At 44.1% G+C, this 57,671-nt stretch carries 51 protein-coding genes and 1 pseudogene (1 of these 52 running past the window's edge); 18 read left to right on the top strand and 34 right to left on the bottom strand.

Translation table 11 applies throughout. From position 1 onward, the window contains the following. Both ACED28_RS01480 and lrp read right to left on the bottom strand, forming a co-directional pair. Positions 1-2,774, bottom strand: the 5' portion of a protein-coding gene (locus ACED28_RS01480) for a DNA translocase FtsK (RefSeq protein ID WP_012604391.1). It extends 364 nt beyond the left edge of the window; 2,774 of the gene's 3,138 nt are visible here — the first part of the coding sequence; the start codon lies at positions 2,772-2,774; its stop codon lies beyond the left edge, outside the window. Positions 2,775-2,937: 163 nt separating this feature from the next. Then, positions 2,938-3,432: a leucine-responsive transcriptional regulator Lrp gene (gene lrp, locus ACED28_RS01475; RefSeq protein WP_004734558.1), complete on the bottom strand. Its 495-nt coding sequence runs from the start codon at positions 3,430-3,432 to the stop codon at positions 2,938-2,940. A 156-nt stretch (positions 3,433-3,588) separates the two neighbouring features. On the opposite strand from lrp, the gene ald reads away from it, so the two are divergent. Next, positions 3,589-4,713, top strand: a complete 1,125-nt coding sequence (gene ald / locus ACED28_RS01470) for an alanine dehydrogenase (RefSeq protein ID WP_012604392.1) — start codon at positions 3,589-3,591, stop codon at positions 4,711-4,713. Positions 4,714-4,904: 191 nt separating this feature from the next. Here ald and ACED28_RS01465 read toward each other — a convergent pair whose 3' ends face one another. Further along, the gene (locus ACED28_RS01465) at positions 4,905-6,107 is read right to left on the bottom strand and encodes a methyltransferase (protein WP_371709125.1); all 1,203 of its coding nucleotides are present in this window, start codon (positions 6,105-6,107) and stop codon (positions 4,905-4,907) included. 169 nt (positions 6,108-6,276) lie between these two features. Continuing rightward, positions 6,277-7,251: an HTH-type transcriptional regulator CysB gene (gene cysB / locus ACED28_RS01460; protein ID WP_009848858.1), complete on the bottom strand. Its 975-nt coding sequence runs from the start codon at positions 7,249-7,251 to the stop codon at positions 6,277-6,279. A 322-nt stretch (positions 7,252-7,573) separates the two neighbouring features. On the opposite strand from cysB, the gene ACED28_RS01455 reads away from it, so the two are divergent. Both ACED28_RS01455 and ACED28_RS01450 read left to right on the top strand, forming a co-directional pair. Further along, positions 7,574-8,338: a hypothetical protein gene (locus tag ACED28_RS01455; protein ID WP_009848859.1), complete on the top strand. Its 765-nt coding sequence runs from the start codon at positions 7,574-7,576 to the stop codon at positions 8,336-8,338. 98 nt (positions 8,339-8,436) lie between these two features. After that, positions 8,437-9,231 (top strand): tRNA-(ms[2]io[6]A)-hydroxylase, encoded by a 795-nt coding sequence (locus ACED28_RS01450; RefSeq protein ID WP_012604394.1) that lies wholly within the window; start codon positions 8,437-8,439, stop codon positions 9,229-9,231. 107 nt (positions 9,232-9,338) lie between these two features. Here the strand turns inward: ACED28_RS01450 and pyrF are convergent, their stop codons facing one another. The 11 genes from pyrF to ACED28_RS01395 all read right to left on the bottom strand — a co-directional run bounded on the left by pyrF (position 9,339) and on the right by ACED28_RS01395 (position 20,729). Next, positions 9,339-10,034: an orotidine-5'-phosphate decarboxylase gene (gene pyrF, locus ACED28_RS01445; RefSeq protein ID WP_009848861.1), complete on the bottom strand. Its 696-nt coding sequence runs from the start codon at positions 10,032-10,034 to the stop codon at positions 9,339-9,341. 122 nt (positions 10,035-10,156) lie between these two features. Continuing rightward, entirely contained in the window at positions 10,157-11,332 is a 1,176-nt protein-coding gene (gene lapB / locus ACED28_RS01440) for a lipopolysaccharide assembly protein LapB (RefSeq protein ID WP_122046370.1), read from the bottom strand. 12 nt (positions 11,333-11,344) lie between these two features. After that, entirely contained in the window at positions 11,345-11,617 is a 273-nt protein-coding gene (locus tag ACED28_RS01435) for a LapA family protein (protein WP_012604397.1), read from the bottom strand. A 129-nt stretch (positions 11,618-11,746) separates the two neighbouring features. After that, a complete protein-coding gene (gene ihfB / locus ACED28_RS01430) occupies positions 11,747-12,031 on the bottom strand; it encodes an integration host factor subunit beta (protein WP_010439923.1) in 285 nt (94 codons plus the stop codon). A gap of 121 nt (positions 12,032-12,152) precedes the next feature. After that, on the bottom strand, positions 12,153-13,823 hold the full coding sequence (gene rpsA, locus ACED28_RS01425) for a 30S ribosomal protein S1 (protein WP_012604398.1): 1,671 nt from the start codon (positions 13,821-13,823) through the stop codon (positions 12,153-12,155). A 106-nt stretch (positions 13,824-13,929) separates the two neighbouring features. Then, entirely contained in the window at positions 13,930-14,610 is a 681-nt protein-coding gene (gene cmk, locus ACED28_RS01420; protein WP_009847140.1) for a (d)CMP kinase, read from the bottom strand. Between the two features lie 278 nt (positions 14,611-14,888). After that, positions 14,889-15,635, bottom strand: a complete 747-nt coding sequence (kdsB, locus tag ACED28_RS01415) for a 3-deoxy-manno-octulosonate cytidylyltransferase (protein WP_009847141.1) — start codon at positions 15,633-15,635, stop codon at positions 14,889-14,891. Continuing rightward, the gene (locus ACED28_RS01410) at positions 15,635-15,814 is read right to left on the bottom strand and encodes a Trm112 family protein (protein WP_004736429.1); all 180 of its coding nucleotides are present in this window, start codon (positions 15,812-15,814) and stop codon (positions 15,635-15,637) included. Before ACED28_RS01410 ends, kdsB begins: the two co-directional genes overlap by 1 nt. Continuing rightward, a complete protein-coding gene (lpxK, locus tag ACED28_RS01405) occupies positions 15,795-16,802 on the bottom strand; it encodes a tetraacyldisaccharide 4'-kinase (RefSeq protein WP_017101615.1) in 1,008 nt (335 codons plus the stop codon). Before lpxK ends, ACED28_RS01410 begins: the two co-directional genes overlap by 20 nt. A 14-nt stretch (positions 16,803-16,816) precedes the next feature. After that, positions 16,817-18,565, bottom strand: a complete 1,749-nt coding sequence (gene msbA / locus ACED28_RS01400) for a lipid A ABC transporter ATP-binding protein/permease MsbA (RefSeq protein WP_009847143.1) — start codon at positions 18,563-18,565, stop codon at positions 16,817-16,819. Positions 18,566-18,596: 31 nt separating this feature from the next. Continuing rightward, entirely contained in the window at positions 18,597-20,729 is a 2,133-nt protein-coding gene (locus ACED28_RS01395; protein ID WP_371709187.1) for a DNA internalization-related competence protein ComEC/Rec2, read from the bottom strand. 215 nt (positions 20,730-20,944) lie between these two features. On the opposite strand from ACED28_RS01395, the gene ACED28_RS01390 reads away from it, so the two are divergent. Beyond that, positions 20,945-21,457 (top strand): DUF2062 domain-containing protein, encoded by a 513-nt coding sequence (locus ACED28_RS01390; RefSeq protein ID WP_009847146.1) that lies wholly within the window; start codon positions 20,945-20,947, stop codon positions 21,455-21,457. A 212-nt stretch (positions 21,458-21,669) separates the two neighbouring features. Here the strand turns inward: ACED28_RS01390 and lolE are convergent, their stop codons facing one another. Genes lolE through lolC form a run of 3 tightly spaced genes read right to left on the bottom strand, consistent with a single transcriptional unit; the run spans position 21,670 to position 24,808 of the window. Further along, positions 21,670-22,914, bottom strand: a complete 1,245-nt coding sequence (lolE, locus tag ACED28_RS01385) for a lipoprotein-releasing ABC transporter permease subunit LolE (RefSeq protein WP_065679610.1) — start codon at positions 22,912-22,914, stop codon at positions 21,670-21,672. Further along, a complete protein-coding gene (lolD, locus tag ACED28_RS01380) occupies positions 22,915-23,607 on the bottom strand; it encodes a lipoprotein-releasing ABC transporter ATP-binding protein LolD (RefSeq protein WP_009847148.1) in 693 nt (230 codons plus the stop codon). Further along, a complete protein-coding gene (gene lolC / locus ACED28_RS01375; protein ID WP_009847149.1) occupies positions 23,600-24,808 on the bottom strand; it encodes a lipoprotein-releasing ABC transporter permease subunit LolC in 1,209 nt (402 codons plus the stop codon). The genes lolD and lolC overlap by 8 nt, the downstream gene beginning before the upstream one ends. Positions 24,809-25,035: 227 nt before the next feature. On the opposite strand from lolC, the gene ACED28_RS01370 reads away from it, so the two are divergent. From ACED28_RS01370 to ACED28_RS01355, 4 genes are all read left to right on the top strand, one after another. Next, positions 25,036-25,605, top strand: coding sequence for a PilZ domain-containing protein (locus ACED28_RS01370; RefSeq protein ID WP_371709124.1), 570 nt, complete (start codon positions 25,036-25,038; stop codon positions 25,603-25,605). A 6-nt stretch (positions 25,606-25,611) separates the two neighbouring features. Next, positions 25,612-29,073 carry a transcription-repair coupling factor gene (gene mfd / locus ACED28_RS01365; protein WP_371709123.1) on the top strand — a complete coding sequence of 1,154 codons (3,462 nt, stop codon included), beginning with the start codon at positions 25,612-25,614 and terminating at the stop codon, positions 29,071-29,073. A 63-nt stretch (positions 29,074-29,136) separates the two neighbouring features. Next, the gene (locus ACED28_RS01360; RefSeq protein WP_371709122.1) at positions 29,137-29,904 is read left to right on the top strand and encodes a peptidoglycan binding protein CsiV; all 768 of its coding nucleotides are present in this window, start codon (positions 29,137-29,139) and stop codon (positions 29,902-29,904) included. Between the two features lie 136 nt (positions 29,905-30,040). Next, complete coding sequence (locus ACED28_RS01355) at positions 30,041-30,586, top strand: GNAT family N-acetyltransferase (protein WP_012604406.1); 546 nt, start codon at positions 30,041-30,043, stop codon at positions 30,584-30,586. Positions 30,587-30,696: 110 nt separating this feature from the next. Here ACED28_RS01355 and ACED28_RS01350 read toward each other — a convergent pair whose 3' ends face one another. The 7 genes from ACED28_RS01350 to hinT form a co-directional block, all read right to left on the bottom strand. Further along, positions 30,697-31,986, bottom strand: coding sequence for an NAD(P)/FAD-dependent oxidoreductase (locus tag ACED28_RS01350; protein ID WP_017096883.1), 1,290 nt, complete (start codon positions 31,984-31,986; stop codon positions 30,697-30,699). Positions 31,987-32,613: 627 nt separating this feature from the next. Beyond that, positions 32,614-33,153 (bottom strand): alpha/beta hydrolase YcfP, encoded by a 540-nt coding sequence (gene ycfP, locus ACED28_RS01345; protein ID WP_012604408.1) that lies wholly within the window; start codon positions 33,151-33,153, stop codon positions 32,614-32,616. 96 nt (positions 33,154-33,249) lie between these two features. Next, positions 33,250-34,116 carry a phosphotransferase gene (locus ACED28_RS01340; protein WP_017096884.1) on the bottom strand — a complete coding sequence of 289 codons (867 nt, stop codon included), beginning with the start codon at positions 34,114-34,116 and terminating at the stop codon, positions 33,250-33,252. A 226-nt stretch (positions 34,117-34,342) separates the two neighbouring features. Then, positions 34,343-34,933, bottom strand: coding sequence for a penicillin-binding protein activator LpoB (lpoB, locus tag ACED28_RS01335; RefSeq protein ID WP_009847157.1), 591 nt, complete (start codon positions 34,931-34,933; stop codon positions 34,343-34,345). A 139-nt stretch (positions 34,934-35,072) separates the two neighbouring features. Next, the gene (locus ACED28_RS01330) at positions 35,073-35,456 is read right to left on the bottom strand and encodes a YcfL family protein (protein ID WP_009847158.1); all 384 of its coding nucleotides are present in this window, start codon (positions 35,454-35,456) and stop codon (positions 35,073-35,075) included. Further along, on the bottom strand, positions 35,456-36,847 hold the full coding sequence (locus ACED28_RS01325; RefSeq protein ID WP_371709121.1) for a COG3014 family protein: 1,392 nt from the start codon (positions 36,845-36,847) through the stop codon (positions 35,456-35,458). The genes ACED28_RS01330 and ACED28_RS01325 overlap by 1 nt, the downstream gene beginning before the upstream one ends. 259 nt (positions 36,848-37,106) lie before the next feature. Beyond that, positions 37,107-37,457 carry a purine nucleoside phosphoramidase gene (gene hinT, locus ACED28_RS01320; RefSeq protein WP_012604413.1) on the bottom strand — a complete coding sequence of 117 codons (351 nt, stop codon included), beginning with the start codon at positions 37,455-37,457 and terminating at the stop codon, positions 37,107-37,109. A 270-nt stretch (positions 37,458-37,727) separates the two neighbouring features. Between hinT and ACED28_RS01315 the strand changes: the two genes are divergently transcribed. Then, on the top strand, positions 37,728-39,719 hold the full coding sequence (locus tag ACED28_RS01315; protein ID WP_017096887.1) for a methyl-accepting chemotaxis protein: 1,992 nt from the start codon (positions 37,728-37,730) through the stop codon (positions 39,717-39,719). 196 nt (positions 39,720-39,915) lie between these two features. Continuing rightward, positions 39,916-41,082, top strand: coding sequence for a DUF1887 family protein (locus ACED28_RS01310; protein WP_009847162.1), 1,167 nt, complete (start codon positions 39,916-39,918; stop codon positions 41,080-41,082). Positions 41,083-41,428: 346 nt separating this feature from the next. On the opposite strand, the gene udp is transcribed toward ACED28_RS01310, so the two are convergent. The 4 genes from udp to ACED28_RS01290 all read right to left on the bottom strand — a co-directional run bounded on the left by udp (position 41,429) and on the right by ACED28_RS01290 (position 47,099). Further along, positions 41,429-42,187: a uridine phosphorylase gene (gene udp / locus ACED28_RS01305; protein ID WP_009847163.1), complete on the bottom strand. Its 759-nt coding sequence runs from the start codon at positions 42,185-42,187 to the stop codon at positions 41,429-41,431. 313 nt (positions 42,188-42,500) lie between these two features. Next, entirely contained in the window at positions 42,501-44,858 is a 2,358-nt protein-coding gene (locus tag ACED28_RS01300; RefSeq protein ID WP_371709120.1) for a zinc/cadmium/mercury/lead-transporting ATPase, read from the bottom strand. Between the two features lie 171 nt (positions 44,859-45,029). Continuing rightward, positions 45,030-46,493, bottom strand: coding sequence for an MATE family efflux transporter (locus ACED28_RS01295; RefSeq protein ID WP_009847165.1), 1,464 nt, complete (start codon positions 46,491-46,493; stop codon positions 45,030-45,032). Between the two features lie 189 nt (positions 46,494-46,682). Then, positions 46,683-47,099, bottom strand: a complete 417-nt coding sequence (locus ACED28_RS01290) for a CBS domain-containing protein (RefSeq protein ID WP_009847166.1) — start codon at positions 47,097-47,099, stop codon at positions 46,683-46,685. A 286-nt stretch (positions 47,100-47,385) separates the two neighbouring features. Between ACED28_RS01290 and ACED28_RS01285 the strand changes: the two genes are divergently transcribed. Next, a complete protein-coding gene (locus ACED28_RS01285; protein ID WP_012604416.1) occupies positions 47,386-47,619 on the top strand; it encodes a hypothetical protein in 234 nt (77 codons plus the stop codon). Between the two features lie 238 nt (positions 47,620-47,857). On the opposite strand, the gene ACED28_RS01280 is transcribed toward ACED28_RS01285, so the two are convergent. After that, positions 47,858-48,844 carry a glycosyl transferase family protein gene (locus tag ACED28_RS01280; RefSeq protein ID WP_371709119.1) on the bottom strand — a complete coding sequence of 329 codons (987 nt, stop codon included), beginning with the start codon at positions 48,842-48,844 and terminating at the stop codon, positions 47,858-47,860. A 167-nt stretch (positions 48,845-49,011) separates the two neighbouring features. Between ACED28_RS01280 and ACED28_RS01275 the strand changes: the two genes are divergently transcribed. The 6 genes and pseudogenes from ACED28_RS01275 to ACED28_RS01250 all read left to right on the top strand — a co-directional run bounded on the left by ACED28_RS01275 (position 49,012) and on the right by ACED28_RS01250 (position 52,103). Further along, complete coding sequence (locus ACED28_RS01275; RefSeq protein ID WP_371709118.1) at positions 49,012-49,620, top strand: TetR/AcrR family transcriptional regulator; 609 nt, start codon at positions 49,012-49,014, stop codon at positions 49,618-49,620. A 149-nt stretch (positions 49,621-49,769) separates the two neighbouring features. Then, entirely contained in the window at positions 49,770-50,129 is a 360-nt protein-coding gene (locus ACED28_RS01270; protein WP_371709117.1) for a hypothetical protein, read from the top strand. Between the two features lie 91 nt (positions 50,130-50,220). Then, positions 50,221-50,820 (top strand): thiol:disulfide interchange protein DsbA/DsbL, encoded by a 600-nt coding sequence (locus ACED28_RS01265; RefSeq protein WP_371709116.1) that lies wholly within the window; start codon positions 50,221-50,223, stop codon positions 50,818-50,820. A 237-nt stretch (positions 50,821-51,057) separates the two neighbouring features. After that, the gene (locus ACED28_RS01260; protein WP_017101604.1) at positions 51,058-51,552 is read left to right on the top strand and encodes a peptidylprolyl isomerase; all 495 of its coding nucleotides are present in this window, start codon (positions 51,058-51,060) and stop codon (positions 51,550-51,552) included. Beyond that, positions 51,553-51,657: pseudogene (locus tag ACED28_RS01255) on the top strand (hydrogenase); the annotation flags it as partial. A gap of 17 nt (positions 51,658-51,674) precedes the next feature. Further along, positions 51,675-52,103 carry a MarR family winged helix-turn-helix transcriptional regulator gene (locus ACED28_RS01250; protein WP_017101603.1) on the top strand — a complete coding sequence of 143 codons (429 nt, stop codon included), beginning with the start codon at positions 51,675-51,677 and terminating at the stop codon, positions 52,101-52,103. A gap of 94 nt (positions 52,104-52,197) precedes the next feature. Here the strand turns inward: ACED28_RS01250 and ACED28_RS01245 are convergent, their stop codons facing one another. From ACED28_RS01245 to ACED28_RS01230, 4 genes are all read right to left on the bottom strand, one after another. Next, positions 52,198-53,058 carry a DMT family transporter gene (locus ACED28_RS01245; protein ID WP_371709115.1) on the bottom strand — a complete coding sequence of 287 codons (861 nt, stop codon included), beginning with the start codon at positions 53,056-53,058 and terminating at the stop codon, positions 52,198-52,200. A 110-nt stretch (positions 53,059-53,168) separates the two neighbouring features. After that, complete coding sequence (locus ACED28_RS01240) at positions 53,169-54,266, bottom strand: alkene reductase (protein ID WP_371709114.1); 1,098 nt, start codon at positions 54,264-54,266, stop codon at positions 53,169-53,171. Positions 54,267-54,280: 14 nt separating this feature from the next. Continuing rightward, positions 54,281-54,658 carry a lactoylglutathione lyase gene (gene gloA, locus ACED28_RS01235; protein WP_371709113.1) on the bottom strand — a complete coding sequence of 126 codons (378 nt, stop codon included), beginning with the start codon at positions 54,656-54,658 and terminating at the stop codon, positions 54,281-54,283. A 217-nt stretch (positions 54,659-54,875) separates the two neighbouring features. Next, entirely contained in the window at positions 54,876-55,811 is a 936-nt protein-coding gene (locus tag ACED28_RS01230) for a LysR family transcriptional regulator (protein WP_371709112.1), read from the bottom strand. Positions 55,812-56,141: 330 nt separating this feature from the next. Here ACED28_RS01230 and ACED28_RS01225 point away from each other — a divergent pair, with 330 nt between their 5' ends. Beyond that, complete coding sequence (locus ACED28_RS01225) at positions 56,142-57,071, top strand: hypothetical protein (protein ID WP_371709111.1); 930 nt, start codon at positions 56,142-56,144, stop codon at positions 57,069-57,071. Positions 57,072-57,671: the final 600 nt, after the last annotated feature.

The following is a 57,671-nucleotide window of genomic DNA, read 5'->3' as shown; positions in this document are numbered from 1 at the left end:
TGGCTTGAACCCGGTGGCAAGTACAACATATCACCCATACCAAGTAGTGACTCAGCACCACCTTGGTCAAGAATGGTTCGAGAGTCTGTTTTGGTTGATACGGTAAAGGCTACACGTGTCGGGATATTGGCTTTAATAAGACCCGTAATAACATCCACTGACGGGCGTTGAGTTGCTAAGATCAAGTGAACCCCCGCCGCACGCGCTTTTTGTGCCAAACGAGCAATCAATTCTTCAACTTTCTTACCAACTACCATGATTAAATCGGCGAATTCATCAACGACAACTACGATGTAAGGCAGTTTTTCCAATAATGGTGCTTCAGGGTCCATGCTGTCGCCCGGTTTCCACAGAGGATCATGAATTGGGTGACCCGCTTCCGCAGCCATCTTCAATTTGTCGTTGTAGCCTTTAATGTTACGAACACCAAGTGCCGACATCAGTTTATAACGACGTTCCATTTCGCCAACACACCAACGAAGGGCGTTAGACGCATCTTTCATGTCGGTAACGACTTCAGACAATAGATGTGGAATACCTTCATAGATAGACAATTCCAACATTTTCGGGTCAATCATGATGAAACGAACGTCTTCAGGCGATGCCTTGTAAAGCATACTCAAGATCATCACGTTCACACCCACCGATTTACCAGAGCCGGTGGTACCTGCAACCAGTACGTGTGGCATCTTCGATAAATCAGCAATAACCGCTTCACCTGCAATATCTTGTCCTAGAACAACGGTCGTTGGTGACGTCGCTTCTTGGAACTGAGGGCTACCTACCACATCGGAGAAGAATACGGTTTGACGGCTCATATTCGGCAATTCCAAACCAACATAAGGTTTACCCGGTATTACCTCTACGACACGTACTGCCAATGCAGAAAGTGAACGCGCTAAGTCCATAGAAAGGCCAGAAATACGGCTTACTTTGACGCCAGGAGCCAGATCGAGTTCGAATCGAGTGATGACAGGACCTGGGAAAATATCAACCACATCTGCCTTTATCTTGTAGTCCGCTAGCTTCGATTCTACAAGACGAGCAATCGCCTCTAGTGCATCGCGGTCAATAAAGGTTTCACGCTTTTCAGGGTGGAACAACAGCTCAAGTGTTGGCAATGGCTCGGCAGGTTTGGGCAAATTCACATCTTGCTGTACCAAGAACGGGTTTTGTGTCGCCGCCATATTCGCTTGCGCTTCAGATACCAGATTTTGGAATGCTGCTACATCTTGGTCTTGGTGCGCAGACTCATCTTCCGAGACCTCCTCCCATGGAAGATCAACAGCAAGCTCTTCAGTTTGTTCGTTAGCTTGCTCAAACTCCGCATTACCTTGTTGGGCAGCTAAAGGCTCTTGTTGCTCAGTATTAACATCTTCAATCGATACCGGTTGGAACACTGAAGCTTGTTCATCTTGCTCTTCCGCCATATCAAACGGAGATGCTTGCACAGAAGAATCGTCTTCGATTGTTTCTTCTGTTTCACCCATTGGCGAAGCGTATAACGATTCAGGTTGAACATCTTCCGTATCGAATTCACCCTCGACTTCAGAGGAACTATCCGTTGCTGTTTCAGCACTATCAAAATCACTATGAGTTGGACTAACTTCTGCTTGTTCGTTTTGCATGTATTGTTGATACGCAACCTGAGATTCATGTGCGTCAACTTGCTCTTGAGCCGCTAGATCATCTTCATACATTGCAGCATTCTCTAGCTGCTCTATCGTTGCATTCAACTGCTTCGAACGCTCAATACCTTCTTCTAATGGTTCTTCTGGCGCTTGGTAAACAGGTGCAGCAGGGATCGGCTCAGGTTCAACTTCAGGTTGACGTTGAATATCAGACACTTCTTGAGCTGAAGCGTCTTGCTTCGCTGGCGCCTCGACAGGCATATGAATATTGTAATGGCGCTTCGGCGACGCGGCACTGTCTAGCGCATTTGTAGCCTCGCCTGAAGACTCATTGGTCGCTGAGAAGCTCATCGCAGGATCTAGTAGATCATGCTCTTTTGATTCTTTGTTATCTTCTAAAGCAGGAACATCACGGTAACTCGGCTCTTGATGACGTTCTTCGATTAAATCGCGGTCTGCCGATTCTGTTAACTGAGGTTCAAGCAGCTCTTGATCTTGGCCGCGCGCCTTATTAACGGCTGACGTAAAGGATTTGATTGCACACTCGCCTAACCATTCAACAATACTTAACCAGGAAATGCCCGTTAATAGGGTAAAGCCAGCTCCCCATAAGAAAAGAAGAACCAACGTACTGCCCAGAACGTTCAGCGTTGGAAGCGCAAGACTTGTTAATACATCACCGACTACACCGCCAGATGAAAAGTACCAAATATCATCGAAGTTGATATCCGCTAAACCACAGCTAGTAAGAATAAGGACAGTCAGTCCAAGTAAACGAGTACCCCACAGCATGAAATCGATCTGCTCATCTTCATTACGTTTACGGAATAATACCCACGCAGCAACCGTCACCAAGATAGGTAAAGGATAAGCTAAAGAACCAAACACAAAGAAAAGCGTATCCGCCAACCATGCACCTACGTAGCCTCCTGCATTTTGAATATCACCACCCCAAGCCGTTTGCGACCATGATGGGTCAGCAGGGCTAAAAGTTAATAACGCAACGGCAAGTAGAATAGAGAAGAGAACACCTAGAATTAGGCTGCACTCTTTTAGACGTTGAGAACCACTTAAACGAGGAGACTGAGGCTCTTCACTCGTTTTAATGATTGTTTCTACTTTATTACTGCTCTGCTTGAACATAAACCAACTTAATAATTAAACGGGATAAAAACATCTCGAGCGGCAATAGCCGCTCGTTTCAATGAAACTACTGTTGATTTAACCATATCAAACAGAAAAACCCAATTCCAGAAAGCAAGAAAGCGGAACAAATGTCCGCTTTCTTTCATTTCACCAATTATGATTAACGAGTTTTAATCACAAGTTGATTGGTTTGTTTCACTTCTTCCATTACAACGTAAGTTCGAGTGTCGTTTACGCCTGGTAGACGAAGTAACGTATCACCCAGTAGCTTACGGTAAGCACCCATATCAGATACACGTGTTTTTAGAAGATAGTCAAAATCACCCGACACTAAATGACACTCTTGGATGTCATCCAGTTTCTGCACAGCGGTGTTGAATTGTTCGAACACATCTGGCGCACCACGGTTCAACGTAATCTCAACAAACACTAAAAGTGAAGCATCAAGGTACTGTGGGTTCAGCAATGCTGTGTACCCAGTAATGTAACCCTGACGCTCTAAACGACGAACACGCTCAAGACATGGAGTTGGAGAAAGCCCTACTCGTTTTGAGAGTTCAACGTTTGAGATACGACCGTCTTTTTGCAACTCATTAAGAATGTTGCGGTCAATACGATCTAGTTCCTTGGACGGCTTCTTATAATTGTCTGCCATTTTTTATTCCACCTTATTACTTCCTTGCAAAAAAATATACTACAACTTTTTAATATTCAGTATCAAATTTTACTTAAACATATCTATACTAGATATTAATTCGACAGAATTACCCTACACATAGATAAAACAACCAAAATAAAATGAGGAGTCAGGATGATCATTGGCGTACCTAAGGAAATCAAGAACCACGAATACCGCGTTGGTATGACCCCAGCTAGCGTGAGAGAACTAATCTCACACGGCCACCAAGTTTTTGTAGAAACCAATGCCGGTAATGGTATCGGTTTTTCAGACGATGATTACATCGCTGTAGGCGCATCCATTCTTCCTACTGCTGCTGACGTTTTCGCGAAAGCAGAAATGATTGTAAAGGTTAAAGAACCTCAAGCTGTCGAGCGAGCTATGCTTCGCGAAGGGCAAATATTATTTACCTATTTACACCTTGCACCAGATTTTCCACAAACTGAAGAGCTGATCAAGAGCAAAGCTGTCTGCGTAGCCTATGAGACTGTAACAGATAATATGGGTCGCTTGCCACTATTAGCACCAATGTCTGAAGTCGCTGGTCGCATGTCTATTCAAGCAGGTGCACAAACACTAGAGAAATCTAACGGTGGTTGTGGTCTTCTTCTTGGCGGCGTTCCTGGTGTTGAGCCAGCAAAAGTTGTTGTTGTTGGCGGCGGTGTTGTTGGTGCTAACGCAGCACGTATGGCTGTTGGCCTTCGCGCAGACGTAACCATTCTTGATCGCAACGTAGATACGCTTCGTCGTCTTGATGAAGAATTCCAAGGTCGCGCAAAAGTGGTTTATTCTACTGAAGACGCTATTGAGAAGCATGTTCTAGAAGCAGACCTAGTGATTGGTGCAGTACTGATCCCAGGCGCAGCCGCTCCTAAACTTGTTACAAAAGATCACATCGCTAAGATGAAGCCAGGTTCAGCGGTTGTTGATGTTGCAATCGACCAAGGTGGTTGTTTCGAAACTTCACACGCAACGACTCACGCTGATCCAACTTACATCGTTGATGACGTAGTTCACTACTGTGTTGCCAACATGCCAGGTGCCGTTGCTCGTACTTCTACTTACGCACTAAACAATGCAACACTTCCTTACATTGTTAAGCTAGCGAACAAAGGCTACCGCGAAGCACTTCTATCTGATGAAGGTTTCCTAGAAGGTCTAAACGTAATCCACGGTAAAGTGACTTGTAAAGAAGTTGCGGAGAGCTTTGACCTAGAATACGTAGCGCCTGCAGAAGCAATCGCAATGTTTAACTAATGATGTAATGACTAACTGAACGCAATAACCTTCTCGTTGAAGCGTTCAGTTAACTCAGACACATTAAACAAAAAGCCAGTACGACATAATGTCGCGCTGGCTTTTTTGTATTTATCACTTTTTTGTACTTATAGCTTTATTTTGCATTCATGATTTTAGATCGTAAAAACACGTACCAGTGCTGTTTACCGCTAGCGCTCGATCTTAACCCCATGAATCAATAGGTTTCTTGGCGTTACACTACGTTCGCAGAACTCTTCAATCGAAGCTTGATAACCTTGTTCTTGCAGATAAATGGCACGATCTAAGGCCAACCATATCTCTAAAGGTCTTCTAAAGACTTGTTGAACTAAACTCAGCTTTTCCATTTCCCAGAAAAGCGCTTCGCCTTGAATTAAATAAGAGTCAAAATCAATATCTGAACCCAGCGATATATCTTTCACTTCAGATGCCCAGCAACAAAATGATTCAAAGCCTTCGGATAGCTCCGATTTCTTGATGCTTGGTACAGGAATGTACTCGTCGACACCAAGCTCACCCTTAAGTAGTTGGCTAAAGCCTAATCGGTAACTCATTTCTGACTGACGGTGTCTTTTTACTCTTTCACCACCAGTGACGGTTTCTTGAAGCGGGATTCTTAAGTCGCTCTTGCTCAACGTTAATGCTGAGCTTTTCGCAACGGATGACATCGCTTGGTAGCTTTCATCGCGAATAAGATGGTAGCAACATGGAGAAATGGTGACTGCAGGAAGCCCATGTGAAACAGATTTCTTCACTAATTCAACATGAAGATCACCACAAGCGTGAAGAGCAACAGCATGTTGATTTGAGTTAAACACCCGATCTGCATCTTTTGAAAACGCGTCACCTTGAACAAAGTCCATCTCTAGTTTCTGGTCATCTGCAATCTTTTGCCCGCTTTCACACAACGATTGTTGCCATTCAAAGCTAGTGACTTTTTGATCTGATTGCTGAGATAAGATCCGACCGAGAAAGCCTTTGCCAGAACACCATTCAAGCCACTCTTTACCATGATGCTCTTTTAATGAAGCCTCTCCCATCGCGACGATTTGTTGCAGCTTTCTGCCGGGGATACCATCGGCAGTACCGCGCGGAAGAGCAAGCCCAACTAAAGCCGAATTATCAAACTGGATGTGTTGATTGGCATTCTCTAACTCTGGGAGAAAACGCATAAGTTCCGAAATCAGAACTTGAGGCTGTTCTTTTAGCGTTTGAATGCGTTCAATACTCAAACCATCTAACCAATCGACAAGTGGAAGGTTCACGTCTGTCCATGGCTGATCGTGAGTTTGGCATAGGTGAAAAGGTTCTGAACGCCAGTAAATTTGGTGCTCTAGCAAAAATGAATCGAGTATTTTGAATCGTGAATGCATGCTTCCCCCTATGATTCGAGGATTGTAGGGGTAAGAGGCCAAAATGGAAAGGAAGGTTACAAATTGAGGCTATATAAAGACAACCTACCAGCAAGCAAACCACAAATGAGCTTAAATGAAAACGGCCTTTAAACAGGCCGAATTAGGAATCTAGGTAAAACTATCACCCTTAGCGAACGGGTAAGTCGATGTCTTTAAACATCTCTTCGATCTCTTCATTCGATTTCAAAGAAATAGCTTGCTCAACTACTGGGCGAGTTAAGTGCGGTGCAAAACGCTCCATAAAGTCAAACATGTAAGAACGCAGGAAAGTGCCTTTTCTAAAGCCAATACTTGTGGTGCTCGCACCAAACAAGTGGCTCGCGTCAATAGCAACCAAGTCTGTATCTTGCTCGTGGTCAATCGCCATGCTTGCAATTACACCCACCCCGATTCCCATCCGAACATAAGTTTTAATCACATCAGCATCCGTCGCGGTAAACACAACACGCGGTGTTAAGCCTACTTTGTTAAATGCTGTATCCAGCTCGGAACGGCCAGTAAAACCAAATACATAAGTCACGAGAGAATAAGCGGCAAGATCTTCAATCGAGATATTTCGTTTCTGTGCAAGAGGGTGATCTTTCGTTACCACGATCGAACGGTTCCAATGATAACAAGGCAGCATAATTGCATCTTGATAAAGGTGTAGCGCTTCCGTTGCAATCGCAAAGTTCGCTGTACCCTTAGCTACCGCTTCTGACATCTGACTTGGCGTACCTTGATGCATGTGAAGCGACACTTTTGGATAACGCGCCGTGAAACCTTTAATCACATCAGGGAGTGCATAACGAGCTTGAGTATGAGTGGTTGAAATATTCAATGTGCCCATCTCAGGATGAGTGTGCTCACCTGCAACCGCTTTAATACTCTCAACACGAGCCAAAATCTCTTGAGAGATACGAATAATATCCTCACCGGCTTGTGTAACCTGAGTTAAATGCTTACCGCTACGCTCAAATATTTGAATGCCTAGCTCGTCTTCAAGTAATCTAACCTGTTTACTTATGCCGGGCTGAGATGTGTACAAACTCTCTGCTGTCGCTGAAACATTTAGGTTATGGTTTAGAACCTCAACAATGTACTTCAGTTGCTGTAACTTCATATCTAACCTCGTAATCCTTTACTCATTTCTGCGCTAACTTATTTGCAAATAGAGCGTTATAGTCTCGTGTAATATAATTAATAGTTATAACGCTTCGAGAACTAAAATGACAGAAATATCGAGCTTTTAAAGCGTAACAAATAAAAATATCACTGACGCTTTGTAAGCCACTCCTCATTCTCACACATTAGTTAGTAAATTTTGATTGCCGATTGCGCTCAACAAGAGATAATCAAAAATTGTAATTTACAAGTGCCTATACACAATGGAATCGTGTATCCTCTCTAGTTAGCTATAGAAAACAATAAGCAGACACAAATATATGAATATTGGTTTAATAATCGCCTTGGTAGCCGTGCTTTTGGTGTTGGTTTTAGGCTACAACATCATGCTTCAATACAAAGTTAAGGTAGAAACAACGAAGAAACAGGAAGCTTCTCGTTATCTAACCATTATAGATGGAACAGAAGAGTTAATTGGCAATGCTCACCACATGCCGTTTAGCCAAGATCTTCTTATATGCTTAAACAATCGAATTCTTGATGCATTAGTTAATATGTATGAACTCGATCCTAAAAATAAGCAGCTTGCCCAACGCATCGAAAGCGTAAAGCAACAAATAACTCAGCTTAAAGAGAATCACCAAGGGGGCGAAAGCACCGCTTTTCGCATGCCTAGTAGTGACAAACAAGCAATCATGATGCTTAAGCTAGTTAAACGCTTGCGTGACACGGTTCGTAACGAGCACAATAAAGGACGTTTTAATACTCAAGCTTTTGTGGTTGAAAACGCTCGCTTAGAAACAATCCAAATTCGCATCAACATCGAGAATGTTATCAAACGTGCAAATGACTCGATATCTCGTGGACAGCCTGGCACAGCGATTCAACTGTTGCGCAAAGGCATCGATGCATTAGCCACGAAAAACGACGCATACTCCAATCAAGCGAAAGACAAGCTACAACAGATGCTTGACGATCTTGATCAGAAGCGCCTAAATAAAAACGCAGAAGATTTACAGCAGATGGAATCGAAAGAGCGTGAAGATGACATGGATGCTCTATTCGGTCAGAAGAAAAAATGGTAACGCTCTAACTCAACACTTAAAGGCCGCTCTATTTAAATTAGCGGCCTTTTTTGTACCTGTGGAATTTCCTTTCTCCGTATAGGGGGATCTCTTAAGCTGTGATAAAATCCCGCATTATCAACAAACTTGCCCTTACCATGTATCAAGAATTATTAGCCCCTATACACTCTTTTCTTAAAGCTGAAACGCCAGATTCATGGATAGATGAAGCCAAGAAGCCTGAAAACCTTCATATCATTCTACGCGATCACATGCTTTGTGAACTTAAAGCAGCTCAAAGTGCTTTGTTCCTTATCCGTAAATATGCGGTAGATAAAGAAAGCGCGAAGCAACTGAATGAGTGGATTTTGCCCTACGAGCAATTTGCTTACCGTCGTATTGGAGACTTGGAGTCTCTACGTGGTAAAAGTAATGTATCAAAGCAAATTACAGCGAAAGAAGGCTGTAATTACGGTGCTGACTTGATCGATAAAATGGTATTGCTGATCAAAGAAGAGCTGCATCACTTCTACCAAGTGATGGAATTGATGGTAAAAAAAGGCGTGACTTATCAACCGATCGAGGCGGGCCGCTACGCTAAGGGTTTAATCAAGCAAGTTAAGACTTACGAGCCTGATGCTCTAGTTGATAAGCTTATTATTGGTGCATTTATTGAAGCTCGCTCTTGTGAACGCTTTGCTAAACTGGCTCCTTTCTTAGAAGAAGACATGGAAAAGTTTTACGTATCTCTACTTCGTTCAGAAGCTCGTCACTATCAAGACTATCTTGAACTCGCGGAACAAATCGCAGGGAAAGATATCTCTGAGCGTATTGCTCATTTTGCGCAAGTTGAAGCAGAACTTATCACTTCAGAAGACAGCGACTTTAAGTTTCATAGTGGCGCTCCGGTTTAAGCCGTTTAGAACAAGTCTACTCCAGACCAATTCTGTATTTAGTACACCTATAAGAAGGCCAGCAAATTGCTGGCCTTCTTTATTGGAATTACGACTTAATGATAAGCTTAAGCTAGCGTGCCGTTGATTTCAGCAAGTACTGATGCAGGGTCTGCTGCTTGAGTAATTGGACGACCGATAACAAGATAGTCAGAACCTGACTCAATCGCCTTAGAAGGCGTCATGATACGCTTCTGGTCACCAACATCAGCGCCTACAGGACGAATACCTGGAGTTACTAGTTTGAACTCCTGACCAAGTGCACCTTTGAGCAAAGAAGCCTCTTGTGCAGAACATACAACACCGTCTAGGCCTGAGTTTTTAGTCAAAGACGCTAAGCGCATCACTTGTTGCTGTGGCTCTAGATCCAGACCGATACCCGCTAAGTCAGATTGCTCCATACTGGTTAGTACCGTCACACCGATTAACAATGGACGATCTTTACCATATGGTTCCAAAATTTCACGAGAAGCCGTCATCATACGCTCGCCACCACTCGCGTGCACGTTCACCATCCACACGCCCATCTCAGCGGCAGCACGTACCGCCTTTGAACATGTGTTCGGGATATCGTGGAACTTAAGGTCCAAAAACACAGAGAAACCACGTTTATGTAATTCACGAACAAATTCAGGGCCAAACAGAGTAAACATCTCTTTGCCAACTTTTAGGCGGCAAGATGCTGGGTCAATACGATCGACAAAGGCTAACGCATCCGCTTGGTTATCATAATCCAATGCTACAATGATTTTTTGGTCGTTCATTTCATCTCCTAACGCAGTTAACTTTCTACAAAATATTTATACCAATCAGGCCATAAATAACAGTCATAAAAATGCAGCCCGAAAGCTGCAATTAATAATTTGGTCTTAAAATGACCACAAATCTATTCACCATCAAGCCCACGAATAGGCTTGATCGTTCCCCACCCCTTACATGAAGGGCAGTGCCAATACATTGAGTGAGTTGAGAAACCACACTGACGGCATCGGTAATGAGGCTTAACCTTGAGTTGTTCACCAACCATAGATTGAAGCGTTGTTAAGCTGTCTTTGGCTCTACCTTCTTCCGCTTCCTCTAGGTGATAATCAATTAATCGATAAAAACCTTTCATGGTTGGGTTTTTAACAAGCTGCTTTGTCAGTAGCTCTTGAGCAGAGCCAACATCTTCATGGTCGGCAACGAGTTGAGCCAGCATCAACTCAGCGGAAACACCGGCTTTCTTCTGAATACACGCTTTAAGGAACTCGACCAACTGCGCTTCTTGTCCAAGTTTGTGGTAACACTCAGCAAGCGTTGGCAGGACTTCACTAATGAAGTCGATATCTTGCTCGAGAACTGACTCTAAATAAGTAATTGTCTTGTGATAATCTTCATTGGCTAAATGGAATTTTCCTAAAGCAATACTGGCTCGAACACATTTAGGGTCTTCTGAAAGGGCCTTCTTGAAGTGCTGAAGCGCTTTAGGGCGGTTGCCGTCGGCTTGTTCTTGCATCGCAAGCTCACACCAGAAGTGTGCAACCATCGCACGCGTCTTCATTTTCTTCTTGCTCAGTTTAACTAAGATATTCCCGTAATGAATCGCTTTATTCCACTCACGCGTTTGCTGATAAATGGCAACCAACTGCTGTAAAGCACCTTCTTTATGATCAGGCTCTTCTACAAGCTGTTCAAAAATTTTCTCTGCGCGATCAAGAAAGCCTGAAACCGTATAGTCTTTAGCTAATTGTTGCAATGCGAGGTTTTTTTGATCGAGGGTAAGCCCAGACCGAGAGATAAGATTTTGGTGAATACGAATAGCGCGGTCAACTTCGCCTCTTGAGCGGAACAAGTTGCCCAAAGCCAAGTGAGTATCGATGGTTTCATTGTCTACTTGAAGTAACTCAATGAAGTGATCAACCGCTTTGTCAGATTGGTCTGACAGTAATAGGTTCAAACCCGTCACGTATTGGCGGGAGATCTGGTGTGATTGCTTTTGTTTTTCTTGCTGAGCATTACGATTACCCATATACCAACCATAAGCGGCTGCGATGGGCAAAAGTAAGAACAGTAACTCTAACATCAAATATGGCCTTTAAGCTTTAGTTTCAGCAGCGACCTGCTTTGATTGCTTATTGAGTTGCTTTTTCAAGCGATGAATTTTTAGTTGAGATCGCATGTGCATATTTCCAAAGACTAACCAAGCAAGAGCAAAACCTGAAACGAATACAACACCTAGCAAGCTTGACAGGTGGAAGTCACCTTGCGCTAGCAAATAATTGAAATTCACAATTGTTTGGTTTTGAGAGCCTAAAGCCAGTGCCATTAGGAAAAGTGCGATAACAGCGACTATTTTTATAATTTTCATAGTTCATCACTCATTGATTAGTTAGCTGTACGATTATGCAGGAAAATTACTAATCAGACCACCATATTATGGTCATAAAAAAGCGGCATACATTATAGTATGCCGCTTTTCTTAATTCCGATAAGTAGCCTACAACCCTGAGTTTACTCGTTCGCGTAGCTCTTTACCTGGTTTGAAGTGAGGAACGTATTTACCTTCCAACTCAACCTTGTCACCAGTTTTAGGATTACGTCCAACACGAGGTTCACGGTAATGCAGAGAAAAGCTGCCAAAGCCGCGAATTTCGATTCGATCACCACTTTCTAGTGTTGAAGCCATGTGCTCTAAAATGTCTTTTACAGCGTCTTCAATTTCTTTTGCAGAAAGATGCGTTTGCTCAGCGCACAGTCTTTCAATCAATTCAGACTTAGTCATAGTTACCCTCGTTGGTTTTCTTTTTAGAAATTATAGACCTATAGGAAAAATAAGCAAAAAAAAAGGAGCCTTACGGCTCCTTTCTTGGCTAGATAGCTATAATTCTCTTAACGAGAAGCTATTATTCGCCTTTAGCAGCTTTGAATGCGTCTGCCATTGCGTTACCGAACGCGCCTTCATCAGACTTGTTCAGTGAAGCCATTGCTTCTTGCTCATCAGCTTCATCTTTAGCTTTGATAGATAGGTTGATTACGCGGTTCTTACGGTCTACACCAGTGAACTTCGCTTCAACGCTGTCGCCAACGCTTAGGATTAGAGATGCATCTTCGATACGGTCACGAGAAACTTCAGAAGCACGTAGGTAGCCTTCAACGCCTTCGATTAGCTCGATAGTAGCGCCTTTAGCGTCAACTGCAGTTACAGTACCGTTTACAAGAACACCTTTCTTGTTGTCAGCAACGTATGCGTTGAACGGGTCGTTTTCCATTTGCTTAACGCCAAGAGAAATACGCTCACGCTCTGCATCTACTGCTAGAACAACAGCAGAGATTTCGTCGCCTTTCTTGTATTCACGTACAGCTTCTTCGCCGGCAGCGTTCCAAGAAATGTCAGATAGGTGTACAAGACCGTCGATACCGCCTTCTAGACCGATGAAGATACCAAAGTCAGTGATAGACTTGATCTTACCAGTAACTTTGTCGCCCTTAGCTTGCATTTCTGCAAATGACTGCCATGGGTTAGCTTTACACTGTTTCAGACCTAGAGAGATACGACGACGTTCTTCGTCGATATCAAGAACCATAACCTCAACTTCGTCGCCAACATTAACAACTTTAGAAGGGTGGATGTTCTTGTTAGTCCAATCCATTTCAGAAACGTGTACTAGACCTTCAACGCCTTCTTCGATTTCAACGAAGCAGCCGTAGTCAGTTAGGTTTGTAACACGACCAGAAAGCTTGTGACCTTCTGGGTAACGCTTAGCGATTGCTACCCATGGATCTTCGCCTAGTTGCTTAAGACCTAGTGAAACACGAGTGCGCTCACGATCGAACTTAAGAACTTTAACTAGGATTTCGTCACCAACGTTAACGATCTCTGATGGGTGCTTAACGCGCTTCCAAGCCATATCTGTGATATGTAGAAGACCGTCAACACCGCCAAGATCAACGAATGCACCGTAGTCAGTAAGGTTCTTAACGATACCTTTAACTTCAGTACCTTCTTGTAGAGTTTCAAGAAGTTCGTCACGCTCAACACTGTTTTCAGATTCGATAACAGCACGACGAGAAACAACAACGTTGTTACGCTTCTGGTCTAGCTTGATTACTTTGAACTCTAGCTCTTTGTTTTCTAGGTGAGCAGTGTCACGGATAGGACGTACGTCTACTAGAGAACCTGGAAGGAAAGCACGGATACCGTTAAGTTCAACAGTGAAACCGCCTTTAACTTTACCGTTGATGATACCAACAACAGTTTCAGCTTCTTCACAAGCTTTCTCAAGTACGATCCAAGCTTCGTGACGCTTAGCTTTCTCACGAGAAAGTTGAGTTTCACCGAAACCATCTTCAACAGCGTCTAGAGCTACGTCTACTTCAGCACCAACTTCAACTTCAAGTTCGCCAGCAGCGTTCTTGAATTGTTCAGCAGGGATAGCAGATTCAGACTTAAGACCAGCGTCTACAAGAACGTAACCGTTCTCGATAGCTACTACAGTACCTTTAACGATGCTGCCTTGTTGGAATTCAGTTTCAGATAGAAACTCTTCAAAGAGTTGAGCAAAAGATTCAGTCATTATTTAATCTTCAATAATTAAACGTCCATGGGTATCCTACCGCATGGGGTTGATAAATTCGCCGGTCATCATCCTTGCGACCAACGTTCGTACTAGCTCGGCGAAATTACCCAGCCAGTTTCGATTCAATATAGTGTAGTGCTTTTTCGACTACCTGCTCAATATTCATTGAGGTGGAATCAAGCACTAGAGCATCCTCTGCAGGGCGAAGTGGCGCCACTGGGCGATTACGATCTCGATCGTCTCGCTCTTGGATCTCGCTCAAAAGGTCGTCAAATTTAACATCTAACCCCTTCTGTTGCAACTGTTTAAGGCGACGACTCGCGCGCTCTTCAGCACTTGCATCTAAAAATATTTTCGCTTCAGCTTCAACAAATACAACGGTTCCCATGTCACGACCGTCTGCAACTAAACCAGGAGCTGCGCTAAAAGCACGTTGACGACGTAACAGTGCTTCACGAACGCGAGGTAAAGCAGCGACTTTTGAAGCCGCCATGCCCGTCTCTTCTTTACGAAGTTCACCAGACACATCTTCGCCTTCTAAGATAACCTTCACTAGCTCACCTTCAGCGATAAACTGAACATCTAAGTGAGTTGCAAGCGGTACTAAAGCATCTTCTGATTCAGTATCCACGCCATGGTGAATTGCCGCTAAAGCCAATACGCGATAGATCGCGCCTGAGTCTAGAAGATGAAAGCCTAGCTTATCTGCTAGTAACATACACAGGGTACCTTTACCTGCACCACTTGGTCCATCAACCGTAATCACTGGGCTTTGAGAAGGCATCTTTTACTCCACGTTTTGTCGTAAGTTTTATTCTGTACTAGCGATTCGCCACTACTTTATAGGCGGCATATTATAGAGAAAATTTGCAAGTCGAGCGAGGTAAATCTCAGATAATTCCGGGGTGATGCTACAGAAACCCATGCAACCAACTCAATATCCGTTAACTTAGATAAATAAGGCTGTCATCCGCTTCTCTTTAGGCATAAAAAAGCCTCGCGATAAGCAAGGCTCATGATTTTGCATTTTTGTAGAGCAAAGAAGTAGTCGCTAAAAGACGCTTAGCCAATAATAGCTCGAACCGCTTCTAGGTCTTCTGGCGTATCAACACCAGCTGCAGGTGCTTCTGCCGCAACGTCTACATGGATTTTTTCACCGTACCAAAGTACACGTAGCTGCTCTAGGCACTCAATACGCTCAAGGGTACTTGGTTCCCAATTGATATAGGTATTAATAAAACCCGCACGGTAAGCGTAAATGCCAATGTGACGAAGCAGTGGAGATTCAGCAGCTGTACCATTGTTCGCGTAAGCATCGCGATCCCAAGGAATAGTAGCTCGGCTAAAGTACAGGGCATACCCATCTTTGTCGGTCACAACTTTTACGGCGTTAGGATTAAACACTTCGTCAGCATGAGTAATTTCCACACCGAGTGTTGCCATCGGAGCTGTACTGTTCGCAAGGTTGTTCGCGACCTGATTAATGATCGCAGGTGGGATAAGTGGCTCATCACCTTGAACATTCACGATAATATGATCATCTGGAATCTTCATAACTTCAATCACTTCAGCGAGGCGCTCAGTGCCTGATTCATGATTCGGTGATGTCATACAAACGGTCGCGCCAAATGCTTTGGCCGCTTTTTCAACTCGAGCGTCGTCGGTAGCGATAATAACGTTATCGGCACCCGCCTTCATTGACTGTTCGTATACCCATTGAATCATCGGCTTTCCACCAATGTCAGCAAGTGGCTTCCCTGGTAAACGGCTCGATTGGTATCTTGCAGGTATAACAACCGTATAAGACATTACTTACCCTCATCCATTGAAACGGTGCGAGCTTCAGGTTCCAAAAGAACAGGAATACCCTCTTTAATTGGGTAAGCAAGGCGATCAATTTTACAAACAAGCTCTTGCTTATCCTTGTCAAAAGTTAGTTTACCTTTACATACAGGGCAAGCAACGATCTCAAGTAGACGGTGATCCATAGTATTCCATAACCTCTTTTATTCTTTTTAAAATTTGCTGTTGCGAATCTTCATCAAACTGCGCAGAAACTGGAAGATACCACCAGTTATCTTGCGCATATTCTTCGCATTTTACAGCGTCTTTTTCTGTCATAATCATATTCATACCTTTTTTTGCCAAGGCATGAAGTTCATCTTTATCAAAATCTTGATGGTCAGCGAAGCCCTGCGTGTAAACCACGTCACCATCAAGGTTTTCCAATGTTTTGAAAAAGCGTGGTGGGTGACCGATACCAGCAAAAGCCACCAGCTTCTGTAATTCTGCCACAGACCTTTTCTGACCCGTCTTCAGGTTAACCGCTTGGCTTGGAAGCAAAGACATCGAGAACTCTCGCCCGTGGGCTTTACCGCCATTATTAACCAAAAAGTCTACGTCATCTAAACGAGATATAGGCTCTCTTAATGGGCCCAAAGGAATTAGGCACTCACTACCAAAGCGTCTCGCACCGTCGATAACAGCAAATTCAATATCGCGTTCAAGTGCATAATGCTGTAGGCCGTCGTCAGTGATGATGACATTAACCCCTTCGCTCAGCAAAGCCTTTACTGCGTTTGCGCGCACAGGGTCAACCGCTACAGGCGCACCAGTTCGCTTACGAATCAAACGAGGCTCATCACCAGAGTGCTCTGCTGGCGTGTTTTCATCCAACACTAACGGATAGTTTGGTGCTTTCGCCCCATAACCTCGAGAAACAACACCTGGCTTAAAGCCGTGAGCCTGAAGCATCTCTACCAACCAAATCACAACCGGTGTTTTGCCATTGCCGCCAGCGGTAATATTACCAACAACAATCACGGGTAAAGGCGGGCGATAGGTCTCTTTTTTCCCCGATAGATAAGCATCACGACGTTGACCGCTGATCATTTTGAACAGCAGACTCAATGGCCACAATAGCGGCCAGAGAAAGTATTTTAATGGGTGATTGTTAAACCAAATTTTTTCGATCACAACAAGACCTAATCTTATCCGCTGAACTGAATTCGGTGTAGTTGTGCATAAGCGCCATCAAGGGCGATGAGCTCGGCATGTGCACCTCTTTCTACAATATGCCCATCATCAACCACTAGAATCTCATCAGCTTGCTCGATAGTAGATAGTCGGTGTGCGATAACAAGTACTGTTTTGTCTTTCTGCAGCTCTTCTAACGCAGATTGAATCGCTCTTTCTGACTCGGTATCCAATGCAGATGTCGCCTCATCAAGGATCAGAACAGGTGCATCTCTCAATAGAGCACGTGCAATCGCGATACGCTGTCTTTGACCGCCAGACAGGCTCGCGCCATTTTCGCCAACAACCGTATCGATGCCATTTTCCATGCCTTCGATAAACTCGCTTGCATGCGCAAGTTTAGCCGCGTGTTCGATCTGTTCACGTGAATACTGTTCTTCAGCTGCGTAAGCGATGTTGTTCGCAACCGTATCGTTAAATAGGTGCACATTCTGGGAAACAAGAGCGAAGTGCTCACGTAGATTTCTTAATTCATAATCACGAATGTCGTGACCATCAAGCTCAATAGAGCCAGAGTCTACGTCATAAAAGCGAGTAAACAGGTTCGCAATGGTACTCTTACCCGAACCTGAACGGCCGACAAGTGCGACTGTCTTGCCTTTCGGTATATTAAAACTGACCTTATCAAGCGCTGCTTTCTCTGCTCCTTGGTAAGTAAATGTCACATCTTTTACTTCGACTTCACCCGCTACGGTTTCAGGCTTCAACGTACCTTTATTTTGTTCCGTATCTAGATCCATCAAACCAAATAGGGTCGTACTCGCTGCCATACCACGTTGGAATTCAGACGTTACGTTAGTCAGAGCTTTTAGTGGGCGTAGTAAACCAAACATCGCCGAGAACACAACAGTGAACGTACCAGGAGTAAGCTCTGCTTTAATTGAATCAACACTAGCAAGAAATAGAACAACTACGATTGCAAGTGATGCAATCATCTGAATAATTGGGTTAGCGGCCGCTTGAGCAGTGATTAGCTTCATGCTTTGTTGGCGCATTTGGTTACTAACTTGGTCAAAGCGGTGTTTTTCTAGATCTTGTCCGCCATACGTTAGAACGACTTTATGTCCTTTCAGCATTTGTTCTGCAGAAGAAGCGACGTGACCCATACTGGTTTGCATGTTCTTAGAGATCTTTCTGAATCGCTTCGATACGATACTGATTGCCCACGCGACAAGAGGGGCGACAGCGAACAACACCAAAGACAACTGCCAACTATTCCAGAACATCAGCGTCAACAGGCCAATAATACTTGCACCTTCACGGACAATACTGACTAATGCTTTACTGGTTGCCGCAGAGACTTGCTCTGAATCGTAAGTAATTCGAGATAGCAGCGCACCAGTCTGTTCTTTATCAAAAAAAGAAACTGGCATATGCATAAAATGGCTGAATATTTTACGTCGAATTTCCATGACCACATTGCCTGAAACCCAGCTCAAACAATAAGTTGAAACAAAGCCACTGATGCCACGAACGAACATCATGACAAAGATAATGAGAGGGAGCGTACGTAAAAAGTCAGATTCTGCATTACCAAAGCCTTCATCGAGTAACGGCTTTAGTAAGGAAATCATGTAGGTATCAGTGACAGCATTTATAATAAGCGCAATAACCGCAACACCAAGGCCGGCTTTATATAGTCGAATATAAGTCCAAAGTCTTTTAAATGTGACCCAGGTAGTTTCATCTGTTTGTGTTGACATAGAATCGCTTAATTTTCTCACAATAATCTTCCTATTCTACTCCCTTACGAAGCATCTGCCTATACCACTGTCTGCCTTGTTGTTCTCTAATCTCATGATATTGCCAACCTTCTTGACCAATACTGATGGTTATTTGGCCGCTTTCTCCAGTATCAAGCCAAGCACTCCCTGCGTCGTTATAACGTTCAATAACGGATTCACTCGGCATCCCCCATTGATTGCCTTTGGCCAAAGAAGCGATCGCTAACTGAGGTGAAACGGCCTCAATAAAACTGGCGATCGAAGACGTATTGCTACCATGATGAGGAACAAGCATTACGTCACTTCGAAGCCGTTCGCCTTCGCGTGCAAGTAACCACTCACTGACCAATTCAATATCACCAGTAAGTAACATCGAGAACTCTAGATCGGGGTCAAAAAGCCTGACCACGCACGAATGTGGGTTATACGCCCTCTTCACTTGTTTGGGAGGCCACAAGACCTCAAAAGCAACCCCTTGCCAAGTCCATACTTCTCCTAAAATACATGCTTGAATATTTGACGATTCTTGAATCGTAGATTGTCCTTGTTGACTGATATTCTGACTGGCTCTTACCCACTTAGGGTTGTAATTTTCAAGTAACGCCGGATAGCCACCAGCGTGGTCAGAATCGAAATGACTCACTATTACACCCTCCAACTCATGAATTCCCCTCTGATTCAAAGTAGGAATAAGTAAGGATTCGACAATGGAACCTCCTGGCCATGCGTTACCAAGATCGTAAACAACAATCTGATTGTTCTTTTCTAAGAGCAAAGACAACCCGTGACCAACATCCAAGATATCGATAGTTAGTTTGTCTTGTTGAGGCTTGCCGAACTCCCACCACAGTACAAACACGGTAATAATCAATATAGATAGTGCTCGCTTGAAATATCGACTGACAAAACCGAAAAACAAGATGAGGAATACAGACAACTCAATCGTGTGATTATCCACTTGAAACCAAAATCGTTCAGAGAAAGGAAGACTAAATACGAGAGGCTCAAGCGATAAGTCGACCAACATCCATAATTGTTCAGACAAACCATTGTTGAATGTAGTTAAGCCAACGCCACCTGATACTGGCGCCAATATTAAGCTAAAGAACATTGCCAGGAACAATAGTGGAATAACCACCATCGACACCCAAGGTAAAAGGAGCAAGTTGTAGAAAACAGAGACTAAGCTGACCCCATTAAAGAACAGCATCGAAAAGGGAGCAATCAGGAATGTCAGCATTAACTGAATCTTGAAGAGCTGCAGTGCTCGGTCGATAAATGTTGAGTTTGAATCGGATGACTGACTATTTAACGCAATGTAAAGAACGGCACCTAACGCACCAAAAGACAACCAGAAGCTACTCGATAATGCTGAAAATGGCCAAATTAGCAGAACCACGCACAAACTTAAGGCGACATACCGAAACAAACTGATATTTTGCCCACGCCACAAGAAATAGCTGGCGATAATACACATCACCAAAGCTCTCAAGGTGGGCAGCGTGAACCCAGCAAACCAACTGTAGAAATAGGCTAAGCCGACTCCGAATATTGTGGGCAACCAAAGAAGTGAAGATGATAGTAACCTGAATACCTTTCCTACTTGATAGCCGATAGCAAAGGCAATCCCAATATGCAGCCCCGAAATAGCCATCAAGTGAATCAAACCACTGCTTTTAAGTAAGTCCCAACGCTGAGAGTGAATAAGGTCTCGATAACCAAAACTCAAAGCCATAATGAGGTCTTGATTTGCCAGTTGACTTAACCTTTCAAGACTGTTTTCAAACCAATAGGACCGTAAGTTGCTATTGGTATGAATGCGATACTTTGTACCAGATCTGTAAATTGCATTGGCAACCACACCTGCACTAAATAGATACTTTTCTAAATCAAAGCCAGCTTCATTGAGCTTGCCCCATACAGGCTTTATATACACAGATAAATTGACATCATCTCCGAGTGTTAACTTAAAAGGAGTAAACAAACGTAATTTTATCAATTGAGGAAAGATTAATTTTTCGCCGCCAATTGATCTAGCTACTATTACGCTTTCAAAACCGTGGCTATTTTCACTAAAAAGGCTAACAACCGAAGCATTTATGGTAGTATTCTGCCCTGATTGAAATAAGCGACTCGTTTGTATTTCAATTACATTCCCTAGGCAGATAACTAGTATCAATGCTGTTGCTAGACCTCTTGCACTCCGGAAAACGCTATACTTTGTTGATGCTAGTAGTAACAACAGCATCAATGGTGCCCAAACCCAATGAGGCATCACAGGCCAGAAGCTGGCAGACACAACTGTCGCAGCAAATGAAATCAAGAACCAAGTGTTAAACAAGAGAGTAGCTTCCTCCTATGCCAAGAAAGTTTATCAAACGATTTATGCCTGACCATGAGCTAATCAAGCGTCAGAAAGCATTGAAAGTTTTTGGCAATGTTTTGTACAACCCCAACTTATGGTGCCTTAATCGTCGCTCTGCGGCTGGCGCATTCGCTGTTGGGTTATTCATGGCGTTTGTCCCTCTACCAAGCCAAATGATTATGTCTGCAGGCCTTGCTGTCGCATGTGGCGTTAACCTACCTTTGGCTGTCGCACTTGTTTGGATCAGTAACCCGGTCACTATGCCCGTTCTCTTCTACTTTGCTTATAAAGTTGGGGCGTTTGTTATGCATGTACCACCTCAAGCCTTCCATTTCGAATTGTCTTGGGACTTCATCTTGGCGCAAATGAATACGATCGGGCCTCCTTTCTTACTGGGTTGCCTGATTTGTGGCGTGGTTTCAGCAATGATTGGCTACTTTGGTATTCGTGGGTTATGGCGTTACTCAGTAGTAAGAAGTTGGAAGAAGCGTCAAGCAAGGTACTGACAACTTTTCCTTGTCGTTCAATCTATCTTTGTATGCGCTTCACTTAAACCGCACACAAGTTAAAGTCAGATGGACCACAGAACTCTGCAATATTGGGATGTAACCACAGTCGTAAAGAATGCAGATTGAATTCAAAAAAAAGGATCCCATCAGGGATCCTTTTTTGTGTATGCCATTTGTCTATCATGCTACATGAAGTATTACTAAGCGCATTACTTCGAGCTAAGCACCGAGGCAGGGTTTAACTTGGCTGCTCGTGATGCTGGGTACCATGTCGCCAATAGGCTCAATACAATCGCTGTACCTGAAACCACAACAACATCCGTCATATCGAGTTGTGATGGCAAGAAGTCGACAAAATAGATGTCACCGGACAAGAACTGGTGATCAACTAGCCTTTCAAGCCCTTTGATAAGTGTCGTGAGATTAAGCGCCACTAACACGCCTATTACACTGCCCACCAAACTACCTAACACACCGGAGAATACGCCCTGCCAAACGAAAATGCGTTTCACAAGGCCGTCCGATGCGCCCATGGTTCTTAAAATCGCGATCTCTGATGCTCTGTCTTTTACTGCCATCATTAATGTCGAGACAATATTGAAACAAGCAACACCAATAACCAGTACCATCACCAGATACATAATGGTGCGAACCAACTGAATATCTCGATACAAGAAGCCAAACTTCTGTTGCCAGCTTCGTAGATACACATACACATCAAGCTGGTTACCCACCTCACGCACAATAGAGTTCGCGTTCAGAACATCGGTCACTTTTAAAGAAACTCCGGTTACTGCCTCGCCTAGGTTTGCATAAACTTGAGCATCGCCAATCGGGATTAGCGCCAAGCTGTGGTCGATCTGGCCATTAAGCGTCAGTAAGCCAACCACTTTCACTCGAACACGTTTAGGTGCTTGAACCTTAACCGACCCATTCACCGTCGGGATCATCAGAGTCAGGTAATCACCGACTTTCGCGCCGAGTACATTAGCCACACCAGAGCCCAAGATAATCTGTTGTTGCCCTGCTTTAAAATCGCTCCAGGCTTGCTTATCGATAAAACTCGATAGGCTTGAGACTTGTTGCTCAAGTTGTGGGTCAACACCGCGAACTTCAATTGCTTTCAACTCTTTGCCTTTTTCGGCAAGCGCGGTAATTTTCACATAAGGGGCTGCAGCAACGACTTTATCGTGCTTTACCGACTCCTCAATCACATGCTCCCAGCGAGTTACTGGTTTATTCACGCCCTCAAACTCACCGTGAGGAATGACAGAAAGTACTCGTGATTGAAGCTCACGCTCGAAACCATTCATGGCCGACAAACCAATGATGATTACCGCGACACCGACAGCAATACCGATCGTCGAAGACAGAGAGATGAACGACACCATTTTGTCTCGTTGTTTCGCCCGGCTAAATCGGCCGCCTATCAATAGAGATAAAGAAGAAAACACTTAGCTCTCCTCTTTTTCTACGTTGACCAGTAAACCATCTTGCATGTGAAGTTGGCGATCCATCTTACCGGCAAGTTCACCATCGTGAGTCACAACCAAAAAGGCAGTATCGTACTCACGGTTCAGTTCGCGCATTAAGTCGTAAATAGAAAGTGCTGTGTTGTGGTCTAGGTTACCAGTCGGCTCATCCGCCAACACTAGCGCAGGCTTGTTCACCAATGCACGAGCAATTGCCACTCGTTGCCTCTCACCACCTGAAAGTTCTGAAGGTCGGTGGTCAACACGATGACTTAGCCCCACTTTATCAAGTAGCAACTGTGCTTCTTGTTTAGCTTTCGCTGGCTTCTCTCCACCTATCAACAACGGCATTGCTACGTTTTCTAACGCTGAGAAATCAGAAAGAAGATGATGGAATTGATAAACAAAGCCAAGATGCTGGTTGCGAAGCTTGGCCTGCTTATTCGAACTCAAAGACGCTAAGTCTTGTCCGAGAAAGCTGACACTACCATCAGAAGCATCATCCAACGCCCCTAAAATATGCAATAGCGTACTTTTACCTGAACCGGATGTACCAATGATTGCGACTAGCTCACCCTTTTCTATTTCGAAGCTGACGCCCTTGAGAACCTCAGTATCTAACGAGCCTTCACGGTACGTTTTACGGATATCATTACATTGAAGAAAATTACTCATAACGAAGGGCCTCAGCAGGTTTCACAGACGATGCACGATAAGAAGGGAAGACAGTGGCAATCAAGCTAAGTGCAATAGCCAGAACCACAACAACGGCGATTTGAATTGGGTTAATTAAAATTGGCAACTGTCCACCAAATGAAAACAGAGCAACACCCATCGCCTCTAAAATAGTATTGAGGTTCGAAGCTAAAATCACGCCCAGGATGCCACCAGATAATGCGCCGATCACACCACTGCTTGCACCTTGAACCATAAAGATACCCATGACTTGACCATCACGCATACCTTGGGTTTTTAAGATGGCGACTTCGGACTGTTTCTCCATCACCACCATAATAAGCGCAGAAATAATATTAAACGCAGCAACACCAATGATCAGCCCAAGCATCAAGCCCATCATGTTTTTTTCCATTCGAACGGCTTGGAATAGCTCGCCACGTTGGTCTCGCCAATCGCTCCACACCCAACCTTCCGGTAGCGGTTGGTTTGATAGTTCTGCCACTTCAAATGGGTCATCAAAAAACAGTCGCCAGCCTGAAATGGTGTCTGATTTATAGCGCATCAAACGCCCAGCATCGTTGATATCTGTCACCATCAATTGAGCATCGATATCCGAACCCGTGTTAAAAATCCCAGCTACGGTAAAATTTCGCTGGCTTGGAATACGTCCTAACGGCGTGTATTGGCTGGCACTGGTCACCATTAAGCGAACTTTGTCGCCCATAGACACTTTCAAGTTTCTTGCCAAGGTATGACCAAGGAAAAGCTGATACTGACCAGCTTTGAGTGAAGACAGTCTGCCAGCAATTAAATGATTCTGAAGAGGGTCATCTGAATTTGGCTCAATACCGATTAACAAGCCCGCAGATAACTGAGCAGGACTTTGGATCACCGCTTCGCTGCGAACAATAGGTTCTACGTGGCCATTGAGCGACATTTGCTCCGCAAAGCTAGGTGCTTGAGCAGAAAGTGACGTTGTGCCTCCTTGCTCGTAAACGACGGCTTGAGGAAGGACACCAAGAATTCGGTCTTTTAACTGCGCTTCGAATCCATTCATTACCGACAAAACAGTAACCAGAGACAGCACACCAATGGTAATTCCGGCTGTCGACATATAAGAAACAAAACGGCTAAAGCGATCACCTGAACGGCCTTTCAAATAACGCAGGCCAACAAACAATGAAATAGGATGAAACATACTTTGAACCATCTAAAGGAGATGCGGGTTAATGTAACGGGTATTGCCGTTACTGTGTAGGGGTTAATTGAAAATATAGGGTGAATTAACTCAATTAGTTAGGCTTGAAAAACAGAACCTTGTCAAATAGCTGACTTTCAAACAACTATTTGAGACTTTCAATTAACTGACCTTGATTACTGCGGCCACATAGCGATAATCAATAGATCACTTCAAGGAACTAACGCATGACAGAACAAGAGTTTTTTACCGTTCACCACAGCCTTACCGCTAATATTGAGCCAATGGACAGTAACTTCGCTTTACCTTCTCAGATTCAGTTCGAATCGGAGATCCCTGCCCCTTTTGTTGTGGCAAGTGAGTTTAGCCAATTGGACCTGTTAGCCGACAGTGCTCGCAACGAACTGAAAAACAGCGACTTGAAGAATGTCATCAGTTTATTGGATGCACAGAACTCTAAATTAAACCTCTTGTTGAGCTTTATGTTATCGCAACAAGATGATGAACAATTTCGCACCCATACGTATTCATTTGGCGCGAGTCAGTTCTCGTGTTTTTCCAAAACAGATATCGAAGCGGGTCGCTTAGTAAAAGCCAAACTTTTCCTAGAGCACCCAGCAGCAGCCATTTATTGCTACGCAGAAGTATTTGCTAGCGAAGCGAAAGACTCAGGTTTCGAAATCAAATTTAAATACGCTCATCTTCGCGATACCGACCAAGACCTGCTAATTAAAGCGGCACTTCATCAACAACAGAAACTCTTGCGTCAACGCTCTCTAGACCGAGATAACAAGTAAATTAACATGACCAAAAAATCCATATTTACACTACCTAAACTTAAAGGTGCCGGTGACAAAAAGCACATCGGTAACCTAGTCGGTTCGTCTCTCGCTCTGGCCATTGCTAAACTCGCAGAGCAGCACAACAGCCATACCGTACTTGCAGTGCCAGACCCACAAGTCGCACTTAAGCTACAATCTGAAATTGAACAGTTTACGGCACATGAAGTCGCACTATTCCCAGACTGGGAAACACTGCCTTACGACAGCTTTTCGCCGCACCAAGAGATCATCTCAGATCGTATCGCACGCCTTTACGCCCTGCCAACGCTAAGAAATGGCATCACGATCGTTCCGATCAGCACGTTATTGCAACGCCAGTCACCGCGCGACTTTTTGCTGCAGCACACTCTAATGGTGAAAACGGGCGATCTCTACTCGCTTGAGAAACTGCGCTTGCAGCTTGAAAAGTCAGGCTATCGTTACGTTGATCAAGTGTTTGGCCCAGGTGAATACGCAAGCCGTGGTTCTATTCTCGACCTATTCCCAATGGGCAGTAAAGACCCATATCGTATAGACTTCTTTGATGATGAAATCGATACGATTCGTACCTTCGATCCTGAGAATCAACGCTCTATCGAAGATATCTCCGAGATTCGCCTTCTACCTGCTCATGAGTTTCCAACCTCGGAAACAGCGATTGAAGATTTCCGTATTCGTTGGCGCCAACAGTTTGATGCGCGCCGCGAACCAGAATCGGTTTATATGCAGGTTTCAAAAGGGACTTGGCCTGCTGGTATTGAGTATTGGCAACCGCTGTTCTTCGATCACACAGAAACCTTGTTTGATTACGTTGCCGATGAAGCGCAACTCTTAGTTCTTGGTGACGTAGAAACAGCTGTTGATTCTTTCCTTGCTGATGTTGCTCACAGATACGAACAGCGCGGTGTTGATCCATTACGACCACTGCTGACACCTGAACAACTATGGCTAAAGAAAGACGAGCTATTCGCACACTTCAAACAGAAGCCACAAGTCAACCTAAGCCTAGATTCGATTGAAGAGAAAGCAGGCCGCACTAACTTACCGGTCGTGACATTGCCTGACCTCAGTGTTCAGCATCAGAATAAAGAGCCACTCGCAAACCTAAGAAAGTTCACTGAAGCCTTCGAAGGCAAAGTGGTTTTTTCAGTTGAGTCTGAAGGTCGCCGTGAGGCTCTGAGTGAGTTGCTTCGAGGCATTAAAGTTCGTCCAAGCGAAGTTGAAAACCTCGACGAAGCGATTAAAGGCAAAGATAAGTTCAGCCTAATCCTTGGCTCTGCTGAACACGGTTTTATCCATGAAGAGCACAACATCGCCCTTATCTGTGAAAGCGACTTACTTGGCGATCGTGTTGTTCAGCGTCGTAAGAAAGATAAGAAAAGCGTTAATAGCGATACCGTAATTCGCCACTTGGCAGAACTTAAACCGGGTCAGCCTGTTGTGCACATTGACCACGGTATTGGTCGTTACATCGGCTTGCAAACACTCGAAGCCGGCGGCATGAAAACCGAATACGTAACGCTTGAGTATCAAAACGATGCCAAGCTCTACGTGCCAGTTGCGTCTTTGAACTTAATCGGGCGTTACTCTGGTGGCGCTGAAGATTCTGCACCACTGCATAAACTCGGTGGCGAAGCGTGGCAAAAAGCTCGTAAACGCGCCGCAGAGAAAGTCCGTGACGTTGCAGCAGAGCTACTTGATGTTTACGCTAAGCGTGAGCTGAAACCTGGCTACAAATTTGTGCTCGACCGTGGCCAATACGCGACTTTCAAGTCTGGTTTCCCATTCGAAGAAACCGATGACCAAGCTATGGCCATCAATGCAGTGATGTCTGACATGTGCCAAGCAAAAGCCATGGACCGTTTGGTGTGTGGTGATGTTGGATTTGGTAAAACCGAAGTCGCGATGCGCGCAGCGTTTGTGTGTACCGATAACAGCAAACAAGTGGCGGTTTTAGTCCCTACTACCCTACTTGCGCAGCAACACTTCGAAAATTTCCGCGACCGTTTCGCCAACTTGCCGATTCGTGTCGAGGTTCTATCCCGATTCAAATCAGCTAAAGAGCAGAAGTTGATCATGCAAGATGTCGCCGAGGGTAAGGTCGACATCTTGGTGGGGACTCACAAGCTTCTTTCTAGCGATATTAAGTTTAAAGACCTTGGCTTGCTGGTTGTCGATGAAGAACACCGCTTCGGTGTACGTCAGAAAGAGAAAGTGAAAGCAATGCGTGCGGATGTCGACATCCTAACGCTCACTGCTACACCAATCCCGCGAACGCTGAACATGGCAATGAGTGGTATGCGTGATTTGTCTATCATCGCAACACCACCCGCACGACGCTTGGCAATTAAAACCTTCGTTCGCGAAAGTGATGATGCGATCGTCAGAGAAGCGGTGCTGCGTGAAATTATGCGTGGTGGGCAGGTTTACTTCCTGCACAACCAAGTCGACACGATTGAGAAAACAGCAGAGTCACTACAGAAGCTGATTCCAGAAGCGCGCGTTACCGTGGCTCATGGCCAGATGCGAGAGCGCGAACTGGAACGCATCATGAATGACTTCTACCACCAGCGCTTTAACTTGTTGGTGTGTACAACCATCATCGAAACCGGTATCGATGTACCAACAGCTAATACTATCTTGATGGACAGAGCCGATAACCTTGGTTTAGCTCAGCTTCACCAATTGCGTGGTCGTGTGGGCCGTTCTCACCACCAAGCTTATGCCTACTTGCTAACACCTCCCCCGAAAGCAATGACCAAAGACGCGGTCAAACGATTGGACGCCATTGCTTCACTTGAAGACTTAGGTGCAGGCTTTACGCTAGCAACCCATGACTTAGAGATTCGTGGTGCTGGTGAGCTATTAGGCGATGAGCAAAGTGGTCAAATCCAGTCGGTTGGTTTCACCTTGTACATGGAGATGCTTGAGCAAGCAGTAGAAGCATTGAAAGAAGGTAGAGAGCCTTCACTTGATGATCTATTGCGTGAACAAACTGAAATTGAGATGCGTCTGCCTGCACTATTGCCAGACGACTATATTCCCGACATCAACACGCGTTTATCAACATACAAGCGTATTGCGAGCGTGAGTGACACGGATGAACTTGCAGAGCTAAAAGTCGAGCTTATCGACCGCTTCGGTATTCTTCCTGATGCAACCAAGAACTTATTATCGGTTTCCGAGCTTAAGTTAGCGGCGGCATCTATCAAAGCCAAGAAAATTGAAGCGCACGATAAAGGCGGATTTATCGAATTCTACCCGGATGCTGACATAAACCCGAACTACCTTGTTAAACTGTTGCAATCTCAACCGCAAAAGTTTTCAATGGAAGGACCAACAAAGTTCAAGTTTACGATACCATTGGTCGACAGACGGAAACGAATTCAATTTGTTAGTGATTTATTGGGCGAATTCAGACAGAACTTGCTTCCTTCGGCATAAGACCCAATCCACTTGCACATATAAATTATCCAGCCGGTAGTTCGGCTGGAAGACGGAGTAAAAATGAAAAGACTGATCCCACTGCTACTATTGTTCGTCTCACTGCCAAGTTTGGCGCAGAGACAATTTGATATAGAAGTGATCATTTTTAAGCGTGCTGTTGATGCAGAAAAAGTGAATGAATCTTGGCCAAACACACAGCCTCAGATTTCACTTGAGCGCGTAGGTTCATTTCAAGATACCCAATACCGAGCGAAGAAAGGCGTGCAGATGCTGCCTTACTCGGAATACAAGTTAACACCTCAGAAAGAAAAGCTACGCAAACACGCAGGCTTTGAAGTTCTGATGCATACCGCTTGGCGTCAAGGCGACCAAGGCAAAAGCTCGGCACCGGTTTTCCATATTCAAGCCGGTAAAGACTTCTCTAAACAGTTTAATGCCGACGGTTCTGAGAAAGGTGCAGTAACTGCATCAAATCCGAATGGTTTTCAAGAAGAGACTATCGATAAGCCGCTTTACGAGTTAGACGGCAAGCTGCAAATCTACGTTCAGCATTACCTCTACGCTGAAACAACATTGGATTTAAAAGCGCCGAGCGTTCGTGAAGTGACTCTTCAAGAGCAACAAATCGAGCTAGATTCACCAGTAAGTGGCGCCGAAAGCAATGTTCAAGTGGGCAACCTCACTGAAATCTCTCCGACGGTTGAAGTGGAAGAGTTCCTTAAGAGCTACCGCCTGGACCAAAAACGTCGTATGCGCAGTACTGAGACTCACTACCTTGATCACCCGCTTCTAGGCATGGTGATTCAAGTTCGACGTGTAGCGCAGTAAGTTACTTGCCGATTCGGCTATAATTATATAAATAATTCAATCCGCCCTCCTAGTGAGGGCGTTTTATTAAGTGCTATCTATCTTTATTCTGCACTGAATCCTTTGTTCAGTACTTACATGTAATTCGGTATTTCTTATGAGCCCTGACTTTCAGATAAATACTCAACACCTCAACCTAAAAATCATTGAAGCCTCAGACGCTCAAGAGTTTTCGCAGCTGGTTAAATCCTCCCCGAGTTTATTGCCATGGCTCGACTGGTGCCACGACGAGTTTTCGACCGTCGAGGCCGAGAGATTCATTCTTGCGACTCGCTTAAACTGGGTTAAAGCCGATGCGTTTGGCTTTGGTATCTTCGAACGAAAAAGCGAAAAGTTAGTCGGCATGGTGGCCATAAATGAGCTTTACCACACCTTTAATATGGCAAGTTTAGGTTATTGGGTGGGTGATCAATTTCAGAGAAAAGGGATAGCGAAAGAAGCAATGCTTGCCCTATTTGAATTTTGCTTCGCAATGCTCAAGTTGACGCGTTTGGAGATTGTCTGCGATACAGAGAACCTACCCAGCCAAAAGCTGATCGAGAAATGTGGCGCTGAACGTGAAGCCATTGCAAAGAATCGCTTTATCTTTAACGGTAAACCGAAAGATGGCGTGGTTTATTCTGTGTTACCTCCATTATCTTAATCGCTTAATAGAGTAACAATCCGAAATAACACGTACTCGACACGATCGAAAAAGAGCTCCGAAGAGCTCTTTTTTATTATCAGCGTAATGACCTTAGAAGGCTTACCTGATTAGTGAAGCTTTAGGTTTGGACGAAGGACACGGTTAATACGACCCACCAACATCATCAGTGATGTTTTGATTAAGCCGTGAAGTGCCATCTGGTGCATTCGGTACAAAGAGATGTAAACCACACGAGCAATACGTCCCTCAACCATCATCGAACCTTTAGTCAGGTTACCCATCAAGCTACCTACTGTAGAAAAACGGCTTAGTGAAACCAGTGAGCCTTTATCTTTGTAGATGTAGTCTTTCAGGTCACGACCGTTCAGCTTAGCAATGATGTTGCTAAATGCGCAGCTTGCCATTTGGTGAGCAGCTTGCGCACGTGGTGGAACAAACGAACCATCCGCTTGTGTACATTGCGCCAAATCACCGATAGCAAAGATGTTGTCATCAAGCGTAGTTTGCAGCGTGTTTTTGACAACCAACTGGTTGATACGGTTCGTCTCAAGACCACCGATATCTTTCATGAAATCTGGCGCTTTAATACCAGCAGCCCATACCATGATCTGTGCTGGGATCTTCTCACCATCTTTGGTCGTTAGACCGTCAGCATCAGCTTGTGTAACCATTGTCGTTGTACGCACGTTGACGCCAAGCTTAGTTAGCTCAGAATGTGCTGCGCTGGAAATACGAGGAGGTAGAGCTGGAAGAATACGCTCACCCGCTTCAACAAGGTTAACGTTCAGCTTGCTTGAATCTAGGTCGCCAAAACCGTATGTACGAAGCTCTTTCACAGCGTTATGCAGCTCAGCAGACAGTTCAACACCAGTAGCACCCGCACCAACAATCGCAATGTCTACCGTACCTTGACCATTCTTAGCGTGCAGCTTTAAGAACTGGTTATTCATTTCTGTACGGAAACGGTGTGCTTGCTCTGGGCTATCAAGGAAAATACAGTTGTCACGAACACCTGGGGTATTGAAGTCGTTTGACGTTGAACCTAACGCCATCACAAGAATGTCGTATTCAAGTTCACGGCTTGGCATCAGTAACTCACCGTGCTCATCAGTCAACTCGCTCAACGCAATCACTTTACGTTCACGATCGATATCGTTCAGGCTGCCCATTTGGAAATCAAAGCAATGGTTTTTTGCGTGTGCGCGGTAGCTTAGCGCATCAACACCTTCATCCAGTGAGCCAGTGGCTACTTCATGAAGCAATGGTTTCCATAGGTGGCTTGCTTTACGGTCTACCAGAGTAATCTGGGCACGTTTCTTACGACCTAAAGTGCGGCCTAGCTTAGTTGCTAGTTCTAAACCACCAGCACCGCCGCCTACTACGATAATTTTTGTCACAATGACAATCCTCTACAAAATGAATAAATGGGGTTCGGCTCGATTACTCCAACCGATAAATTCTATGTATCTACTCGGCCTTAATTCCAAAGGCTGCGGCTTATTTGATGACTGTGATAATAAGTAACAACAGCTCACTGAGTAGTTAGAGGGATTACAAGCAACAAACATTGGTTTGTCACTTTGCTCACGTGGATGAAAAAGGTGCCTACCTGAGAGGCAGAGCACAAATTATGGGCAAGTTTTATCACTCGCTCTCAATTTTTTTGACATTTATCAAAATATTTTGCTTTAGAACATTATATATAGCAAAAAGATGACCGCAACAAAAATCCTTACCCACAATGAGGATTCGTGACTGATTAGTTAACGTTTGCGCAAACTCATCGATAAAATCTATATGACTAGGGCGCATTGACCTTTCACGGTTAAATTTCGTTCGGTATCAAAGCGTTTTAATCACGGCAAGGAGGGAAGTAGCCTAGTCATTCTAAGCAAATCTCCCTCAACAAAAAGTAAAACGCTTTTTACGGGAGCGCTCAGCTCGAACCCTTCGGGCATCGCTTGCTAATTTGGATAAAAAAGCAGCACTCAATTGAGTGCTGTTTTATAAAATGACGGTAATCCTTAAGCGTTTTTAAACGCCTTCATTGCCTGTAAGTGTTGAGAGATCTTTTTGAACTTATGACTCTCTTTTTCGTCCCAGACAACTTCGTAGTAATCTTCTAGAGCAGAAGCTGTTTTCGTATTGTCGTGAATTTCATCTTCACGAGAAAGCACCACTAAACAGCGTCCTTTGTTCTTCATACGATACTGAGCGACACACTTAGTCGCGATGTCTTCGTACTCTTCTGGGCGATCAATTCGACCTACCATGTTGTTCTCAGGGTGCAGATTAGGGTTGAACACCACCTGCTTAATCCCACATAAGAAACCAATACGCTCAGACCAAAAACCACCCAAACCTACACCACAAATGATTGGATGTGGATCATCGGATTGCTCTATCACTTTATGCACTTCTTTTAGCAAATGCTGCATATCGTGTTTTGGATGCAAAGTACTGTAGTTGATGAAACGAACGTCATCATCAATGAATTGCAACTGCAGTATTTTTTCGTGATTGCCCGGGCTTGTTGAGTCGAAGCCGTGTAGATAGATAATCATTGTACCTCCCCCATTGAATATTGGTACGTTTTGATCAATCTAACACGAAAAACAAGGTTTTAAAGGGAAGACCTCTGAAATTATATTTTTCACTTCCTAAACGTGATCATAGCTACATAAAGTGTGACTAAGAGCCTCTGCTTCACGCAGATAACTGTCATCGCCCCATAGCTGATGAGCAAGTAAATACCACAGCATTGCCATCATTTGGCTTCTTGGTAACCAGGCTTCTACTCCGTCAAGCCAAGATTGGGGATCATGGATACCTCTTAGCTGACAGTACTTATTAACAGCTTCTGTAACTGGTAATCGGGCAACAGCAATAGTCAGCGTAAGATCAAGCCTTGGGTCTGCTAGCGCTGCGTATTCCCAGTCAATGATCTTAATCCCATCTTGATTCTTCACAAGGTTATAGCCACCGAGATCAAAATGACACAAAGACAGGCCTACACTTGGGATACTTGGAGCCACGCGCCACTCTTGATAAATCTTGGTGCAGGTTTCAGTCTTATGAACCGCATCAAGCTGAAGCCAGTAGTGGTCAACTCGAGCCGTATAGCTGAACGGTTGGAGCGGCAGTCGCGCAGTATTAACCAAATGCACTGAGATCAGCGTCTTCAGTAAATCATCCTGCTCGAGTCCTTCGTACAACGTCTCACCCGCGATCCATTCAACCAGTAAGCCTTGCTCATTGACCACTATCGGACTTGGTCCGATATCTAGACGCTCAATAGCAGACAGTACTTGATACTCTTCATGGCGAGAGATGAAGAACGCTTTGGTGATGGGGGTAATTGGACGCCAAACATACGCGGTGCCATCGGCTAAAACCAATTTCCAACATCGATTAGTCAACCCACCTGTCAGTGTCTGTGCTCTGATTGGAGGCTCAGAAAAGTAGCCATCAAGAGAACTCAAACTGGTATCAAGAAGCTTTGCTTCAGACCAAGAAAAAATCGCCATATTTACTCCCTATAAACGTCTTAACTGCCCTATAAACGTCTTAATTTCCCTACAAAAAAGGCACTGACCAAAAGCCAGTGCCTCTTCATTAATACCAATCACAGCAAATAACATGTACTGCGTTGAGGCATGACTAAGCCAAGTTAATAGCACACTAAACCATTTAAGAAGCTCAATAAGCTAAATTAAAAACTCAGTAAGCTAATTAGAAGCCAAGTAAACTTAATTAAAAGCCCAGCAAGCTCTTAGATTGTTGCTTACGGATTTCAGTCTCGTCAGCCCATTCAATCAAGCCAGACTCAAGATCCATTAGGCGCATGGTCATTTTGTAGTATACGTCTTCGTCACTGCCCGCTTTCTTAACGATGCTTGATAGGTTGCCGTACAACATGTACTGAGCACCAACCATTTTACCAAATTGGATTGCTGAGCTTTGATTTACAAGCTCATCGTTATTTTGGAAATTCAACTGTTCACGAACAGACTCTACACGGTCCATATCAACGAAACGGAACTTACCAGAGTTCAGCATTTTAGTACTGATGGTATCAGTGATTGACTCAGTATCGATGTGCTCACTTGTTTTGTTCTTGATTCGCTCTACGAACACGATTGGACGTTGCTCACGAGTAATATAAGACACAGAACCAGACGCCATCATGCTATCGACCATTTCGCCCGCAATCGTTTGAAGGTCAGTTGAACCGAAATCGATTGTCGTGGTTTCTACTGATTGTGCATCACCGTAGCTTACCTTGTTTGAACAACCGCCTAAAATAACCGCTAAACCTAGTAGCGCAATGACACTCTTTTTCATTTTGTTTCCTTAACTAATCACTAAGCGGGGTTACCCACTCTCTTAAATTTTTGTATTTTCGAATCCTTAGACCCGTTCTATCTCGTCTTTGCTATAAAGCTTGGAACCACTCTAAATATGAGCGGTTCCAAACGAAAGTTTACTGCTCTCTGAACTGAACTCTGAACTGAGTCGCTTTCGGATTTACCGACACTTCCGACAACGAAATACTTTCAAAGCCACGAACAATTGCTTGCTTCCAAGGGCCTTGCTTTAGGTTGACCTCAAGACCAGCATCGTCGTACCAGTAAAAGCGATAAAGGATATGTTGATCGCCTTTATAGTTACTGTTTAAACGCACGATTCCTCGCGTATGACCGTCGACGAGGTCAGTTCGGATATCTTCAACCTGTAAGCGGCTACCCAATACCTTATCACCAAAGAAAACGTTCTGAGTTTGACTATCTACCCTTACGCCAGCTGTATTATCAGCACAACCAGCCAGAGCCATAACCGCTGCTAAGCTCACTAACCACTTTTTCATTACAGCCTCCCTAGCTGTTTATGCCACATTGTTGCATTGTTTCCTTGTCGAGAAATCCACACCAAAGTGGTCTGCCCTTCTCGAATATCAAAGTCATACGTTTTAGCGCCCGCTTCTAACGTATATTGACCACTGTTTGCTACAAACGTGCTGGTCTTTATTTCCGCAGGCAAAGATTGCCAGCTTCGAGTGTCTGGTTGTTCCGTGAATGCATTCCAGACATTGAACAAAATGTTACCGACATCGTTACCTTGAGTTGCTTCTTTACGGATGCGATCTTTCGCGACCACACGTAACGCTTGGCGAATAACAATGCTCGTCATACGTTCAGATAAATCATTCTGCGCCATCGCATTCACATCCGTAATCAAATGCTCAGACAACGGTTGCCCACTGATTCGTAGCGCAGAAAAACGTTCTACGTTTTGGCGCGGGTAATATGGCAGCGCCAGAGAATATATTGCGCCCTGATCGCGACTGTCATAAATAGGCAAATCTAATCGCCAACTGTCCATCGCTTGAACTGCACTTTGTTCTTGAAGCACAATTAATCGCCCTTCGCTTGCCCCTAACTTAGATGACTGTTTGTAGCGCTTTTTCAGTGTTGCTAAATCTTGTCGCATGCCTAAGCGAGCAGCTGTTGCCATGGTTCTATCGATGATTTCTTGGTTCTCAGGCATGATGGCCAAAGCACGTCGATAGTCCACATAAGCGCTGTTCAGATCGTTAGATGCTTCGTAAAGCAGACCAGACAAAAACATCAGATACGCATTTTGCACAGATTGCAGCTTTTTACCCGCATCAGGATAATTCGCAAGAATACTACCCACGTTGGCAGACAACCCTTGAGATTTTGCGTCGCTAGCAGCACTTTCTAATTCAGCTTCACGTTGTTTCTTGGCTTGTTCCTGAACTTGGTTAGCGCGACGCATTTCGATCACCGCACCTTCTAAGTCATTTTTCTTTAAATAATTCAAACCAAGATATAAATGCAGAAAGCCCAACTCATAATCGGCTGGCACATACTCGGTAATATTGTCATTCACAGCCAACGCGCCGACACTGGTTGCACTGTCTGATACAGAGATCACCGCTTTACTTTGCTGATCTTTTACTGCCTGATCGGCCAGTTCGAGCGACGACTTACTCTCAGGATATTTTTGATCAAGTAGATTAATTCTACCTTTTTCAAAGTTATCAAGAATGTCACCTGCTACGTAATCTGGTAACTCTTGTTGAGCCGTTGAATAATCCCCAGACTTGACTGCTTGGTAAATTTCTTTGTTTTGCGCGCTGTAATGACTGAACAGGCTCCCTGCCGACATATTCGCACAACCCGCTGTCAACGCCGATAACAGGGCAATGGAAGCGAATCTAAACTGGTGCTTCACTTATCGTCTCCGTGCATGTTTAAAATGCCAACTTTGTTAGGTCTCATTATCAAAACGAAACACGTTGTAAAAAGGATCTTAAGCAAGGTAATCCCTTGCTTAATTAGCTCTGCCTGAGCGAAGCCGATATTCAGACAACAGATAAAACTAAAAGTTGGCATACAAACAACAAATTTTCCAACTCGCTGTTTATGTTAATTAACCATTAACTTGTATTAACGAGACCATTAACTGTTTCGTTAGCTTATTAGCCTTTTAATTAACTCATTAAAAGCGGGCCAAGCGGGCGGCCACCAACCAAATGCATGTGAATATGGTAAACCTCTTGGCCACCGTGAGAATTGCAGTTCACAATAAGACGATAGCCATCTTCTGCAATGCCTTCTTCTTTTGCTAACTTACGAGCAACAGTAAACATACGTCCCATCATTGCTTCATCTTCCGTTTCAACATCATTCGTTGTTGGAATCAGCTTGTTAGGAATAATTAGAATATGACTAGGAGCACGAGGGTTAATATCGCGAAATGCGGTTACTAAATCGTCTTGGTATAGTAGATCTGCTGGGATTTCTTTATTGATGATCTTACTAAAAATGGTTTCTTCAGCCATGTGTCTCTCCGATAAAACATTTATTTTTTAATGCTTTGAGTATGCGCTATGCCGCATCAAACCACAATAAACCTGCTTTAAAGCATAATAAAAAACACCGTTCAAATCAAAAAAAACACGCCTTACCTCTCAAGAACAGCATATTGGCTAGGACAAAGGGCTATTTTTGATGTGTGCGTCATAAAATGCGTAAGCCGAGCTCAATAGAATCCTGATAATTTTGTTTGTTTTGACCTGGTATTAGGTCCACATTTATTTAGGGAGAAAGTCATGAAGGGATCTGTGATCAAGCGTATGTACGCTGGTTTCGCACTGATCATCATCATGTTCGCAGTCACGATAACCATCATGATGAGCAGCATGAATCAGATACATAGCAATTTTGAGAGCGTCTCAAAAGTCTCATTGCCGCTGGTTGCGCTTTCAAACCAAACAAGTGTCCAATTACTTTCCGCTGACAAGTCATTTAAAGACTTCTTAACCACACAAAATTCTGAGCGTATGTCTGCAATGCGTACAGAGTTTGCTGCATCACAAAACGCTTTTTCTGAAGTTCTAGGTAGCCTAGAAACAGCAAGCCAAGACAATACCTCGCTCACTGAGCGCATCACGCAATTAAGAGCGATGGAAGAACGTTACTTCACCGAAGCAGATGAAGCGATGAACAATTATATCGCTATGTTTGAGGCGCAAGAGCAAGTACAAAAAGCATCACGTGATTTCCAACGCTTACATTCAGAATTGACCGTTGGCATGAAAGAGTACGTTGCCGACCAAAAAAGCATCTCTGTAAAAGTGATGGCAAAGAGCTACTTTATTAAACTACAAGACGCCGAGGTGATTACCTCTGATGCACTAGCAAGTTCTGATGTTGCCTTCGTACAAAAAGCCGTCAACCAAAACAAAAAGGCCGTTACCCACCTAAACTACGCGTACCGTGGTTTAGCGACACAATTGCCTGCGATAAAAAATGTTTTCGATGAATCGGTTAAAAACTTCACCAAAGACGTGGGACAAAAAGGCGGTGTTTTAGATAAACATAATAACTATCTGAAAGCGAAAGAAGCCTTGTACATCAACATTGCTAATCTAGCCGTTGAAGTCGACCAAGCAATGGCGGTACTGGATTCTTTCAACGTCACAGCGGAAGAGCAACTCAACTCATCATTAGCAGATGCGAGCAGCATCTACGACAACGGTCTATTCAAAGCGATTGCAATTGGCATTGTTGTCACCGTATTCGCTGCAGCAATTGGTTACCACATTGCACATAGTGTAAGAGAGCCACTAACGCGTATCCTAGGTACATTAGAAGGCCTGACTGAAGGAGATATGACTCAGCGTATCGATATTCGATACGACAACGAATTCAGCCGAGTAAGCCGTCACATCAATACCTTAGCCGACAACCTGCACAATATTCTGGTGAAACTGAATGACGCTTCAGATGACCTAACCAATACTGCAAGCGTAAACCAAAAAACCTCTTCTGAGACACAGGCTCAATTGAACAGCCAGCGTGAACAAACAGCAACCGTCGCAACGGCAATGACACAAATGTCTCACTCTGTACAAGAAGTAGCAAACAGCGCGCAAAGCTCGTTAACTATGGTTCAACAAGTAGAATCGGCTTCTGAATCAGGTCGTCAGGTCATGAACACCAACATCAGTACCATTAATCAACTTGAGGTGCGCCTGACTGAATCCGTGGGTGCTGTAGGCGAGCTACAACAAATGAGTAGCCAGATTGGCTCTATCCTCGATGTTATTCGTGGTATTGCAGATCAAACCAACCTACTTGCACTCAACGCAGCAATCGAAGCCGCGCGCGCAGGTGAACAAGGCCGTGGATTTGCTGTAGTTGCAGATGAAGTCCGAGTACTGGCACAAAAGACAACTCAATCGACGTCTGAAATTGAGACCATGATCAGTAACCTACAATCAAGTTCTAAAACAGCAAGCAATGTGATTGAAAGCTGCATGAGCGATATGGATATGTCGGTTGAACAAGCTTCAAGTGCTAATAGTGCTATGGAAGAAATTCAGGCATTGATTCTAGAAATCAGTCGAATGAGTACGCACATTTCTCAAGCCGCGGCTGAGCAGAGTGAAACTTCGGGTGATATCGCGCGTAACATTGAAGACATCAACCAGATTGCTGATAAGAGTTATCAAGCGATGTCATCAATTGCAGAGGCAAGCCAAAACCTAACAATTCTGGCAAACCAGCAAGGTGATTTAGTTCATCAATTCAAGCTATAAATAAACGAAGAACCAATAGATATTCACCTGAAATGTTGGGATATCTCACCCAATAGTGATAACTAATTGAACAAGGGCAACTTTTATCAAGGGTTGCCCTTGTTTTTTATGAGCTTTGTCATTATATGATTATAAAGGCTTGCTGCTTCCCGTTTTTCTTTCACCTTTATGAGCGAGCCGCTATTAAGGAATTTATATGGCTGTTCATGTTGGCATTATCGATCAAGACCCCATTCGGTTGATCACCCCACTACTCGACAACCGAACGATCAGCACTCACATCGTGTTCATCGGTGACAAAAATCAAATCAGTATCTATCAACGCTTAGACAGCGTTTTGCAGAAGCGTGATATTACGAGTGAATTTTTCGAGATTCCAACTATCGTAAACACCTCTGCAATTAAAGAATCGATCCAAAACCTTGCTGAAGACTTAAAAGCTCGGGGACAAGAAGTGAAGCTCAACGCAAGTTGTGGCCTTCGTCACCGCCTACTGTCTGTCTACGAAGTATTTCGTACTTACCACTGGCCAATCTTTGTTGTTGAACCAAACAGTGACAAGCTGTGCTGGCTTTACCCGAATGGGAAAGAAGACGCACAAGTTCAAGACCGCATCACTATCGATGACTACTTAACGGTATTCGGTGCTCGTGGTGAATTCAGCGATGTACAACTGTCTCCGCAACTTGACCAAAAACTGTATGAACTGGGTGAGCGTTGGGCAAGTAACGCATTAGAATTAGGCCCAGGTCTTGCTACATTGAACTACCTTGCAACAACCTGCCGTAAAGAACAGAGGCTTGATGTGGGCTTGTCTGAGAAGCAACAAGGTTATCGCGAGCTGAACATGCTGTTGAGCGATTTGGTTGAAGCTAAGATTGCCACTTATGACAATGGTATTTTGACGTTTGCCAATGAAGACGCGCGACGCTTCTCAAACGGCGAATGGCTTGAAACATTGGTTCATAGCACCGTTAAGCAGATCCAAGATGACATGCCGACCATTCAAGATCGCTCTTTGAATGTTCAGGTTTATCGTCAACTCGGTGAGCGCGAAGTTCGTAATGAGCTTGATGTTGCTTCTGTAGTGAACAATAAGCTGCACATCATCGAGTGTAAGACCAAAGGTATGCGAGATGATGGCGATGATACCTTGTACAAGCTGGAATCGCTCAGAGACCTGCTAGGTGGCCTACAGGCCCGTGCAATGTTGGTGAGCTTCCGCCCTCTTCGTCATAATGACATCACACGAGCAGAAGATCTTGGCCTAGCATTGATTGGCCCTGACGAATTAAAAGATCTTAAAACACATCTCGCGGCATGGTTTACCGCTGCCGGTGGTGATGAAGATTTAGAGTGCTAATTTAAGAAACTCGAACATATCGAATTCTCAAAAAACAAAAAGGCGAATGACCACTTAAGTCACTCGCCTTTTTTGTACCCGTAACTATTATGCCAATCGTAGTAAATGACTTATATCCACTACCCCGCCCGTATTGACAAGGTCTAAACTTTACAGCATCTAGATGTTCACAAGGTTTAGAGCTCACAAGGTCTACGTTTACAAAGTCTAAAGCTCGCAAGGTAAAAAGCTCAAAGGACTTGTAAACACCCAAAAAAATGGCCACATCATTCGATGTGGCCATTTTCAAAATTTGAAGTCATTTTAAGACTTAAAGCACTTGAAAACTAAAAGTACTGTTACCGACTTAAAGCATTTTACGAGCAGCTTCTACAACCACTTTGATTGAGCGCGCTTCCGTTACTTTTAGTGTCTCGTGATCAGGTATCTCTTTTTGAGTACGGTTGATGATCACACCAGCAACACAACCTGCTTTCAAACCAGAACTTGCACACATTGTTAGTAGCGTTGCAGATTCCATTTCGAAGTTAAGAACACCCATGTCTTGCCATTCTTGCATAGAACCTTGGAAACGCTTAACCACGCGACCAGAGAACGTGTCGTAACGCTCTTGACCTGGGTAGAAAGTATCACTTGAAGCGGTTACGCCCATGTGAACTGCTGCGCCTGATTCTTCAACTGCTGCTTTCATTGCTGTAGCAACTTCGAAGTCAGCAACTGCTGGAAACTCCATAGGAGCGAAGTGTAGGCTAGCGCCGTCTAGACGAACAGAACCCGTAGAAACAATCATGTCACCCACGTTTACGTGAGGTTGGATCGCACCAGTCGTCCCAACACGTAGGAAAGTACGAACGCCAAGCTGAGCAAGCTCTTCAACTGCGATAGAAGTAGATGGGCCGCCGATACCTGTTGAACATACAACAACTGGCTTACCGTCTAGCTCTGCGCGGTAAAGCGTGTATTCACGGTGACTCGCAAGAAATACGGGATTCTCCATCTCTTCTGCAATTTTTTGCACACGAGCAGGATCACCAGGAATGATCGCAAGAGTAGCACCGTTAAGATCTGCTTCAGTAACACCTAAGTGGAAAACAGCTTGAGACATAGTTCGCTCCTTTTGGCTTATTGGGCTTTTTACCCTTATTTAAGCTCATAGTAAATTCGTGGGGTACGAACACACTCTAACCAAGCTCATAATGAAATGAAGTGACGAACATCACACCAATGATCGCAACAACATTTCAGGTTTCACGAAAAACCGATTGGCATCACAAAAATAAGCAATCAGAACGGCTGCGTTGCATACTAATGAGACAAAAAGCGCCTTTAACGTATGACCGCTAAAGGCGCTTTTATGCGAGATGCTTCTTATATAAGACGCTTTTAAAATTAAGAGCGTCTATGTCTGAGAGCTGAACTTAATCCGCTTTAGACTTGAATCGAAGCAGGCGCAGTGCGTTGAGTGTCACCAGAGCTGTCGCGCCACTATCTGCAAGAACGGCAACCCAAAGCCCGGTAATACCAAGCAAACTGGTCACCAAGAACACACCTTTCAAACCGAGCGCTAGTGCTACGTTTTGACGAATGTTATTCATGGTCGCTTGCGACAATTCAATCATCGCGGGCAGCTCAGTTAAACGGTTGTGAGTCAGTGCTGAATCTGCCGTTTCAAGCGCAACATCAGTACCACCACCCATAGCAATACCTACATTCGCCGTTTTCATTGCTGGCGCATCGTTGATGCCATCACCGACCATAGCAACGTGTGACTGTTGAGATAACTCTTCAACATAAGACACTTTGTCACTTGGAAGCAGGCTCGCTTTATATTGCATACCAATTTTGCTGCTGATCGCTGCTGCACTTCGTGGGTTGTCCCCTGTGAGCATGATAGATTGAATACCCAAGTCATTAAGTCGTTCAATCGCAAGCTTAGCGTCACTACGTAACGTATCTTGCCACGCAATCAAACCAATCACAGTCGTAGCTTGTTCTGTTGACTCTTCTAGATCTTTAAGCTCAAGAGCAACCACAACCGTCTTGCCCTCGCCTTCTAATGCTTCTACCTGAGAAACCACATCGGGTCCAAGAGCGAACGTGACTTTAGACGGTGATAAAACCTGATACTTAACACCATCGACATCGCCTTCAACACCGCTACCAATGAGCGCTTTCTTGTTGTGTGACTCAGGGATCTCAACATTCAGCTCTTTAACTTTAGCGACAAGCGATTGCGCCAAAGGATGAGTCGAACCAACTTCAATCGCCCCAACTACACGAAGCATAGCGTCTTGTTTCCAACCTGATAGAGGTTGAATATCCGTAACCTGAGGCTTGCCTTCAGTCAGCGTACCTGTCTTATCAAAGGCAATCGTTTGAATTTTTCCTAGCTGCTCTAGTGCCGCGCCGCCTTTAATTAATGCGCCACGTTTCGCCGCTGCTGCTAAACCAGAAGTAATTGCAGCAGGTGTCGAGATTACCAACGCACACGGACAAGCAATCAACAATAGAGCTAGACCTCGGTAAACCCAAGTTTCCCAAGGCTGCGCGAACAGCAATGGTGGGGTGATGATGACCAACAGAGCCACCAACATCATTAGTGGTGTGTACCAGCGGCTAAACTTATCGAGGAAACGTTCAAGCGGTGCTTTACGAGATTCTGCTTCTTCAATCAAGTGAAGAATACGGTCGATCGCATTCTCACCCTGTTTTGACGTGATGGTGATACGAACGACTTTATCGACCACCACAGCACCAGCCATGATGCTGTTGCCTGCTATATGTTCGACAGGAACAGACTCACCCGTTAGCGCACTTTCATCAAAGCTCGCAGCGTCGGTAATAAGTTGACCATCAGCAGGTAAACGAGAACCCGCTGCCACTTCAATCACGTCACCAGGAGCAAGTTCACTTACTGCAACGTCAACACGGTCGCCGTTGATAATCTTGGTGGCATTTTCTGGCACCAATGCCATTAAGGCTTGAACACCACTTCTTGCTCTTGATGAAGCAAATGCCTCTAGACGCTCACCAATCAAAAACAGTAACAGAACCATCGCAGCTTCAGCGGTTTCGCCAAGGTATAAAGCACCGAGCGCGGCAACACTCATTAAGGTTTCGATTGCAAACGGCGTACCTGAACGTGCCAACTGAACTGCTTTCTTGGCCACTGGATACAAACCAAGCAAACAGGTTACGGTAAACAAACCTTCACTCAGTTGAGGAGAAATACTTTTCAACAGTGCTGCGAAGAGCATTGCGGCTGCAATCGCTATAATTTGTAAATTAGGTTGGATATGAGCTTGCCAAAAAGTCTCGGGGTGCTGTTTTTCTTTTTTAGAACCAACTTCCGAAAGAGGGAAGCCCGTTTTGATAGAGACCTGTTCAATGGTGTCGGCAAGACTTTCATTGTCGAATTTCACAACTAGCTTTTCGGTGGCAAAGAGAACTTTGGCTTGAATAACACCTTCAATGTTACTAACGGCTTTCTCTATTTTTTTAGCACAAGCTGGGCAGTCCATTCCTGAGACCAACCAACTTTTAGAAAATTGGGCATTTAAAGTTTGAGTAGAGGACTGACTGTCTTCTTCTCCACTGTCTGAACCACAACAATCATCTCCTGACGATGAAGACGCAGTAGCAGAAGAGCTGCAGCATGAAGATGAAGTACCGGCTGCGGTAATGCTTGAAATTTTAGGGCTAGAGCAACTTGCTCCAGTCGCTTGTGGTTGAACGTCCACTTTTGTTGAGCGGCACGCTGCGTGTTTTGCGCACATAATGTATCTCCTTAATACTCAAAAGCCTTGAGGTTGTTGCTCACTCATGAGCAACAGAACCTTAAGTACAACAAAAGTATAAACCTTGGAGACTACTCCAAGGTCAAGAACAAATTGTCCAAGACCAAGAAGAAATTTACAAACCAACTAATCTATATTGGAGTGTCGCTGTTATTGCGACTTGAGCTCTTTACACTCTTCTCTGTTCGCCGATACATCATCAATAAGAACGGCATCATGTGAACAGAATGGTTGTGTATTCAAGCTGACTATCGACACATCGTCTTCTACAGGATCAACTTGGGAACCTTGCATAAGCTCGGCAATATGATAGCGAAGCACTAGGGTGCCGAGTATTCCGAACAAAACATTGCCCAAGGCTTGCCCATACAGCACACCCAATGCGCCATACCATTGCGAGCCTAAGTAAACGAACGGCAATGTACCGAGAGTGGCTTTACCCAGATTCAGTGCTGTCGAGTAAAGCGGTTTACCTAGATTATTAAAAGACGTGTTGGCAACAAACAGTGCGCCGTTGAAGGTGAAGGTCAACGCTACATAGGTACAGAATGCGGCAACAATAATTGCTGCATCACCTTGTAGGCTAAAGCCTTGGATCACATAGTCTTGGACAAAGTATAAGAGAATACAAACGGCGATGGTGTACGCCGTAGTAACCAACAATGAGTTGTTGAGTGTTTCTTTTACTCTGTCCATTCGTTCTGCACCAAAGTTTTGCCCAATGATAGGGCCCACAGCGCCAGACAAAGCAAAGATAACCGCAAAACAAACCGGCGTCAGACGACCTATCACAGCAAAGCCCGCGACAAAATCCTCTCCGTATTGTGCAATCCCCGTCGTTACAATCGCATTACCGATAGGCGTTGCGGTATTGGTGATAATAGCAGGCAGCGCAATAGCCAATATTGGTCGAATATTAATGCGCCATTGTACAAGAGAAGGGGGAGCCACCAGCTGGTGACTGCGAATCAAAGGGTAAAGCGAGAAAAAGAGCACCGAAAAACGAGCAAAGACAGAAGCGATAGCCGCCCCTTCGATGTTCCAACCAAAACCAAAAATAAACAAAGGGTCGAGAATCGCGTTAACAATGCCGCCCGACAAGGTCGCCCACATCGAACGTTTGGCATCCCCCGCGGCTCTCAAGCCTGCACCCGCAGCCATCGCTAGCGCTAGAAATGGCCCGCTTGGCAATAAGATCTGCAGGTAAGCTTGCGCCCGCTCTGCGGCCACCCCCTTTGCACCAATCGCAGCAAGCAGCTCTGGGATATAGGCGAACATCACCGCAGTAATCGTCAAACTGATGACAAAAGCGGTCAGCATAATACTCGTGGCGAGGTTTCGAGCGTGTTCTTGATTCTTTGAACCAATAGCTTTGGAAACCAACGCACCCATAGCAATAGAAGTACCGATCGAAACGGAGGTAGAGAAAAATGTCAGTGTGCCTGCAAAACCAACAGCCGCGGCCAATTCGACTTGTCCCAACATACTGATGAACAACATATCGAGTAAATCGACCACGAATAACGCCATCAAACCAACAGAGCCAGCCCCCGACATCACCAATATGTGGCGCATCGTTGAACCTTCTACAAACTTCGCAGTTTGATTTGACATGAAACCTCCAAAAGTTGGAACACCACAAAATAAAGCTCTATAAGCTAGTCAGCCACAAACTAGGGGATCGACAAAAAAGATCCACCAAGAAAAGCTCTACAAAGAAAAAAGGCGCTAGTGCGCCTTTTCAATTGAGGGTATTGAGAAAAATAATCGTTCTTAACACACCACTATACATGATGTTTAAAACTATACCTGATGTTTAAAGCATTCATCTAAGTTCTTGCCGATTGCTCTCAAAACATCGGTTCGAGTAATCATACCCACTAGCTTTTTGTTATCGAGTACCGGATAAGCTTTGGGTTTTCCAACTTGCATCATATCTGCCAATTCAATAATGGATAACTCAGGTGATACCGAGAGAACTTCTTGGTACATACAATCACCTACAATATGCGTGTCTTGGCAGAAATAGCTCACCTTCACTAACTTCTCGAGTAAATCTTGTTCAGAAAGGAAACCAATCACTTGTTCATTATCATCAATGACTGGACCACCCATATGATGGCTGCGCATTACTCTGTCTAACGCGAGACTTAACGGCATGTCAGGAGTGAATGTCACAACCTGCGGCGTCATGTAATCTTTCACTTTAATAGAATGCATTGCGTTCTCCCTAAAATACGTTTTGTTATCGATTTTTCTATCGTGTTACCTTAATTGTTGTCTAAAATCTTGATTTTACTAAATGGATTTCAACAATTTTATTGATAGGCAAAACCTACCAAAGCAAAAAACGAGGTAACAAAAGGCTTGCACGCATGCCTATGAAGCAAAAATTTAAACACCGCTTACAAACTCTTACCTTTGATTCCTCCCATAAGCTAGCCTGAATACATAAATACTGTAACCTTCATCACACTAATAATAAAAAGCTCAGCTTAGGTAATTTATGCAACACGACAACAACATGTACGCGTATGTTTATGCAGACAACGAAGGTACAGAGAACACACTTATCGCTACTGTCGACAACCAAGAAAAGCCCCTAATCTCAAGCTGTTTTAATGAGATAAAGCGCATGTCTAACTTAGCTATTGATCTTGCAGCAGAACACAACTTGAAAGTGAAACTGGTTAAATACGGAAGAGAACAAGAGATCGACTTCGGCCTATTCCTAAAATAGCGCAGTCATAACGCATGTCTTGTTCGGCAAGCTTAAGCAGCATGGTCAACAGCACAGAACACCGTTGAATAACATGTTATGAGTAGGCAATCACCTTGACAATGATTGCCTACTTAATTCAACAGCGAATACCTACCACGGTAAATATACGAAAAAGGCCAGCATTCGCTGACCTTCTCATTCACGATTTCAATCGCTATACGTTATTTGCTAGCTCTTAACGACTGGCTAGTAGCTACTAACGAGTGCAATAGGCTTCCCACAAACGCGCTGCCTTTGAGTAAGCTTCAGCCTTATCATGCGTTTCTGCAAATAAAATCGCCGTCATACTATCCACAACACTATTCGCCATCAACTCCATCTCATCTTCCGGTGTACCCAGTACACATTCAGAAGGTAGAGGCAGTTGGGTGTTCATGGTGCCTTCCCAGTAGAAAGATTCTACCTTTTCAGGAGAACTCATCCAGACCGTTTGACTTACCTTGGGGTTGTATTCTGATTCGCCATTCATGCCTTTAAATGAAATCACCGAGTGGGATTTATTGCCAATCACATGCTCAACTTCTGCATGAAGCTGTGGGAATCCAGGGTGAAAGCTGCCACGCAAGCCTAAACGTCCACCACCAGGGTTCAATGCACGAACAACGGTATTAATCGGAGTTCTCAGTCCATAACGATGTTTCCAACCAATCATGGTTTGAGCTTGTGGGGCGAAGTTCGCCAAAGGCAAGTAAGCAATACCATCGGCTTCTAGAATCTGCTTTGCGTCTTGCGGATCTTGCGCGCTGCGAACGCCGACACATTCTAAATGCGTTTCGGCATGCGTACGACCACTGGGTTTGTCCATGTAGCCATGCATTAATACTTTATAGCCGTTGTCAGCTAGAATTTTTGCTGCCAACAGGTTCCAAGGCTTTCCACTGGCGTTATCGTTACGCTTACCTGCATAACACGGCCAATCGATATCAGCACCTAAGTCTGGCACTCGAGATTGAAACGCTTTTACAAAGCCTGCGATCTCTTCATTGGTTTCATTCTGCACACGAATCAACATCAGTAGCATAGCCATTTGGTCGTCACCGACCTCTCCGCTTAAATACTCATCCATGATGCGGTAGGCTTGTTCGAACGACAAAGGCTTACGACCTCTTTCCCCTCGTCCAACTGTACGAATACACTCTAAAATACTACTCATTGATTGTTTATTCTCTTCCGTTGATATCAATAAAATTCGAATACGTTTTCGATTCTATGACACCCGCAGTTCATTGCAAAGCGATTCAGGTGCTAGCGTGCTAATTACCAATACACTGATTGGTATTCTAAAAGTAAACTTACTGGTGTAAAATTAGAGTATGCAATGCTAACCGCGACATATTGAGTAATATCCAGATGACGGTAAAAAAAACACTAAGCCAAAGAAAACGCGAATCTATCGTGGCCGCTGCCATCGCAGAGTTTACCGAGCATGGCTATAAAGCCACCAGCATGGATAAAATATCGAGCCGCGCGGAAGTATCAAAGCGCACGGTTTACAATCACTTTGCGAGTAAAGAACTGCTACTGGATGAGATTTTAGACAGCATTTGGAGCAAAACACTCGCAGCGACTCAGTTCCCCTATCAAGCCGAACAACCGCTAGATGAACAACTTACCTCTATAGCCAACCAAGAACTTGATCTTCTCGAGTCTGAAGGTTTCATCGACTTATCTCGCGTACTGTTCTCTGAATATTTTCATAACGCAGAACTCGCGCATCAAGCGATGGAAAAATATTCTCAAGCAGAAAGCGGCCTGACGACTTGGATCAAAGCGGCATTGGCTGATGGGCGTTTGGTTGAACTCGACCCATTGTTTGCATCCACTCAGTTTATCGCCCTGCTGAAATCTTTTGCATTTTGGCCACAGATCATTGGTCATGCGCCCTCTCCTGATAAGCAGCACAAGCAAATAATCATTAATTCCAGCGTCGAGATGTTCCTTAAACAGTACCAAGCGTAATAAAAGTTGAGCTCTGCTAAGTTTTGTTGGGTTTAATTAGAGATGCGTAAACGAGTGATGTATCATGCGCTCGTTCTACGCTTTCCTGTTTAGCGGTTGCAGAATGTGATTCATACCAACCTTAATTCGGACACAAAGACCAATATTCCATGCCAAAGTTGATAAGCAAAATTTGGGTACATGCTTTTATGCTATTCGCTATGTTAGTGGCCACCGTCAGTGTGGACAGTATCGCGAACGCCAATGCTATGCAGGTAACTCAAAATCTATCAACCTTATCGCTGAACACCGATTCCTCATTCGACACCAGTGACTCACTCCCATATTCCAGCGCGCAACCCAATGTAGAACACCACTGCTGTGGCTCTGTATGCTTGCTTAAAATGCCACCGTTGATTGTGTCAGAGTCTTTTGATACCCAAATTGGTTCATTGGTTTTGATCGAGAAAGAGCCTTCACACAAGGCAATCATGTCGCCACAAGCTCCTTATCGCCCTCCTATTTCTTAATTGTTTGTCCCTGTTTGGCAACGCTTGCCAACGTATTACTAATACAGCTCTATCGCTGTAAACAATGACATCCAAATTTAGGAAATAACACATGAAAAAGCTATTTAGCCTATTCGCAGCTCTGATCATGAGCGCTTCAATTAATGCCGCTCAGTTTGAAGAAGGTACTCACTACAAGATCCTCGACGTAGCGAAAGCAGATAAACCTGTCGTTACCGAGTTCTTCTCGTTTTACTGCCCTCATTGCTACAAATTTGAAGGCGTCATTGAGTTCCTTAAACAAGATCTACCAGAGTCAGCAAGCTTTCAAAAAGTGCACGTAGCGTTTATGGGCAACGACATGGCTGTGCCTATGGCAAAAGCTTACGCGACCATGATTGCACTCGACGCTGAAGACAATATGGTTCCAGCAATGTTCGCCAAAATTCACGAGAAGCAACAGACTCCAAGAAACGAAGCGGAACTGCGCCAGATCTTCCTTGATAACGGTATCGATGCGAAGAAGTTTGATGCGGCCTACAACGGTTTCGCAGTTAACTCAATGCAGAAGCGTTTTGATAAGCAGTTTAATGCGAGCACATTAACTGGCGTTCCAGGCGTATTAGTTAACAACAAATACATCGTAAAACCGGATCAAATCAAGAGCTACGAAGAGTACAACCAGCTGGTAAATTACCTTCTAACGCTTTAATCAAAAGCAATAATCTTTAAAACCTCAAAAGCCAGCGACCTGTTCGTTGGCTTTATTGTCTATACAAGTGAAGTGAGCGCGCAACGCACGCTCGAAGATCATTCAGATCACCCTTGAATACACGTCAAAATCACTGTTCACTGGCATCCGTCGTTATTTCTCATATACTGCACCCTATTACGTCATCCACTACTCTGTAGTACTCAAAATATTAGTACTCGAACATTGGGCACCTTTATGATTATTCTGACCACTAACTTTGGCGACATCGAAATTGAACTTAACCTTGAGAAAGCGCCAGTAAGTTCAAAAAACTTCCTTAAATACTGCCAAGAAGGCTTCTATGAAGGCACCACATTTCACCGTGTAATTGAGGGTTTCATGATTCAAGGTGGTGGACACACTATAGACATGACAGAGAAGCCAACACACGCACCTATCGTCAATGAAGCAAATCGTGGACTAAAGAACGTGATTGGCTCAGTGGCAATGGCTCGTACAGACGCACCACACTCAGCAACGGCGCAGTTCTTTATCAACCTTGACGACAATGATTTCCTTGACCATACCGCGACCAGCAACGCAGGTTGGGGTTACGCAGTGTTTGGCAAAGTATCGGCAGGCATGGACGTGGTCAACAAGATTGCTGTCGCTCCAACGACCACTCGCTGGGGACACGAAGATGTACCTTGCGAAGATATTATGATTACCAAGGTCACGATTCGCGATTAATTCAAAATTAGCAGTCAATTCGCTTTTTTATCAAATAACGAAGCAATGTTGGTGCTAATTGCATCGGTATTAGTTACGATGACAATAGTTGTAATGTCATCGTAAGAATTAGGTACTGACGGATGTCACAAGAATTTGATAGGCAAAATAGCTTTGGTTGGATGATCAACGTGATCGCCAATAAAGCGAGCAAAGATTTCGACACAGAATTGAAAGAACATGGCTTAACCATTGCGCTCTGGCCAACCTTGATGTGCCTATGGGAAGAGGAAGGTATTACTCAGCGTGATATCGCGGCAAAGTCCAAAGTCGAGAATTCAACGACGACTCGCACACTAGACAAGCTAGAAAAGCTTGAGCTGGTTGAACGCAGAGCCGATCCAAACAGTCGTCGTTCTTTCAGAATCTACTTAACGGAAAAAGGGAAAGCACTCGAAGAACAGTTGATTCCAATCCCTACTCGTTTAAACAAAGAACTGATGAATGAGTTGGACGCTGAAGAACAACAGCAGATGATCAAGCTACTTCAAAAGATGGTCGCAGCAATCTGATCTTACTGTGACCGGAGCTTACTGCTAGTACATGCTTAATGAGCTATAAAAATGCGCTAACAACCAACGAGCACTCGGCCTTGCGCCGAGTGTTTTATTTTCGTCTCGACCATTTGATATAACAAAATAACGAACCAATAATTACCGCTCCGCCTAGTAGCTTTTGCATCTCAACCGTTTCTCCCAACACGCTGACACTCAATAACAATGTCCACACCGGCTCAAGAATCATGATCAATGCCGCCACTTCCATGTTCACGGAGTGCTGACCGACAGTTTGCAACAAGTAACGAATAGACGTTGCGATCACCGCTGAGACGATAAACCAGAATATTAAGGTTTGAGTTATTTCAAACTCTGGTTGAGTGGTCATCGAAGCAAACGCTAACCCACTAACACCCACCACAAAAAGCTGAACGCAAATTGAAGCTATAGGTTTGATATTAGTAATCACTCGCTTATTCATGACAAAGTGAACCGAAAGCAACATCGATGCTAATAGGAAATAGAGCTGACTCTGCTCAACGTGCCAACCGTTAGTTAGGGTCAGTAGCAACATACCGATAATCGCAATTGGAAATGACATCCAGAAGGCACGATTAGGCTTAACTCGAAATATAACCCAAGAGACAAACGGCGCGATGATCATGGCTAAGCTCATGATAAACGCTCCTTCCGACAAACTTTCCGTCATCGATACTGCATACACCCAGACTTGCAATGAAGCAGACAGCAACAAGCCAACGCCGCAAAGAGAAAGTACCTGCTTAAGCGAAAGCTTACGAATGTGATGAATACAAAATGGCAAAAGAATCAAACTCGCGACGAAGAATCGCACACCAATGAACACTGGCCCAGGCATTTCTAACACCACCAGCTTAGATGCAATCCATCCAATCCCAGCTAACAAGGTAGCAAATAGGAGATAAAGCTCTCCGCGCATCGCTTTCATCATCTTACTTGGTCCAATAACAAAAAAAGCAACCCGACTCTGCAAGGTTGCTTTTTATAAACATTCAACAGGATCGAGATATTATCTCAATACTCTGCTTCAGGCAGCTATTTTTAGCCTGCGTATTTTGGGTAATCCGTTAAACCTTTTTCAGCACCACCAAACAATGTGTTTGGATCGTGCGCTGCTAATGGGTAACCATTTTGAATACGAGCGGGTAGATCTGGGTTTGCGACGAATGGACGACCGAAACCAACCATATCAGTTACGCCTTCAGCAACCGCTTTTTCGCCGCGCTCGCTGTCGTATTTACCTGCGTAAATCAACACGCCGTTGTAAGCTTTACGAACCGCTGCTTTAAACGCTATTGGCGTTTCAGGTGCGTCGTCCCAATCGACTTCTGCCACGTGCAGATAAACAATGTTGTATAGGTTAAGTAGCACCGCCGCCGCTGTGTAAGTCTCTACTGGCGTAGCGTCAACCGTACCATTCAACGATGTGAACGGAGCAAGGCGAACACCTACGCGGTCAGAGCCAATCGCTTCAACCATAGCTTCAACTACTTCGCCTAGGAAACGTAAACGGTTTTCAATTGAACCACCGTATTCGTCAGTGCGGTTGTTTGCTTCAGAGTCGATGAATTGGTTAATCAAGTAACCATTCGCCGCGTGAAGTTCGATACCATCAAAGCCCGCTTCAATCGCGTTCAAAGCCGCTTGGCGGTATTGACCAACCACGTTTTTGATGTCTTGTTTCGTCATCTCACGAGGTTCAACCACATCCACAAAACCCGGTTCATCAGTGCCATTATCGATGAATACTTTTACGTTCTCTGCTTTAAGTGCAGAAGACGAAATTGGTTGTTCACCACCAATGTTGTCTGGGTGTGTTACACGGCCTACATGCCAAAGTTGAGCGAAGATAACGCCCTCTTTTTCATGTACTGCATCGGTGACTTTTTTCCAACCCGCAATCTGCTCATCAGAGTAGATACCCGGAGTCCAAGCGTAACCTTGACCCATAGGTGAAATTTGTGTGCCTTCAGCGATAATCAAACCTGCAGAAGCGCGTTGAGCGTAGTAAGCCGACATCATATCGTTTGCTGAATTGCCAGGTTGCGTTGCGCGAGAACGCGTCATCGGTGGCATAACAATACGGTTTTTAAGTTCGATATTACCAAGTTGAATTGGTTGAAATAGTGCGTTTGTCATTGTTATATCCTCGATTAACCCAGTTGAATCAGTTCGATTTGGTAGCCATCTGGGTCTGTGATAAATGCGATGTGCGTTGAGCCACCTTTTACTGGCCCCGCTTCGCGAGTGACGTTGCCACCCAGTGATTTGATCTTGTCGCATGCGTCGTAAATATCTTCCACACCCAATGCCAAATGACCAAACGCGCTGCCCATCTCGTACTCATTCGTGTCCCAGTTGTACGTGAGCTCGATAGTCGTGCCGCCTTGTTCGTATCCAACGAAAACCAAAGTGTAGCGGTAGTCGTTGTTTTCGTGGCGTTCAAGCTCTTTCATGCCTAATACTTTGGTGTAGAACTCGATAGACTTGTCTAAATCAGCAACTCGGATCATTGTGTGTAGGAATTTCATATTTCACCCTTATTGGCACCACAAGCATTGCGCCGTTATGATTTTGAGTGGAGGTTATCCACTAATCTCTGAGTGAAATAATACGATTCAGCGAGGAATTAATGAAATTATCAAAAATTCTCAATGTGATAATTTTTTGTTATGAACTTTATGACTAGCACGAACTCAATGACACAAAAAAGGGAAGCCAATGCTTCCCTTCGAGTTAGACTCTCAATTAAAACCGCAAACGCCTATCTTTAAGCGTCTTCGACATCGCATCTGATGTACTGATGACTTGTTCTCGGAACCATTTATGAGCAGGGTCATTATTCTGCTTCTTTAACCAAATCAAATAGTGGGATATAGGCTGATATTCAAAAGGTGGCTTAAACAACTGTAAACCCAGCCTTTCTTGAAACTGCACAGCCATAGATAAAGGCACTACGGTGATGTAATCCGATTGGCTACATAGCAAGATATTACTGAACAGTGATCGGCCGTGAAACACGATTTTACGCTTAGATAAATCCAATGATGTGTAGTGATTTAAACTGCGAACTTTCCGCCGTGTTCTATCTAATACGGCATGCTTTTCATTCATGAATTGCGCTTCGCTGATTTCACCTTGGATTCTCGGGTGATCCTCTCTACACACAATAACAAACTCGCCTTCATATAGAGTTTCACTAACAATGCTTGGGTGTTCAGGTACCACAATATCGATCATTGCATCGAACTCTTGAGTCAAAAGGTCTTCGTAAATACGCTCATCACTGTCTGGTTGGTCAAAGACTTCTAGCGATAGATTTTGATTAGGAAGCGCAGCAAAACTATTGAGTAAAATCCACTGTAAGTGCTCAGGTGAAGAAATCACAAACTTACGTTCAGAGGATTGCTCATCAAAATTAGCCATCGACTGAAATACATCATTCAATTCATGAATCGGCGTTTTGATTTGTTCATACAAACTTTGAGCATAAGAAGTAGGCGTAACACCTCGTCCTTTACGAACAAAAAGCTCTTGGCCTATCTCTTTTTTCAGTCGTGCCAATGCGGTACTAATGGTCGATTGATTGGTGCTGAGTTGATCCGCGGCTTTATTCAAACTGCCCTGCTCCATCACCGCAGAAAACACAGCAAGTAGGTTGAAATTGGGGATTTCGTTGCTCATATATCATTACTCGTTAGGCGACCATAAACACCATGCTATCGTAAAAACGATTAAATATCGTCAATAAAAACATTTGTTAAAGGTATAACGCATCGATTATTTTGCTAATAAATAGCATATTAACCAGACTTTACTCACACTCATCAACCCTCAATAAATCTTCATATATTGAGACAATAAAGCCCTCCCTTCTCCGTAAGCCCTTTAATAATGGGGCGTACTTCATGCAACGCGCTTTGAAATCACAACATTGTCTCAAATTACATGACACTGAGTTTCCGTTCGGTACATATACATTCCTTTTGTGAATACTACAATGGCACCAAAATAATGACCCTCGGTATCAATATGAAAAACACTAAAATAATTTCCCTACTCTTAAGCGGTGCGGCTATCGCTTACTCTGGTTCTGCGCTGGCTGAAAAGGAACAACTCTCAGTTCAAGAAGCGGCAAAAAAATCAGCAAACCCAGTATCAGATGTATGGATGCTAATTACTCAAAATGATTATACTTTTCTAGAAAAAGAAGATGGTCACCATGAGATGCAAAACCGCTTCAGCTTTCAACCAGTAATGCCGGTTCCTATAATGGATGGTGAATGGAACTTGGTGAACCGTTTGGTTGCCAACCACTACAGTTCACCAGGCGATCGTGAAAACGGTGATTTCTTTGAAGGACGTACAAACGATATGGGAGACACTGTCTTTCTATCAATGGCAGCGCCTAACCGTGATGACGGCTGGATTTGGGGTGTTGGTCCAACGGTGATCATGCCAACTGGTACTGATGGTTTAACCCAAGATAAATGGCAAGTAGGCCCTGCGGCAATGGTCGCTCGCCTTGGTAAAGAAACCGGTAACCCAGCAAGTATTGAAAGCTGGAACGTTGGTTTCTTAGCTCAGCAATGGTGGGATGTAGGCGGTAGCGACAGCGTTACTGAATCAACCAATCAAGCGGACATCCAGTACTTCTTAAACTATCGTGTCAGCAACACCGCGTTAATTGGTATGACGCCTAATATTCAAATTGATTGGACAAAAGATGGTTCCGACCAATTTACTGTACCTGTCGGGTTAGGCTATATCGATATGTTTAAGATTGGACCGATGCCTGTTCGTTGGGGTGTAGAACTTCAATATTACGTAATGAAACCAGACGCAAATGTTAATACGACCAATCCAGCTGAGTATGTGCCATATGCACCAGATTGGAACCTAAAATTCTTTATTGCTCCTGTTACATTAAACCCGTTCAAATAATCGATTAAAATCCTCCCTAGAGCTGGTCTAATTTATTCAATATTTTAGGCCAGTCTTTTTAGTACTTTTCATCGACTTCTATGATCCAAACCAAGTTAATGAACAATGTTTTCTATCTGTATATGAGCCTTTTCAAATAAATCACTTTACCGATTTAGAGTTATAACTACTAATCGTAATTACGATATTATCAAATCGTAATTCTGGGTAGATACTGGTCAAAACTCTTCCTATTATCCTGCTAACAAATCAATCACCAGCCCAAATAGAAAACTGACAAATGTTTTACTTTGGTATGTCAATTGTCATGGAAGAGCCCCTCGATTGTCGAGGTAATACACGTAATAAAAACAGTCGCTAGAAAGCCGCGCGAATATTAATTCGAACGCTTCATAGCCATTTCATTTACGTCTGCTGACAAATAATAAAGATTGATTTGTAGAGAAGCATATTCGCTTCTTGATACCGAGAATCGGTTGTCTGGACTGGCTTTGTTGCGTAATTAAATTTAAAGATAGAACAACCCCGTTTCGCGTATTTCTTAATCAATACGACAAGTTTCAGGCATACCTAACCCAGTAAGCTTGTTCAACGCTTTTA

It is taken from the genome of Vibrio sp. 1F253 (assembly GCF_041439295.1).
GTDB lineage: Bacteria > Pseudomonadota > Gammaproteobacteria > Enterobacterales > Vibrionaceae > Vibrio > Vibrio tasmaniensis_A.
The sequence above is the reverse complement of the archived record's forward strand: the minus strand, read 5'-3'. Positions and strand labels throughout refer to the sequence as shown.

Excerpts from the sequence above, each read along its gene's own strand:
- ACED28_RS01330 (WP_009847158.1), bottom strand. The coding sequence starts at position 35,456 with ATGAAAAAGTGGTTAGTGAGCTTAGCAGCGGTTATGGCTCTGGCTGGT.
- ACED28_RS01270 (WP_371709117.1), top strand. The coding sequence starts at position 49,770 with ATGCCAAAGTTGATAAGCAAAATTTGGGTACATGCTTTTATGCTATTC.
- ACED28_RS01455 (WP_009848859.1), top strand. The coding sequence starts at position 7,574 with ATGAATATTGGTTTAATAATCGCCTTGGTAGCCGTGCTTTTGGTGTTG.
- ycfP (WP_012604408.1), bottom strand. The coding sequence starts at position 33,153 with ATGATTATCTATCTACACGGCTTCGACTCAACAAGCCCGGGCAATCAC.
- cysB (WP_009848858.1), bottom strand. The coding sequence starts at position 7,251 with ATGAAGTTACAGCAACTGAAGTACATTGTTGAGGTTCTAAACCATAAC.
- udp (WP_009847163.1), bottom strand. The coding sequence starts at position 42,187 with ATGTCTCAAGCTGTTTTCCACTTAGGTGTTACTGAAGCAGATCTTAAC.
- ACED28_RS01310 (WP_009847162.1), top strand. The coding sequence starts at position 39,916 with ATGGCTGTTCATGTTGGCATTATCGATCAAGACCCCATTCGGTTGATC.
- ACED28_RS01465 (WP_371709125.1), bottom strand. The coding sequence starts at position 6,107 with ATGCATTCACGATTCAAAATACTCGATTCATTTTTGCTAGAGCACCAA.
- mfd (WP_371709123.1), top strand. The coding sequence starts at position 25,612 with ATGACCAAAAAATCCATATTTACACTACCTAAACTTAAAGGTGCCGGT.
- ACED28_RS01245 (WP_371709115.1), bottom strand. The coding sequence starts at position 53,058 with ATGATGAAAGCGATGCGCGGAGAGCTTTATCTCCTATTTGCTACCTTG.
- ACED28_RS01435 (WP_012604397.1), bottom strand. The coding sequence starts at position 11,617 with ATGAAAATTATAAAAATAGTCGCTGTTATCGCACTTTTCCTAATGGCA.
- ACED28_RS01275 (WP_371709118.1), top strand. The coding sequence starts at position 49,012 with ATGACGGTAAAAAAAACACTAAGCCAAAGAAAACGCGAATCTATCGTG.
- ACED28_RS01360 (WP_371709122.1), top strand. The coding sequence starts at position 29,137 with ATGAAAAGACTGATCCCACTGCTACTATTGTTCGTCTCACTGCCAAGT.
- hinT (WP_012604413.1), bottom strand. The coding sequence starts at position 37,457 with ATGGCTGAAGAAACCATTTTTAGTAAGATCATCAATAAAGAAATCCCA.
- ACED28_RS01355 (WP_012604406.1), top strand. The coding sequence starts at position 30,041 with ATGAGCCCTGACTTTCAGATAAATACTCAACACCTCAACCTAAAAATC.
- kdsB (WP_009847141.1), bottom strand. The coding sequence starts at position 15,635 with ATGTCTTATACGGTTGTTATACCTGCAAGATACCAATCGAGCCGTTTA.
- ACED28_RS01410 (WP_004736429.1), bottom strand. The coding sequence starts at position 15,814 with ATGGATCACCGTCTACTTGAGATCGTTGCTTGCCCTGTATGTAAAGGT.
- gloA (WP_371709113.1), bottom strand. The coding sequence starts at position 54,658 with ATGAAATTCCTACACACAATGATCCGAGTTGCTGATTTAGACAAGTCT.
- lrp (WP_004734558.1), bottom strand. The coding sequence starts at position 3,432 with ATGGCAGACAATTATAAGAAGCCGTCCAAGGAACTAGATCGTATTGAC.
- ACED28_RS01300 (WP_371709120.1), bottom strand. The coding sequence starts at position 44,858 with ATGTGCGCAAAACACGCAGCGTGCCGCTCAACAAAAGTGGACGTTCAA.
- ACED28_RS01315 (WP_017096887.1), top strand. The coding sequence starts at position 37,728 with ATGAAGGGATCTGTGATCAAGCGTATGTACGCTGGTTTCGCACTGATC.
- ACED28_RS01295 (WP_009847165.1), bottom strand. The coding sequence starts at position 46,493 with ATGTCAAATCAAACTGCGAAGTTTGTAGAAGGTTCAACGATGCGCCAC.
- ald (WP_012604392.1), top strand. The coding sequence starts at position 3,589 with ATGATCATTGGCGTACCTAAGGAAATCAAGAACCACGAATACCGCGTT.
- ACED28_RS01230 (WP_371709112.1), bottom strand. The coding sequence starts at position 55,811 with ATGAGCAACGAAATCCCCAATTTCAACCTACTTGCTGTGTTTTCTGCG.
- ACED28_RS01250 (WP_017101603.1), top strand. The coding sequence starts at position 51,675 with ATGTCACAAGAATTTGATAGGCAAAATAGCTTTGGTTGGATGATCAAC.
- ACED28_RS01240 (WP_371709114.1), bottom strand. The coding sequence starts at position 54,266 with ATGACAAACGCACTATTTCAACCAATTCAACTTGGTAATATCGAACTT.
- lpoB (WP_009847157.1), bottom strand. The coding sequence starts at position 34,933 with ATGAAAAAGAGTGTCATTGCGCTACTAGGTTTAGCGGTTATTTTAGGC.
- ACED28_RS01225 (WP_371709111.1), top strand. The coding sequence starts at position 56,142 with ATGACCCTCGGTATCAATATGAAAAACACTAAAATAATTTCCCTACTC.
- ACED28_RS01390 (WP_009847146.1), top strand. The coding sequence starts at position 20,945 with ATGCCAAGAAAGTTTATCAAACGATTTATGCCTGACCATGAGCTAATC.
- rpsA (WP_012604398.1), bottom strand. The coding sequence starts at position 13,823 with ATGACTGAATCTTTTGCTCAACTCTTTGAAGAGTTTCTATCTGAAACT.
- ACED28_RS01290 (WP_009847166.1), bottom strand. The coding sequence starts at position 47,099 with ATGCATTCTATTAAAGTGAAAGATTACATGACGCCGCAGGTTGTGACA.
- lolD (WP_009847148.1), bottom strand. The coding sequence starts at position 23,607 with ATGAGTAATTTTCTTCAATGTAATGATATCCGTAAAACGTACCGTGAA.
- cmk (WP_009847140.1), bottom strand. The coding sequence starts at position 14,610 with ATGCCTTCTCAAAGCCCAGTGATTACGGTTGATGGACCAAGTGGTGCA.
- msbA (WP_009847143.1), bottom strand. The coding sequence starts at position 18,565 with ATGTCAACACAAACAGATGAAACTACCTGGGTCACATTTAAAAGACTT.
- ACED28_RS01260 (WP_017101604.1), top strand. The coding sequence starts at position 51,058 with ATGATTATTCTGACCACTAACTTTGGCGACATCGAAATTGAACTTAAC.
- ACED28_RS01265 (WP_371709116.1), top strand. The coding sequence starts at position 50,221 with ATGAAAAAGCTATTTAGCCTATTCGCAGCTCTGATCATGAGCGCTTCA.
- ACED28_RS01285 (WP_012604416.1), top strand. The coding sequence starts at position 47,386 with ATGCAACACGACAACAACATGTACGCGTATGTTTATGCAGACAACGAA.
- ACED28_RS01370 (WP_371709124.1), top strand. The coding sequence starts at position 25,036 with ATGACAGAACAAGAGTTTTTTACCGTTCACCACAGCCTTACCGCTAAT.
- lolC (WP_009847149.1), bottom strand. The coding sequence starts at position 24,808 with ATGTTTCATCCTATTTCATTGTTTGTTGGCCTGCGTTATTTGAAAGGC.
- ihfB (WP_010439923.1), bottom strand. The coding sequence starts at position 12,031 with ATGACTAAGTCTGAATTGATTGAAAGACTGTGCGCTGAGCAAACGCAT.
- ACED28_RS01340 (WP_017096884.1), bottom strand. The coding sequence starts at position 34,116 with ATGGCGATTTTTTCTTGGTCTGAAGCAAAGCTTCTTGATACCAGTTTG.
- lapB (WP_122046370.1), bottom strand. The coding sequence starts at position 11,332 with ATGTTAGAGTTACTGTTCTTACTTTTGCCCATCGCAGCCGCTTATGGT.
- pyrF (WP_009848861.1), bottom strand. The coding sequence starts at position 10,034 with ATGAACGACCAAAAAATCATTGTAGCATTGGATTATGATAACCAAGCG.